This is a genomic window from Chloroflexota bacterium (assembly GCA_014360805.1).
GTDB lineage: Bacteria > Chloroflexota > Anaerolineae > DTLA01 > DTLA01 > DTLA01.
The window spans coordinates 1-56943 of record JACIWU010000009.1 but is presented as its reverse complement, the minus strand read 5'-3'; the positions used below and the strand labels follow the sequence as shown (position 1 = coordinate 56943).

Sequence of the window (56943 nt, the reverse complement as noted above, 5' to 3'; positions counted from 1 at the left end):
TCCTGGACGCCGTGCTGGACGTCCAGTACGCCATCACACAGCGCATGCTGGAAGCCGCGGGAGACCTGGCCGACGCTGTCATGTTCGCCGACGACCTGGGCACCCACGACCGCCCCATGATGTCGCCGGCCCTCTATCGCCGCCTCATCAAGCCCAGGCAGCGATGCTACCTGGACATGATTCATGCCAAGACCCGCGCCAAAGTCGTGTACCACACCTGCGGCGCCATCTACCCCCTCATCGGCGACCTGGTGGAAATCGGGGTGGACGTGCTCAATCCGGTGCAGATCTCGGCGGTGGGCATGGACCCCGCGCGCCTGAAACGCGAATTCGGGCGCGACCTCTGCTTCTGGGGCGGGATAGACGTGGCCCATGTCTTGCCGCGGGCCACGCCCGAGGAACTGCGCGAGGCCGTCGTGCGCATGATTCACACCCTGGGGCCCGACGGCTACGTGCTCAGCGCTACCAACAACATCCAGGCCGATACGCCCCCCGAGAACCTATCCGCCATGCTAGAGGCGGCCACCGGCCATCGGCTTTCGTAGCCTGCGCCAAGTGGTCAGCGTGGGAGCGCGTATAACTTGAACGCAATGTGCCCCCAGCCTCCGCAGGCCACCCCCACGTCCACGCAACCCACATGGCGGAAGAGGTACGGGTCGGGCGTCAGGCCCGCGATGATGCGCTCCTGGAACACCGCCACCGCCGACGCCAATGCGGGGATTGCCTGCACGCAGATGCGCGCGGGGCCTTTCTCGGTCTCCAGCACACCGTGGGGCGAAAAGTACAGTTTGTCGCCCACCTTGTGCCCCGCCGCGCACCCGTGCGAGTCCACCACTTCGGCCACGATCACCCAACGGTCCAGGCGCTGCGCGTTCTCCACCACATACGCATTGTTCGCATGGGAGCGAAACGCCTCCAGTTCCTCCGGCGTGTACCCCATGGACTGCCGAAAGGCCTCCCAGTCCACCGGGGCTTGGGTCGGTGCCTCGTGCGTCATCGCAACCTCCCGCTCGCTATGCCGTGAGCCGCCAGCCGCCATCCATCACGAAGGTATGCCCGGTAACCGACTGCATCGCCGGCGAGGTGCAAATCAGCGCCATCATCTCGGCGACTTCAGGGCGTGTTACCAGCCGCTTCAGCGGCGCAGCCTGGGTGGCGCGGTCGGAGAACCCAGGCTCAAAAGCGTCCATCATCGCAGCGCTCTCGTAAATCTGCCCGGGCGCGATGGCGTTGACGGTGATTTCAGGCCCCAACTCCACCGCCAATTCCTCCGTAAGGGTGATGACCGCGGACTTCGCCAGGGTGTAAATGGAATGGGTGCGGATGAAGGCCGAACCCGCCGCCATCAAAATCACGCGCCCCCAGCCGCGCTCCTTCATCTTCGGCGCCACTTCTTTGACAAGCAGATAGGCGGCCTTCACGTTGACGCCCAGGATATTGTCCCACTCCTTCTCGTCCATCTGGGTGAAGGGCGTCATGGCGAAGGGGCCGGCGCAGTGAATGAGCACATCCACGGGGCCGAAGGCTGCCACCGCCTCGGCGACTAGCGCCCGCACCTGGGCGCTCTGGCTCACGTCGGCCTCTACCACCCGAACGCGATGCCCTTGCGCCTCAAGGTCGCGCCGGAGTTCTTCGGCTTTCTCCGCGTCCTGCCAGTGGTTGATGGTCAGGTTGGCGCCCAACGCTGCGAATCGGCGCGCTACCACCGCGCCAAGATGTCGCGAACCTCCGGTGATCAACACGTGCTTTCCTTTCAGAGAGAACGCTTCCATAAACCTACTCCTCCACCTCTGCAAAACATGCGACAAAATGGCCGTCTCCGACATCCCTGAACGGCGGCATTTCTCCGCGACAGGAGGGCTTTCTCGCCCAGCAACGGTCGTAGAACCCGCACCCTGGCGGCAGGTTGAACAGGCTGGGCGGCTCGCCTTCCAGGATAATCCGCTGCCGCTTCAGTTTCGGGTCCGGGATCGGGATCGCTGAGAGTAGTGCCCGCGTATAGGGATGCGCAGGCCGCTCAAAGATCTCATCCACCGGGCCTGCCTCCACAACCCTGCCCAGGTACATCACGAATACGCGGCTGCACAGAAAACGAACGGCGCTCAAATCGTGTGAGATGAACAGGTAGGCCATGTTCATCTCGTTCTGCAACCGCTGAAGCAGGCTCAGTATCTGAATGCGGATGGACATGTCCAACGACGATGTGGGTTCGTCCAGGGCGATGAATCGGGGATTCGTGATGATGGCCCGCGCGATGCCCACGCGCTGCTTCTGGCCCCCGCTCAACTGGTGCGGGTAGCGTTCCAGCAGGCGCGGCTCCAAATTCACGCGTAGCATCGTCTCGCAGAGCATCTCCTCGGTCGCCCTGCGGCTGCTTGCCAGGCCGTGCAGACGCAGCGGCTCGGCCAGCGTGCGGCGCACCGTGAACCGAGGGTTCAGCGAGGTGTTCGGATCCTGGAACACCATCTGGAAGAAACGGCGCTGACGGCGCAGGTGGCCGCCGCTCCATTGGGCCATGTCGGCGCCCTGAAAGAACACCCGCCCCTCGGTCGGCTCCACCAGGCGGAGCACGCATCGCGCCGTGGTCGTCTTGCCGCATCCGCTTTCCCCCACCAGGCCCACGGCCTCCCCCGGGTAGATTTCCAGGCTCACGCCGTTCACAGCCCAGATGACAGATCGTCCTTCGCGGAAGGCCTTGCGCAAATTATCAACCCGAATGACCGGTTCCATTCGTCCCTCGCCAATTGTAACAGGCTACCTGATGGTCGTTCTCCGCGCTCTCGGCATCCGGCTTCTGCTCCCAGCAGATGGGCAGAGCCACCGGACAGCGCGGCGCGAATCGGCATCCCAGGATGCTGTACGTGATCTCCTCTTTCATGACGGAAGCGGCGTCGGGTGGCTCCACGCGGCGGTCCACCCGCAACACCGAGCGCATGAGCATCCGCGTGTAGGGGTGCAGCGGCGACGCAAACAGCGACGCCACCGGCGCGCTTTCCATAATCTGGCCAGCGTACATCACAACCACACGCTGGCAGGTCTCGGCGACAACCCCCAGGTCGTGCGTGATCAGGAGAACCGACGCGCCGATTTCCCGCTGAATCTCCAGGAACATCTCAAAAATTTGGGCCTGTATTGTTACGTCCAGGCCGGTGGTGGGCTCGTCGGCGATGAGCAGGGCGGGTCGGCAGGCCAGCATCATGGCCACCAGCACCCGCTGGCACATGCCGCCGCTCAGTTGGTGAGGATAGGCGCGCGCCCGCTTCTCCGCGTCGGCGATCCCCACCCGCGCCAGCAGGCGGACGGCCTCAGCGTAGGCTTCCTTGCCGCCCACCCGCTTCTGGATGCGGATCGCGCGGGCCACCTGATCGCCCACGCGCATCATGGGGTTCAGCGCGCTGCGGGTGCTCTGGAAGATCATGGCGATCTTGCGCCCGCGCAATCGGGTCATCTCTTCGGGCGACAGCGCCAGCAGGTTCTGGCCGTTCAGCCAGATCTCCCCTTCGTCCACGCGCGCCGAGGGCGGCAAGAACCCCATGGCCGTGAGCGAACTCAACGTCTTGCCCGAGCCGCTTTCGCCCACAAGCCCCACGAAGGCCCCGCGGTCCACGCTGAAGGACACCCGGTCCAGCACACGCACGCGCTGATTGTAGCGCGGGAAACTCACACTCAGCGAACGAATTGCAAGGAGAGGCTCGTCGTGCGCGGTCATTGTACCGCCTCCGTGGGGGACGTTACGTCCCGAAGGCTATCCCCGACCAGATTGAACCCGAACGCCGTAAGCACGATGACCGCACCCGGAAAGAACGAGGTCCACCACTGCCCGCCTATGATGTCTCGGGATCCCTCGCTCACGAGGACGCCCCACTCCGGCGTCGGCGGGCGGATGCCCAGCCCCAGGAACGCCAACCCCGATGCGTCCAGGATGGCCCACCCCAGGCACAGCGTGGCCTGAACCAGCGCGGGAGTCAGGCAGTTGGGCAGCAGGTGCAGGTAGATGATGCGCCAGTTGGAGTTGCCGACGCAGCGGGCTGCCTCGGCGTACTCCCGCTCCTTCGCGCTGAGCACCTCGCCGCGGGTCAGCCGCACGAAGTATGGGATGTACGCGATGGCGATGGCGATGATCACGTTCGGGATGCTGTTGCCCAGGATAGCCGTGATGGCCAGCGCTAGGATGAACGACGGGAACGCCAGGATCACGTCCGTGATGCGCATCACCACATCGTCCACCTTCCCCCCGTAGTAGCCGCTGAACATGCCCACGAAGACGCCGATACCGAGCGCGATGGCCACCACCGAGAAGGCGATGAGCAGGTCTAGGCGGGCGCCGTGCACCACTCGCGACAGGATATCTCTCCCGAAAGCGTCGGTGCCCATCGGGTGCAGCGCCGAAGGCGGCAACAGGCGATTCTCCGGGTCCGTCTTCAGCGGCTTGTACGGGACCAGCGCCGGCCCGAAGATGGTTACGAAGAGGACAATGGCAAGGAGTACCAGCCCTGCAATCATGGAAGGATGCGACCGCAGGACATACCAGGCGCGCCAGGCTCTGCCCTCACGCGCCGCTTGTTCTCTCTGTCGGGGTACTGTGAGCGGTTCACTTACCAATGCTGTTCACTCCTGAGAATCAAGGCTAACCCAGGCGTATCCTGGGGTCTACCACGCTGTACAGCAGGTCAATGGCCAGGTTGAGGAGCACGTACATGGCCGCGATGAGGAGCACAAACCCCTGGATCGCCTCAAAGTCCTTGTTGAGCAGGGCCATCCATGCATAGGAGCCGATGCCCGGCCAGGCGAAGATCATCTCCACCAGCACGTTGCCCGCCATCAGGTAGCCGAACACGATGCCGATGGTGGTCAAAATCGGAATCATCGCGTTGCGCAGCGCGTCGCGCCACAGGATTTCGCGCATCGGCACGCCGATGGTCTTGGCGGTGCGGATGTAGTCAGCGTTCAGTTGGTCCAGCATCCCCGCGCGCACAATCTTGGTGATGGGGGCGCTCACCACGAAGGCCAACGTGAACGCCGGCAACGCCAGATGATGTAGCGAGTCCTTCAGCGCGGCGGTGTTGCCCGTGAGGGCGCTGTCCACAACGAACATGCCCGTGATTCGCGCGGGCGGCTCTATCCCGACGGTGAGCCTCCCGAGAGGAGACGCGGCCCACCCCAGCCGATAGTAGAACACGAAGATAAAGACAAGCGCAAGCCAAAACAGCGCCGTGGAAGCCCCGAAGATGGTGAAGATGCGCACCACCTGGTCAAACCACGAGTTGTGAAACAGCGCCGCGAGGATGCCCAGGATGACGCCGACAAAGATGGCAATCAGCGTGGCCGCCAGGGCCAGTTCCAGCGTCGCGGGCAGGCGCTGCCACAGGTCTTGCTGGACCGGCTGGCCGGTGCGCCAACTTTTGCCCATGTCGCCGCGCGCCAGTTTCGCCACGTAGTTCACAAACTGGACAGGCAAGGGCTTGTCCAGGCCCATCTCCTTCTCTACTTGCGCCAGCAGTTCCGGCTTCGCGTATGGGCCAACGCGCACCGCCGCGGGGTTCCCGGGCAGAATGCGCGTGATGATAAACACCACCACCACGACGCCGCACAGCGTTACAAAAGCCAGCGCAAGTCTGCGCAGTGCATATCGTCTCAGCGATCCCAAAGCCTTCTCCACCCCAGTATGATCTTGACGTCGGCCTCCGAGGCCCGCACATCGGAGGCCGACGTCCTCACAGAATCCCCAGAACGATGCCCACGCTACTTCTTGCCCATGTAGGCGAACCGCAGGCACAGGTCATCCAGTTTGGCGAAGCCGTAAAAGTCCTTGTTCATCGCCACGATCCAGTCGGGCTGATGCAGGTACGCCCACGGGGCCTCGCTCACGATGATCTGCTGCGCCTCGTCCAGCATTTTCTGGCGTGCCGCCTGATCCACCGTCCACGTCGCCTGCTCAATCAGTTCATCCACGCGTGGGTTGCAGTAGTCGGCGTAGTTGGTGAATGCGCCGCACTTCAGTAGGAATGTCAACTGGAACGCAGGGTCGTTGCCCCACGAATACCAGTCGTGAATGAAGAACGGCAACTCGTGCTTATTGAGTTTGTCGAAGAAGTCGGCGTCGGTCATGCGGTTGACGGTCACATCCACACCCGCCTCGGCCAGGGACGCCTGAATCCACACGGCAGCATCCACGTCCCAGGGGATGGACTGGCGGACCGACAGTTCCAACTTGAGGTTGGAGACGCCCGCCTCTTTCAGCAACTGGGCGGTCTTCGCCGTATCCGTTTCGTAGTTCCAGAAGGACGGGTTGTGCAGCGGCATCCCCTTGGGGATGGGCGAGTAGGCCCGCTGGCCGTAGCCATACAGCACTTTGTCCAGGATGGTCTGATACGGGATGCCGTAGGAGATGGCCTGCCGCACCTTGACGTTGTCAAACGGCGGGATCTTGTTGTTCATCCCCAGGTAGAACAGGCGGGTGTAGTGGATGGCCTTGACCTTCACGTTGGGGTCGGCCTTGAGCGCGTCAATGTCCTTGAACGGGAGGCCCAGCGCCAGGTCAATGTCGCCCTTCTTCAGCAGCAACTCGCGATCCTCGGGCGAGGGCACCACCTTGGCGATGACCTTGGAGTTCTGGAAGAAGTCGGGGCCTTGCCAGTAGTTGGGATTCGGCTCAAAGACATACTCCACCCCAGGCTCCCACTTGGTAAGGATGTACGGCCCGCTGGGGTTCGCATTCTTGCGGTACCAGTCATGGGCCCAGGGGTCCTCGGCCGTGGCGTGGGCCTTGGTGGTCGCCGGGTCCATCGCGCCGAACACCTGGAAGGCCAACTGCGGGATCAGCAGGGCGCCCTGCTGCTGGAGATTGATGCGCAGGGTGTACTTGTCCACAACCACAACATCTTCCGCCTTGGAGAAGCCCATGAACTGGGTGAGCAGCGGGATGTAACTGCGCGGAGACGTCAGCGCGCGGTCAAAGGTGTGTTTGAAGGACTCGGCGGTGATCTCGGCACCATCCGCGAACTTGGCGCCCTGACGAATCTTCAGCGTGATGGACTTCCCGTCGGGGGCTATGGCGAACGACTCGGCCAGACCCGGCACGTACTCCTGTTGCCCTTCAAGCACCGTGCCGTCGGCATCGGGTACCAGTTTCTGCTGGAGCATCGGCTCATACAGGTTGGCCGTCGCGTAGTACCCCGCGTCGCTCCGGAACTCCATCAGTTCAATGTGGTCAATGTCGCTGTCCAGCGCCAGGACGATCACGGGCTTGGTTGGGACAGGCGTCGGCGTGGGCGGCGGTGGGGTGGTTGGCTCCGGTGTGGGGGAGGGCTTGGCCTCATACGGCGGCGGCGCCGTGGGCGTAGCCTTCTTGGCGCAGGCCGCCAGCCCCGCCACCGCAACACCCAGCACGACAATCACAACCAGAATCTTGAACAAACGATCGGTACGCATGGAAACTCCTCCTTGCTCCTAAACTTACAGATTTGGGTAACCACGCTGTTGAAAACCCGCCAGCATCTGTTGTTGTCTCACCTCCCTTCGTCGCCAGTCGTGGCACAGTGAAGCGTCTATCCTCCGAATGCCTTCACCATAAACGTTACGGTGTCGCCCTCCTGCAAGGGTGCATCCCATCCCTCCGCCAGCCGCTGCACCGGAACGCCGTTCACCAGCGCCAGCACCATATCCCTTTGCAGGCTCGCCAGGGGGGCGCGCGGGTCGGCCCGACGCTGCAAGTCGGTCCAGAGCTGTCCCACCGTCACCCCCTCGCTGTACGCCACGAGTTCCTCTTCCATGCGGCCGCTCTGGGGGTGGCTCAGCCCGAACAATCGCAACCGTATGCCCACGCGCTCCCTGGCCATCTCGCATCCCTCGCTGCATCACGGAATCTGCGGAATGCCCACGCACACCGAATCCAGCCCCAGGAACTTCAGCGTGCTTTGTCGGGGGATGCTGGTCTCCAGGTCCCAGCCGTGCGCCGTGTAGTACTGGTCCAGCAAGTTCTCCAGCATGGCGGCGTCGGTAATCATCCCCTTGTTCGGCCCATCGGGCACAGGCTCGTTCATCATGCGCCAGGGCAGGCGGTCGTCCTGACGGCGCGCCCCCTCGCGCACGTTGAAGCATTTCTCAATGGTAACCATACGGCGGGCCGCCAGCATCAAATCTTCCTCGGACATGGGAACGCCCACGGCCAGGCTGAACATCTGCGCCATGTTCTCCGGATTCACGGCGAAGGCCGCGGTGGACGTGAAGACGCAGAACCCGAGCGCCTCACTGGCCCCGTAACACTGCTCGTGCCACAGGACAATCTCGGCGCGCTTCTCGGTCAGGCGGGGGTCGGCGTACTTCTCATCGCCGGTAACCTTGCGGATGACGTCGCGCGATTCCTGGGTGAACCCAAACTCCGCGTAGGTTTCCGTCATGAGGTGATCGGGGCCGCGCGGGTTGACGGCGAAGGCCAGGGCGTAACTCTTGGCGGCGCGGGTATCCACCGCCGACTGCTCCAGCCCCTTCGCCTGAATGGCCCACTTCCAGGAATCCCCGCCGATTTCTTCCGCGGCCGCGCGCGTCCCCTCGGCCAGCAGGTCGCCCAGAAGCCCCTCGCGGCGGGCGATGCGCTGAATCAGGGCCAGTTGCGCCTCGGCGTTGCCAAAGCGCAAGTCCAGCCCGTCCGCCTGCTTCGGTGAAATCAGGCCCTTCTCGTAGGTCTCCATGGCCCAGGAGATAACGTGGCCCGTGGATATGGTATCCATTCCCAGGTCGTTGCACAGTTGATTGGCTTTGAGCACGGCCTCAATGTCGGTGATGCCACACTCGGCGCCCAGGCTCATCACCGTCTCCAGTTCGGGGCCGGAATCCAGCACGTCGCCCCATTTCGGCGAGCGGCTCTTCACGAAACGATGGCACGCAGTGGAACACGCGAAGCACGACTCCCGGCCGATGAGGTACCCCTCGCTCAACAGGTACTGGCCGCTCAGCCGCTCTCCGTGTTCAATGGTAACGCGGCTGAAGTTGTAAGCCGCCAGCATGCCCATCTCGTTGAGGCCGGGGATGGAACCGGCGGTGCCCCAATTGTACAGGCTCTCCGAGCCGGCATCGGCCGCGAGCGCCCCGCGCACCTTCCGCGCCAGGGCGAAGAACTCCTTGCCCCTGGCGGGCCGCAGGCCACCCGTGCCCCTGGCGGCGATGGCCTTCAGGTTCTTGCTGCCGAACACGGCGCCGATGCCGCCGCGGGAAGCCGAGTTGTAGCGCGAGACCATGAAGCAGGCGAACTTCACCTTATTCTCGGCGGCGGGGCCGATGATGCCGGTCTGAATCGTGGGGTCGCCGATTTCCTCCTTGATGAGGTCATCCACCTCGCGGGTCCCTTTGCCCCACAGATGCTCTGCCGAGCGCAGTTCCACCTTCCCATCGTCAATCCACAGGTACACCGGCCTGGACGCCACGCCGTGAATCATCAGGTAGTCGTAGCCGGCATACTTGATGGCGGCGCCCAGGTGGCCGCCCACGCTAACCTTCAGGTAAAGACCGGTGGCCGGGCTTTTCGTCGTGATGGACGAGCGGCCCGACGAAGGGGCGCTGGTACCCGTCAGTGTGCCGGTGCTGAAGATGATGACGTTCTCAGGCCCCAGCGAGTCGGCTCCGGCAGGCACCTGCTCGTACAGCCATTTGGCCGCCAGGCCGCGCCCGCCCAGGTACTTCTGGAGATCCTCCAGCGGAACGTCCTCCACCCAGGTGGCGCGCTTGGACAAATCCACATGCAGAAGCCGCTGTTTGGCGATGTCGCGAAGCATTTCTCCCCTCCTATCGGCCACGGTACTGCGCCGCAACTGTGTGCGCGTGCGCCAGGCGCTTCACCTGCGCGGTTGGCATGGCCTCGCCGAAAGACAGCGCCCCGTAGATGCAGTGATCCACGCAGACAGGGCTGCCATCGCAAAGATCGCACATTATCGCCACGCCGCGCTCCTCGTTCATGTCGGCGGCTCCAAACGGGCACGCACGCACGCAATCCCCGCACCCGATGCATTCTTCCTCGTCAATGCGCACCACGGGCACCGACGCATCCCTGCGCACGGCTCCCGTCGGACATGCGGCGATGCACGGCGCGTCGGCGCAGTTGACGCACACCACCGGCACGTTCATGCCCACATCGTGCAATTGCATCACGCGAATGCGCGAGAGTCTGGGGGAGAAAACACCCTCCTTTGTAAACGAGCAGGCCAGTTCGCACGCCTTGCAGGCGGTGCATTTGGCCGCGTTGATGTGGATGTTCACGATATGCGCCTCGTCCATAGTTGCCTACTCCTTTCCCTGCGCGTGATCTGCCGGCCTCTCCAGCCGCTCCAGAAAGATGCTATACCCGCCGTCTTCGGCCAGTTCGGGGTACAGGGCCTGCCCGCCAGCGCGCACCAACAGGGCGATCTGCGCCACGCGCCTGCCCAGGCTCTGAGTCGCGCGCACGGTTACCAGCGCATCCTCATCCCCTCGCGCCACCAACTCGCGCAGCGAGTTCTTGCCGTCGCCGCAGCGCGTCCACCCTGCCGCCGAGATGTACGACTCCCAGGGGTCTCCCGTAACCGGAATCCCACCCATGACCAGGGCGTGGTGGATGAGTTGCGTGGCTGCCTGCTCCTGGCCCGCAAAGATGTGCGCGCCCTGGACGATGATCCCGATGACCCGCAGGCTCTTGGCCACCACCCCACCGTAGTAACTCCACAGACTGTTGCCCAGGCGGTCTATGAAGCACTTGAGTTGCCCCGGAATTCCCAGATGGTACACCGGGATGGAGTAGATGATGGCATCGGCGGCGGCCCACTTGTCCCGCAGAGCGGCGAAATCGTCCTTGATGGAGCATTCGCCGTTGCGCTTGCCGCACGTATAGCACGACACGCACGGGCCGATCTTCAAGCCGGCCAGGCTGACCACCTCAACCTGCATTCGGTCGCCAGCCGCCTTCTGCGCCTCCTCCACCGCCAGTTCCAGTAGGTATCGGCTGTTGCCGGTGCGACGCGGACTCCCGCATATGCCCAAGAGCGACAGCGGCTTCATGCCTCTGCTCCCGCCCGTGCAGCCTGCACGGTCTCCATCAAGCGGCGCGCCGTCTCGGTCATTTTGGCAAACTCGCCCGCGGCGACCCACTTCTTGTTCACCAGGCTCCCCCCCACGGCCACGGCTACCGCGCCGGCCTTGATGTAGTCGCCTGCGTTCTCCACCTCCACGCCGCCAGTGGGCACAAGCGGGGCCTGCGGCAAAGGCGCTCGTACCGCCTTGATGTACTCCGGCCCGCCCAGCGACGCCGGAAACACCTTGATGAGGTCGGCCCCAGCCTCCATCGCGGCGACAATCTCGGTCGGCGTCAACACGCCGGGCACCGCCACGACGCCATAGCGATGGCACAGTCCCACCGTCCGGGGATTAAGGTTGGGCGAGACGACAAATCGGGCCCCCGCCAGCACGGCCGCGCGCGCCGACTCCGGATCCAACACGGTGCCCGCGCCAAGGATGACCCTGTCGCCGAATTTCGCCGTCGCGGATTCCAGAATGTCCAGCGCGCCGGGTGTCGTCATGGTGAACTCAATGATGTCCACTCCGCCCTCAAGGATGGCATCCGCGACCTTTTGCAGCGATTCGGCGCTGTCCAGGCGCACGATGGCGATGACCCCCGTGCGCAGAATTCGGGCGATGACATCCTGCTTGAACATGCGAGAACCTCCTAGCGAACGATGCGCAGCCCCGCGCCTTTCAGAAGCGCCTCCACCTCGGCCAGTGTGGCCCAGTTGAAATCTCCCCACGACGTTTGTTTCAACACCGAGAAGGCATTGCCGTACAGCACGCCTGCCGCCACGCCCTGCGTCAGATACCCATACAAGAAGCCCGCGGTATAGGCGTCGCCGCCGCCCACCCGGTCCACCACCTCCACGTCGTACACCCGGTCGTCGTACACGTTGCCCTCGCGGTCCACCGCAATGGCCGTCCAGGTGTTGCGCCACACCGAGGGCGTTTCCCGCAGGGTGATGGTAACCACCTTGAACCCGAAGCGATCAATCAGTTTGCGCGCCACATCTACATAGGAATCGGCCTTGACGCCGAAGACTTTCTCGGTGTCTTCCTCGGTTGTGGAGAGGATGTCCACCATCTGCATGAGTGGCTCCTGCACCTGCCGCGCCTTCTGCGTGCTCCACAGTTTGGCGCGGTAGTTGAGGTCGTAACTCACCAGACAGCCATGCCGCTTTGCCGCTTCCATCGCCTCGGCCACCACCGCGGCTGCCGAATCGCTCAGGGCGGGCGTGATGCCGGTGGTGTGGAACAGGTGGGCGCCGCGCAGCACTTCGTCCCACTTCACCTCGCCCGGCCGGATGCGGCTTATGGCCGAGCCTTCGCGGTCGTACAGCACCGAACTGGCCCTGGGCGCGGCCCCGTATTCCACAAAGTACAGCCCCATGCGGTCCTCAGAAGTCCAGACGATGTGCGACGTGTCCACGCCGAACTCGTTGGCCTTGTTGCGGGCCATGCGCCCCAGGGGGTTGTCGGGCAGGCGGCTGACCCACGCGCTCTTCAATCCGAGCCGCGCTACGCCTGTGGCCACGTTGAGTTCTGCGCCGCCCACCGTTACGGCCAGCGAAGTAACCTGCTCCAGGCGCTGGAACCCCGGCGCCGCCAAACGAATCATGGTCTCTCCAAAGGTAACGACGTCCATGGCAACGATGCCTCCGCTGAAGAATGGTTGCTCACACTGCCCTGTAGGGCACGCCCTGCCTGCCGGGCATTGCTTCGCCCGACGGCAAGGCTCCCAGTTGCCGACTGACCCGCTTGCCCACCGACAGGACCCGCTCCACCAGCCCATCCTCGCGAATGGCACGGGTTATCCGCTCCACCGGCCCCGAGACGCTGATGGCAGCCACCACCGTGCCCAGATGATTCCAAAGTGGGATGGCGACGCACATCACATCTTCCTCGTGCTCGGCGTTGTCCAGCGCATACCCGCGCTCCCGCACGCGCTCCAATTCCTCCATCAGCGCGTCCACCGTCGTGATGGTGTTGGCGGTGAAGCGCCTCATGCCGTTCTTGGAGAAGAACCCGCGGACGATGCCCGGATCCTGATAGGCCAGCAGAGCCTTGCCAACGGCCGTGCAGTAGGCCGGCGACCTCCCGCCTACCCGCGAACTCATGAGGCCGATGGGCTGAAGTCCCTCTAGTTTCTCCAGATAGATGACCTCCATCATGCGCGGATCCAACACTGTCAGGTGGACCGTCTCGCGGCTGGCGTCGCGCAATTCCACCAGGAACGGGTACACGCGCTCGCGGACGTTGAGGTGAGCCAAGAACGTGCTGGTGGGCTTCAGGATGCTGACGCCGACCCGATACCGCCCCGTGGCCTCATCCTGCTCCACGTAGCCCCGACTCTCCAGCGTCGCCAGGAGCCGGAACGTGGTACTTGGGTTCAGCCCGATTCGGTCGCTCACCTCCATCAGCGACAACGCGGGCTCGTCCGTAGAGAAGGCCTCCAGGACATCCAGCGCGCGGAGCACCGCCCGGATATGGTACCGTTCGTTCTCCGCAGATTTGCTCTGCATGCGAGTCATCCCTCCGCGATAGGGTAGCGACCGTGCTTCTGCGCGGCCTCAAACATGGCAAACAGGTTTTCCAGGGGCACGTTGGGCTGAATGTTGTGAACGGAATTGAGGATGTAGCCCCCGCCGGGCGCGAACACCCGAATCTTGCGCTTCACTTCGTCTTCCACATCCTGCGGCGTGCCGAAGGGCAGGACGCGAATCGCATCTATGCCGCCCCAGAACGTCAGGCGGTCGCCGTAATCCCGCTTGAGCCGTTCGGGCTCCATCTTGGCGGCGTCGGTCTGCACCGGATTCAGGGCGTCCACGCCCATGTCAATCAGGTCGTCCAGCAGGTCGTACACCGACCCGCAGGTGTGCCACATGACGGGCGCCCGCGTCCGCGACTTGATGGCCTCCATCAGCCGCGCATGTCGGGGCTTGATGAGTTTGCGGTACAGTTCGGGCCGGATGCAGGTCCTGTCCTGATGCCCCATGTCGTCGGACACCGAGACCACATCCACCAAATCGCCCACCTCGTCCAGAACATCCTCCACCACGCCGAGCAGCGACTCGGTGATGGCGTCAAAAATCGCCTCCATCAACCGAGGTTGGGCGATCAGGTCCACAAACCAATCCTCAAACCCGCGCACGAATTGGCTACACTGCAGCACCCAGATGGACAGGTTGAGCACCAACGCCCGATCCGTGGACTCGCGCTGTTTGCGGACGCGCTCGCGAAGTCCGCGGGTGTAGCCCGGGTCGTGCGGGTCGGGCCATGGATGATTCAGCACGTCGTGGATCGTGATCTCGCCGCCCAACGGGGGCTTGAGCATGTCAAAGTAGTGGGATGTCGGCGGCTTGTGCCAGGTGATGCCCCAAGAATCGCGGTAAACGTTTTCGCCCAGTTCCACGAACTGATTGCGTTCCAACTCGGGCGGGCCGTAGAAAACGCCAACGGTGTCCACATGGAAGATGTCCAGAATGCGTTCGTCCACCATGCACACCTGCTGGGACCGCTCCATGACGACCGTGGGGCTATCTATGCCCAGATGCCGCTTGAGTTCTTCGTACTTCGGGATCGTGATGGTGGTGATCCACGTGCTGCCGAAATCCACCGGCACGCGGTCGGGTTCGCGGTGCGCCAGCGCCGCAAGGACACGTTCCCGGCTGTTCATCCCGCCAACTCCTCCAAGGGACGATAGGTCAAGTCAGGGCGACCGTACCGTTCGGGGCTGAAGGCTTGTGCTCCGACGTCCGTGCGCACGGCTTCGCGCAGGCGCTCATGGCAAGGCGCACCCACCAGCGCCACCTCCGTCCCTGCCTTCAGTTCCACGCTCATCAGCCCACGGCCCGTGGTAGGGTCAAGGAGCAGCACCAGGTCGGGGAACATGGCCCGCACCTTGCCGTCAATCTCCAGGAGCATGGTCTCGTTCTTGATCACGAGCCGCGCCGTCTGGCCTCGGTGCGCCCCTTCACCCTGAATGGTGGCCGTCGTGAAATAGAAGCCCAGTCTCTCCTCTTCGTCCAGCCTGAGAATCCGACCGGTGAAGAGGCGTTTTCCCTTCATCTCGGCGGCGATCACCGAAATCGGGTCGCCACCCAGTCGCCGCGCGGCTTGCACGGCGCGGCCCAGGTGCAGCGCTTTGCTGATGGTTCCGGGGACCACCGCCTGCTTCGCCTGGCGCCCGGTCATCGGGTAGTGGTTGTTGGCGCCCAGCCCGCCGCCATTGCTCACAACCCATCGGCCCAGTTGATCGGGGTACGTGGGACTGACCGCGCTCTGGACAATCACCACGTTGCCGTAGTAGTCTATGAGCGGCATCGGCGTAAGCGAGACGCCATGGCCGATGAAACTGGTCATCTGGGTCTCCGGCGCGGACCGGCCCAGGGCGTCGCCGTCAATGATGGGGATGCCCAAGCGCGCCCCCAACGACAGCACCACCGGCGTGTTCAGCCCGCCCACCTCAAACGGAACCATGTGGTCTATCTTGCGGCCCAGGATGCCCTCCATCACGCGGGTTACGGCTTCCAGTTCAAATCGCTCCTCCCAGTGGGCCATGATGGCGTCGGTGCCAAACTCTTCCAGTTTCTTGACCGACCCCATGATGCCGCCCGAGACCACGGTTGCGTCGTCGGCGATTTCTTCCAGGGGGATAATCTGGGGGTGCCGATTGTGGGCGAAGTCATTCTGCATGATAGCCTTGCCCCATTCGGGGGAGCCTCCGCCGCCCGTGCCCAGGATGGCCAAGCCTTCCAAGAGGGGTTCCACGTCCGCGGGTGTAAATGAATAGACCGGCATAAGCAACCTCCGCTACAAACGGGCTGGACGAGATGTAACGAAAGCGTCGCCATAAGGGAAAGGCCCTCACGCGGCGCGCTAGGGTTTTTGTTCTATGAAAATGATTTTTACTGACCGATAATAGTATACACGGAATTTCGCGCGTTGTCAAGAGTTTACCTCTGCCGTGAATGCACCGGTGTGCTAACATGGCCCGAAACGCTTGACGTCTGGGACAGAGTGTGCTACAATGGATAGTAAGTTACAACGTTAGAATTTGGGCAGTTGGGTTCTCCGGATGTGAAAACCTACGAAAGGAGATGAAAGTATGTCCTCACTTGACGACTATCGCAAACTGTACGATTTGAGCGGGAAGGTGGCGCTGGTGGCAGGGGGCGCGGGCGGGATCGGCGCGGCCATCTGCGAGGCGCTGGCGGCCTTCGGGGCGACGGTGGTGGTGTGCGGGCGCACCGGGTCCAAGGCCGAGGCGCTGGCGGCGCGCATCAACGAGCAAGGGGGCAAGGCGTGGGGCGCGGCGCTGGACGTGCTGAATGTGGCCGAAGTGCGGGCGTTTGTGCCCGAGGTGGCGAAGCGGTTTGGGAAGATAGACGTGGTGGTGAACAGCGTGGGGATACTGCGGGAGGCGCCTGCGCTGGAGTACACGGAGGAGGACTGGGACTACGCGCTGGACTTGAACCTGAAGGCGGCGTTCTTCTTATCGCAGGCGGTGGCGCGGGAGCAGGTGGAGCGCGGCGGCGGGAAGCACATTCACATCAGTTCGGTGCGGAGCATGTTGGGGTTGCCGAAGCGTGGGTATGTGTCGTACTGCGCGAGCAAGGGCGGGATGAACATGATGATCAAGCACTTGGCGACGGAGTGGGCGAAGTACGGGATCACGGTGAACGGGATTGCGCCGACGTTTGTGCGGACGGAGTTGGTGGCGCACATGTTGGCGGATCCGGAGTTCTACAATCCGTTGGTGGCGCGGATACCGTTGGGGCGGATTGCGGAGCCGAAGGACATTGCGGCGTTGGCGGTGTACCTGTCGGCGCCTGCGTCGGACTTCATCACGGGGCAGATCATCTTCGCCGATGGCGGCATTACGGCATCTCAATGAGGAGGCGTCGGATCCATGGGTATAATGTGTCGGTGGTTTTCGGAGATTTCGCGGAACGATGTGGCGCTGGCGGGAGGTAAAGGCGCGAATCTGGGCGACATGGCGCAGGCGGGGCTACCCATCCCGCCGGGGTTCGTCATCCTATCCTCGGCGTACAGGCGGGTTGCCGAGGCGCTGGGCCTGGGCGAGCAAATCGCCCGCATTCTCAGCGGCCTGGATTATCTGGAAAGCGGGCACCTTCAGGAAGTAGAGCATCGGGTGCGGGCGTTGTTTGCCGACATCCCGATTCCGGATGACCTGCGGGACGAGATCGTGGCCCACTACCGCGCCCTGGGCCCGGATGCGGCGGTAGCGGTGCGCTCTAGCGCGACGGCCGAGGACCTGGCGGGGGCCAGTTTCGCGGGGCAACAGGAGACTTTTCTAAACGTGGTTGGCGAGGACCAACTCCTGCGCGCGGTGCGGGGGTGCTGGTCCTCGCTTTTCACGTCTCAAGCGATCTTCTATCGGCACCAGAAGGGCTTTGAGCACTCCGAGGTGTCTATGGCCGTGGTGGTGCAGAAGATGATCAATTCGGAGAAGTCGGGCGTTACCTTCACGGTTGACCCCGTGATGCGCAATCACTTCCAGATGACCATTGAGGCGGTGTGGGGGCTGGGCGAGGGGATCGTTTCCGGCACCATCACGCCCGATCACTACAAGGTGGACCGCGAGACCTACGAGATCGTGTACGAGTTCGTGCCCGAGAAGCAGATCATGGTCTGTCGCGACGGCGATTGCGGGGTGATCACGTTGCAGGTTCCGCCGGACAAGGCAGCGGCCAAGGTGCTGACGCTGGACGAGTTGCGCCAACTGGTGGACCTCGGCAACAAAGTGGAGCGACACTTCGGGTGCCCACAGGATATTGAGTGGGCGTCGGAGGGCGGCACAATCTATCTGTTGCAGAGCCGCCCCATCACATGCCTGTAAACGTGGAGGGAGAGATGCTACAACTCTCGGAAGAGATGTCGTCGGGCGAGGCCCGATTGCGGGTGGATGTGTACGGAAGCCGCCCGGTGGAGCACGTGCTGGACGAGATGTCGTTCTTGGACTACCGCCTGGCCAGCGTTCGCATTGAGGACACGGTTACCCGTCCTAGGCCGGACATCATCTGGCGACAGGACGCGGCGCGGAAAGACATTCGGTACGAGGATGGCATTTTGATTCTGGACGGCGAGTGGTTCCAGGGCGAGGTGCAGAAAGTGCTGGTAACCATGCTGGCGTTTCGCATGGAGGAGCACGGCCTGCATCCGTTCCACGCGTCGGCGGTGCGGTACATGGATCGCACCATCATGTTCCTGGGCGGCGAATCCAATCACGGCAAAACCATGTCCCAGATTGAGGGCTGCCGCAGGGGCGGGCTGGTCGTGTCCACGGAGACGACGGTGGTGGACGAGCGCGGCTGGGCGGTGATGGGTTCCAAGTCGGTCTTCCTGAGGCAGCGCGCCAAGGGAACCGAGCGCGCCGACTTGCCCAACCAGGATCAGGGCGTGGCGAAGTTCTTTGACAAGACGCCCGAGTTTGTGAACTATGACGCGCCCAGCAACGTGGACATCGTGATTCTGCCCTCCATTGACGGCAATTTTGACACGGCAGTGGTGGAGATGATCCCGTTTGAGCGGGAGTATCAGACGTATCACTCGGTGATGAACTACTTTGGCCTCAATCAACTGCTGTCGCCTGGGCTGCCGATGCCCATTGTGGATACGGACGAGCGGAGGGCCCGCCGCGCCGACTTCGTGCACCGCTTCGCGGTCCGTCCCTACTACCTGATTCGGGGGCGGAACCCGCAGGTGATCCTGGACGAGGTGGAGAAACTGCTGTAAGCATCGGGGCAGCACCGCCTACAGAAACGGAGGTGGGAATGAGAGCCATCGGAGCGGCCGAAGGGGAGACGTTCCCCAAGACGGCGCTCAGCGACCGGGTGCGCGAGTTCATCATCAAAGCCATCATGAGCGGGGAGATGAAGCCCGGCCAGCGCATCATAGAGAGCGCCCTGGCGCGGCAGTTAGGGGTGAGCCAAGCGCCGGTGCGCGAGGCCATTCGCGACCTAGTGCTCATGGGCTTCTTGGAGTCCGAGCCGTATAAGGGCACGTTCGTGCGGTCGTTCACGGCTGAGGAATTGTACGAAGTGTACACGGTGCGCGCGGCGCTGGAATCCCTTGCGGCCCGCCTGGCGGCCCCGCGTGCCACCGATGAGGACCTGGCCGCGCTTCAGGACATCCTGGAGCAGATGGTGGAAGCGGGCAAGGCGCGCGACGGGAACCGTATGGTGCGCCTGGACAATATCTTCCACGAGGCCATCATGAAGTTGTCGGGCAACCGCTTGTTGTACAACCTTTGGCAAACGCTGCGCTTCGGCTACTGGACCATCGTAACCACGCGCGTGTCCGAGTACAATCTGGAGGAATTGGCCAAGCGCCACGAGGACCTGCTGAAGGCGCTCCAGACGCGCAATCCCCAGAAGGCCATGACGGCGATGCGCCGCCACATTGAGGACTTGGGCAAACCCCCCGAGAACTTCGGCCAGGAGAATGGTCTGGGATGACGCAGGCGGATGCTCTCGCAAGGGCGCGTGAACTGTTCCTGCGCGACGACAACCTGTACGGCTGCGCCGAGACAACCCTCGTGGCGCTCCTTGAGGTCTTCGGGCTGGGCGGCGAGGACGATGCGGCGCTGTGCATGGCGCTGAACGGCGGGGTGGCGTGGCGCGGATGGGTTTGCGGCGCGATTTCGGGCGCTGCGATTGCCGTGGGCCGCCTGGCCGCCTCGCGCATCCCCGACCACAAAGAGGCCAAAAGAGTTAGCAGAGCCATTATCAACGGGTTCATAGACCGGTTTTGTGCCGCTTATGGTGCCACACATTGCCGCGACCTGCTGGGCCTGGACATTCATGAGCCGACCCAACACGCGCGGTTCATTGAGAGCGGCATCTGGAGAGATGTCTGCATGCGCCAGATAGAGTTCGCGGTGCGCGCGCTTGCTCCCCTGGGCGACGAACAGGAGTGGGAACGGGCGATTTCCCGCCTGTAGTCGCCCATCGGATTTCATGCTGCTGGAGGTGGTCATGGCGATGGAGATCACGATGCCCCAGTTGGGGCTGACGATGGAGCGTGGGAAGGTGGTGAAGTGGCTGGTGGGCGTTGGGGACACCATCGCCCGCGGCCAGGCGATCTTTGAGGTGGAGACGGACAAGGCCATCGTAACGGTGGAGGCGCAGCAGAGCGGGAAGGTGGCGCGGATTCTGGTGGCGGAGGGGGAGGAGGCGCCGGTGGGCGCGCCGGTGGCGGTGCTGGAGGGCGAGGGCGCGGCGGTGGCTGCTGCGCCGCCGGAGCCGAGGCGCGAGGCCGAACCCGCGGCGGAAGCGGTGCGGGGGGAGGCGTCGTGGAAGGCGCGGGTGGAAGCGCGGAAAGCCGGACTTGACATTGCCAGCATCGCGGGGAGCGGCCCTGGGGGGCGCGTGGTGGCGGCGGATGTGGCGCGCGCGGTGGCGGCGAAGGCGGCTCCGGCGGCAGAGGCTGTGAAGGCGACGCCGGCGGCGGAGAGGTTGGCGGCGGTGCTGGGGCTGGAGATGGCCGGGATTGCGGGGACGGGCCCTGGCGGGCGCGTGATGGAGGAGGACGTGTTGCGCGCTGCGGCGGCGGTGATCCGCGGGCGCGGGGCAGTGGAGGCGGCTCCTGCGGCGCCGTCGGGCGTGGTGGAGCGGATACCGCTGACGGGCGTCCGTGGGGTTGTGTCGCGGCGGATGGCGGAGAGCGCGCGGGAGACGGCGCGGGTAACGCTGTTCCGGGAGGTGGACGCGAGCAAGATGATCGCGTTGCGCGACCGCCTCAAGGATGAGGGGATAGAGATCACGTACAACGACATCCTGGTGCGGGTGTGCGCGGAGGCGTTGCGGCGGCATCCGGAGGCGAACGCGCGGCTTGGGGATGGGGTGATTGAGCGGCTGGGGGATGTGAACATTGGGTTGGCGGTGGACACAGAGCGGGGGCTGCTGGTGCCGGTGATTCACGGCGCCGACCGGATGAGCCTGGCGGAGTTGGCGCGAGAGCGGGCGCGGCTGGTGGAGGCGGCGCGGAGCGGGCGGATTGGGCCGGACGACCTGACAGGCGGGACGTTCACGATCACGAACCTGGGGATGTACGGCGTGGAGGGGTTCACGCCGGTGATCAACCTGCCGGAGTGCTGCATATTGGGTGTTGGGCGGATGGTGAAGAAGGCGGTGGTGGTAGGGGATGAGATGGCAGTGAGGCCGATGATGGTGTTGAGCCTGGCGTTTGACCATCGGGTGATAGACGGCGCGCCAGCGGCGAGGTTCTTGGAGACGATCGCGCGGCTGATGGAAGAGCCGGTGCTGATATTGACATAACGCGGAGGGTAGAATGAGCGCGAAGAAGACAGAGGCAACGACCGAGGCTCCGCCGGAGGACCTGACGCGGGAGCAGTTGTTGGGGATGTACCGGCGGATGCGGCTGATCCGTGCGTTTGAGGACAAGGCGAAGGAGCGGTTTGAGGCGGGGGAGATCGCGGGGTTCTTGCACCTGTCGCAGGGGCAGGAGGCGGTGCCGGTTGGGGTGTGCTGGGCGCTGGGGCCGCGGGACTACATCACGAGCACGCACCGTGGGCATGGGGACGTGATTGCGAAGGGGTGCGAGGTGAAGCGGATGTTTGCGGAGTTGTACGGGCGGGCGACGGGGTACTGCAAGGGCAAGGGCGGCTCCATGCACATTGCGGACTTCAGCCAGGGGATCATTGGGGCGACGGGGATTGTGAGCGGGAGCCTGCCGACGTCTGTGGGGATTGGGATGGGGATCAAGCAGCGCGGCGGGGACGAGGTGGTGGTGTGCTTCTTTGGGGACGGGGCGACGGCGGAAGGTGGGTTCCACGAGGCGCTGAACCTGGCGTCGCTGTGGCAGGTGCCTGTGGTGTTTGTGTGCCAGAACAACCTGTACGGGTTATCGCAGCCGTGGGAGAAGACGGCGTACAAGTGCGATTTGGTGGCGCGAGTGGGGACGTACCACATCCCTGGGGAGTGCGTGGACGGGATGGATGTGATCGCGGTGCACCGCGCGGCGCGGAAAGCGGTGGAGCGGGCACGGCGCGGCGGCGGGCCTGGGTTCATAGAGGCGAAGACGTATCGGTTCTTGGGGCATTATGTGGGGGACCCTGCGCTGTACATGCCGGCGGAGGAGCGGGAGGCTTGGCGGAAGCGGGACGCGATTGTGAAGTTGCGGGGGCAGTTGCTGGCGTGGGGGTATCTGACGGAGGCGGAAGACGAGGCGATGGGAGCGGAGGTGGCGGCGGAGATAGAGGCGGGCGTGGAGTACGCGAAGGCGAGTCCGCTGGCGGCGCCGGAGACGGCGCTGGACGAGTTGTACGTCCACTTTGACTACCTGGGCAATCCAAGATAGGAAGGAAGGCACGATGGCTGTCCGCGAAATCACCTACAGAGAAGCGCTGAAAGAAGCCATGCGCGAGGAAATGCTCCGAGATGAGACCATCTTCCTCATCGGTGAAGATATTGCCGACCCCCACGGCGGCTCCTACAAAGTTACCGCGGGGCTGTCCACCGAGTTTGGCCTGGACCGAGTCATTCAGACGCCTATCAGCGAGCAGGGGTTCATCGGCACGGCGGTAGGCGCGGCGCTCATGGGCAGGCGTCCCGTCGCGGAGATTCTCTACATTGACTTCTGCACGATGGCGATGGATCAGATTGTGAACCAGGCGGCGAAGATACGATACATGTCCGGTGGGCAGGCGAAGGTGCCGCTGGTGATTCGGACGCAGGGGGGGATGGGGCGGTCTTCGGCGGCGCAGCACGCGCAGAGCCTGGAGGCGTGGTTTGTGCACACGCCAGGGCTACTGGTGGCGATGCCGTCCACGCCGTATGACGCGAAGGGGCTGCTGAAGACGGCGATACGGTTGGACGACCCCGTGATCTTCATAGAGCACAAGTTGCTGTACAACACGAAGGGGCCGGTGCCGGAGGAGGAGTACACGATACCGTTTGGTGTGGCGGACGTGAAGCGAGAGGGGCGGGACTGCACGGTGGTGGCGACGTCGCGGACGGTGCTGATGGCGCTGGAGGCGGCGGAGGCGTTGGAGCGCGAGGGGATCAGTGTGGAGGTGGTGGATCCCCGGACGCTGTTTCCGCTGGATGTGGAGACGATTGTGGGGTCGGTGAAGAAGACGTCGCGGTTGGTGGTGGTGCACGAGGCGGTGGAGCGGTGCGGGTTTGGTGCGGAGGTGGTGGCGCAGGTGGCGGAGAAGGCGTATGGGTACGTGGACGCGCCGATTGTGCGGGTGTGCGCGCCGAGCGTGCCTGCGCCGTTTGCGCGGCAGATGGAGGACTACGTGATGGTGGACGCGAAGAAGATCGCGGACCGGGTGAGGCAGTTGGTTCGCGGGGAGATTTGATAACGAGGAGGCCGACGATGAGCAAGGTGAAAGTATGCGTGGTGGGGTACGGGACGATTGGGACGCGGCTGGCGGATGGAGCGGCGCTGCAGGGGGACATGGAGTTGGTGGGCGTGGCGGATGTGGCGCCGACGTTGCAGGTGCGGGCGCTGCATGAGAGCGGGATGCCGTACAAGTTGTATTTGGTGGACATGGGGCGGAAGGGTGCGTTTGAGGCGCTGGGGATACCGGTGTCGGGGTCGCTGGACGATTTGCTGGAGCAGGTGGACGTGGTGTTGGACGCGACGCCTGCGGGGATTGGGGCGAAGAACAAGGAGTTGTACCGGAAGCACGGGGTGAAGGCGATCTTCCAAGGTGGTGAGAAGGACGAGGTTGCGGATGTATTCTTCCACGGGTATGCGAACTACGAGAAGGGGTTGGGGCAGCAGTTCTTGAAGTTGACGTCGTGCAACACGACGGGGCTGATTCGGGCGGTGGACGCGGTGGATCGGCTGGTGGGTGTGGAGAAGATAGCGATCACGATCATACGGCGGGTGGCGGATCCTGGGGACACGCACCGAGGGTTGGTGGATTTGCTGAAGGTGGACAAGGTGCCGAGCCACCAGGCGGTGGACCTGATGCACATCATGCCGCATGTGAAGGCGACGGGGCTGTTGGTGCACACGCCGGTAACGCATGGGCATATCATCAATGTGGTGGCGACGCCGAAGAAGAGCGTGAGCGTGGAGGCGGTGCTGGAGACGTTCCGCGCGCACCCGAGGATGCGTGTGGTGCGGATAGAGGACGGGTTTGACTCCAACACGGCGTTTTTCAAGTATGCGCGGGAATTGGGGAACAAGCGAGGGGACATGTACGAGATTGGGGTGTGGGAGGAGTGCGTGGCGAAGTCGGGTGAGGATGTGATGTTTGCGATCAACATTCCGCAGGAGGCGGTAACGATACCGGAGACGGTGGACGGGATACGGGCGTGCATGGAGATGCAGCGGGATCGGCTGGAGGCGGTGGGGCTGACCAACCGCTACCTGGGGCTTGTGCCGCGGCGGTAGTGTCATCTTCGCTGGGGAGGGCTGACGGTGGAAGCGGGCATTCTGACGCTGGACGATTTCCGATTTGCGGGCAAGACGGTCATCTTGCGGGTTGACATCAACTCGCCGATAGACCCGCAGACCAAGCGCATCAGCAACGACAATCGTATCCGCAAGAGCGTGCCCACCATTCGCGAACTGGCCGACGCGGGCGCGCGCATCGTGATGCTGGCCCATCAGGGCGACACCGAGGACTATCACAACCTGATCTCGTTGGAAGAACATGGCGAGCGGCTGACCGCGCTCCTGGGCAGGCCGGTGGGCTTCATGGACGACATCGTGGGGCCGGCGGCGTTGGAGCGGGTCAAGGGCCTGCGCGACGGCGAAATCCTGCTCCTGAACAACGTGCGCTACCTGACCGAAGAGGTGTCCACGTTCGTGAACTTCGTGAAACTCACGCCGGCGCAACTGGTGCAGACGTGGTTGGTGCGGAAACTGGCGCCGCTGGCCGACTACTACGTGTGCGAGGCGTTCGCGGCGGCGCATCGCTATTCGCCGTCGCTGGTGGGGTTCGCAGAGGTGTTGCCGGCAGCCGGTGGGCGGCTGTTCGTAGAGGAATTCGGCGCGCTGGCGCGGGTCAAAGAAACGCCCAAGCACCCGTCCGTGTACGTGCTGGGCGGCGCCCGCATCGCCGACGCATTCAGCATGATGAAGCAGGTTCTCGCGGAGGGCGCGGCGGATGTAGTGCTCACGTCGGGCCTGACGGGCGAGGTCATGACCCTGGCCAAAGGGTATCGCCTGGGCGAACCCACCGAGCGCCTGATTGAGGACAAGGGGCTGTCGCCGTTTGTCGCTGCGGCGCGGGAGTTGCTGGCGACCTTCGGCGACAGAATCCTGAGCCCCGTGGATTTTGCCATTGACGACGGCGGGCGCAAGGAACTGGAACTGAAGGATCTGCCCACGCCCCATCTGCTGGTGGACATCGGGGAGCAGACCATCGCCCAGTACACCCGCGTGATTCGGGGCGCGGCCACTATCTTTGTCAACGGGCCGGCGGGCGTGTACGAGAAGCCGGTGAGCGCCAAAGGCACCGAGCGCCTGTGGAATGCTATCGCCGACGCCCCTGGCTACTCCGTCATCGGCGGGGGCGACAGCGTGGCAGCCGGCGCCAAGTTCGGCGTGCTGGACAGGATGGGGTACGTCTGCACGTCGGGCGGGGGCATGGTGCGGTTCCTGTCGGGCCAGGAGTTGCCGGTCGTTACCGCGCTGCGGCGCGCCGCGCAGCGGTATCTGGAGAAAGGCGCATGAGCGTGGTGGAGTTGCCCTTTGGCCGCGGGAGTCTGTCGGCCAGGATCCCGTCGGAAAACCTTATCGGCGTCTTCCCGCCGCGATCGGTGGGGCAGTCGGCCGTGGACGAGGGCGACCTCCTGCGGCGCGCGCTGGAGAATCCCATCGGCGCGCCCAGGCTGCGCGACTTGGCGCGGCGCGGGCAGAAGGTCGCTCTCGTTACCAGCGATTTGACGCGCCCGTGCCCTTCCGACAGGCTGCTGCCGCCAGTGCTGGCCGAGTTGTCGGCCGCGGGCATCCCCGATGAGGACATCACCATCGTCCTCGGCCTGGGCCTGCACCGCCCGATGACCGAGGCCGAACTGCGGGACGCGGTGGGCGAGGCGGTGTTCGGGCGCGTGCGGGTGGTGAACCACGACGTTCGGGACATCGTTTCGCTGGGCCGCACCTCGTTCGGGACGCCGGTGGAGATCTTCCGGCCGGTGGTGGACGCGGACTTTCGGGTCTGCCTGGGCAACATGGAGTTCCACTACTTCGCGGGATTTTCGGGCGGGGCCAAGGCCATCTTTCCAGGCTGCGCGTCCGAGGCTGCGGTAACGGCGAATCACGCCATGATGGTGCGGCCCGAGGCGCAGGCGGGGCGGCTGGAAGGCAACCCCGTGCGCGCCGACCTGGAAGAGGCATCGGCGATGGTGGGCGTGGATTTTATCCTCAACGTTGTTGTGGACGGCGAGCACCGCATCGTGCAGGCGGTGGCAGGCGACGTGAAGGCGGCCCACCGCGTGGGGTGCGAGTGGGTGTCGCAACGCGGCAAGGTGCCGATTCCTGCCCTGGCCGACATCGTGCTGGTGAGCGCGGGCGGCTACCCGAAGGATGTCAACCTCTATCAGGCGCAGAAGGCGCTGGACAACGCGGCCTACGCGGTGAAGCCTGGGGGTATCATCATCCTGGTGGCCGAGTGCGCCGAGGGCTGCGGGAATCGGACGTTTGAGGAGTGGATGACGAGCGGCGACACGCCTTCGGCCCTGCTGAACCGCATCCAGGAGCGGTTTGTCCTGGGAGGGCACAAGGCCGCGGCGGTGGCGGTGGTGGCGCAGAAGGCGCAGATTTTCTTCGTCTCGCCGAGCATGGTGACCTGGCGGCTGGCGGGCATGGAGCCTTACGACTCGCTGGACGCGGCGCTGGCGGAGGCTTGGAAGCGCATGGGCCGCGACGCCACGGTTATCGTCCTGCCCGAGGGCGGCTCGGTGCTCCCCCAGCCGCCTGCGACGTAGGACGAGTCGGCTGGACGCGAGGGCGTCCGCGATTGCGAAAACTGGTTCCGAAAGACCTTGACAGATGGGGATTGTTGTTGTATACTATGGATAATCGATTATCGATAATTCCTCCGCTCCCACTCCTGTCAGGCTGCGACAGGCGATGAATCCACGTCGCGCCCTGTTCTCGCCGAGGCGCGGCGAACCCAATAGTGGCTGCAGGCAATGGCGCGGCAGGGGCGGCGAGAGCCCCAGCGCCACAGAAATCCAAACAACAAGGAGGTTATGGGATGAGCGATTCTAACAAGGTGCTGGCGACGTTTTTCGGCGACAAGGATTTCCCCGTGGAGTGGGCAAGCGAAGAGGAAAAGCAACTATTCTGGTTCTACGACGACACCCATTGCCCCTATCCCATCTCCCCCATGTACTTCTCCATCGGAGGGTGGTGGGGGCCGACCTGTGAGTACATGTACCGCCGCTTCGGCGCGCCCTTCGGCAAGGCCTGGATCGGCAAGAAGATCAACGGGTACGTGTACAGCGCCATTGTGCCGCGCGACCCCGAAGAGGCAGCCAAGATCGCGCCCTACTACATGATGGTTATGCCGACCTACGCCAAGGAGTTCACCAAGTGGTGGGAAGAGCGCTATCTGCCCGAGGTCAAGCGCAACTTTGAGTACCTGGACACCTTCCCGACCGAGACCGCAACCCTCCCCGAACTCATGATCTTCCTGGAGGAAGCCCTGGACATCCAGGAGCGGCACTTCCGCCTGCACTGGATTCTGAACCTGGCGCAGTTCCAGGCGTCGCTGGACTTCCAGGCGGCGGTCGGGGAAGTCATCGGCCAGGTGGATCCGGCGCTCATGGGGCGCATCCTCATTTCGGTCAAGGACCGGAACTGGGACTCCATTGAGAACCTGTGGCGGCTGAAGGAGAAGGTCAAGGCGGATGCCGACCTCAAGGCAGCCTTCACGAAAGGCGAGACCGCCTCGGCCATCATCCCGCTTCTGGAGAAGACCGCCAAAGGCAAAGCCTTCCTGGATGAGGTCCGCGCGTATGCCAAAGAGTACGGCATGAAGCCTCTGCACACCCACGAGTACATCAACAAACTGTGGGTGGAGGACATCACGCCCATCGTGGAGACCATCAACGGCTACCTGGCAACCGATTACAACTTCCCTGCGGCGTACAAGGCCATCGTGGACGATCAGGCGAGGGCGATGGACGAACTGCGCGCCATGATTCCGGCCACCGCGACCGAAGAGCAGCGGAAGAAGGTTGAGGATGCGATGGCCCTGGCGGTGAAGATGATGCCGCTGACTCCCGACCATCACTTCTACTTTGACCAGGGCACGTATGCGCGCATGCGCCTGGTGCTCCTGGCCATCGGGCGGCACCTGAAGAAGATCGGCCTGCTGGATGATCCCGAGGATGTGTTCTACCTGGAGTACGAGCAACTGCGCTGGTACGTCGCCAACCCGAAGACCGAGAGCAATCCGAACGGGTTTGACGGCAAGACGGTCATCAAGCAGAACCGCCGCGCCCGCGAAGAGGCCTGGAAGGTGCGCCCGCGCGACTGGGTAGGCACGGCTACGCAGTGGTCCATGTACGAGGAGCCGTACCACACCCTGTGGGGCTGGCCGCAGAAGTTTGAGCGCGAGAAGGAAGCGGCGGCTCCGAAGGGCGTCGTCAAGGGCTTGGCGGCTGCGGCTGGCGTGGCCGAAGGGACGGCGCACGTCGTGATGGGCCCGGAGGACTTTGACAAGGTCAAGAAGGGCGAGATCATGGTGTGCGTGATGACCAACCCCGCGTGGGTCGTGGTCTTCACCAAGATCGCCGCGGTGGTGTGCGACGCCGGCGGCGTGCTGGCTCACCCGGCGGTGGTGGCGCGCGAGTTCGGCATCCCGGCGGTGGTGGGCACCTCTGTGGGCACGCGCACCATCAAGACGGGCGACCGCATCCGCGTGAACGGCAACACGGGCGTCGTGGAGATACTCGGCTAGGCCCGCGACGTTGCCCGGCCTGGGAATGGCCTGGGATGAGTGGCGGGTCTGGGGATTGTGCTCCAGGCCCGCCGCTTTGCCTGTTTTGACATGGCGCATAGACTCTTGGTTGGGAGGTCTGGAACAGCATGGAACGGTTGAAAGGCGGCTACAGCGGCGTGGCGCTGTGGCTGGATTTGACGGCGGGAGTGGTGCGGAAGGAGGCCCTGGATGAGGGCCTGGCGCTGGGCTACATTGGCGGGCGCGGGTTCACCTCGCGCCTGCAGTACGACCTGATTGAGCCTGCGGTGGACCCCCTGGGGCCCGACAATGTGCTGATCATTGCGCCGGGGGTGCTCACGGGGACGACGGCCCCATCGTCGGGCCGGTTCACCCTGGGCGGGCGGTCTCCGCTCACGGGAATCCTCGGCGACGCGAATTCGGGCGGGATGTGGGGCGCGGTGCTCCGTCGGGCCGGCTACGACATGATCGTCATACAGGGCCAGTCGCGGCAGCCGGTATACCTCTGGATTGACAACGAGCACGTGGAACTGCGCGACGCGCGGCACCTGTGGGGCAAGGATACGCACGAGACCGAGCGGCTGATTCGCGACGAGATGGGCAAGACCGCCAGCGTGGCCTGCATCGGGCAGGCGGGCGAGAACCTGGTCAAACTCGCCGGGTTCATCGCGGACGGCGAGCACGCGGCGGCCCGCACGGGCCTTGGCGCGGTGCTCGGCTCCAAGCGGCTCAAGGCCATCGCCGTGCGCGGCACGAGGGGAGTGCCCATCTACGATCCGCCGCGTTTCAAGGAACTCTCGGACGAACTCACCGAGTTGCTCAAGCAGGACAAGCGCAGCGGCGTGGAACTGCCCACATATGGGACGACGGCGCTCTTGCGGCACCACATGGCACTGGGCGGGCTGAACACGCGCAACTTCCAGTCGGGCGTGTTTGAGGGCGCCGACCAGATTGACGGCGATGCGCTGAACGAGCGGTACCTGGTGCGGCCCACGGCCTGCTACCGCTGCCCTTGCAAGTGCGACCGCTACAGCGAGGTGCACGATGGCGAATTCGCGGGCGTGGCGGTGGGCGGGCCGGAGTACAGCACGCTGGTGGCGTTCGGCTCGGCGGTGGGCAACAGCAACCTGGCTGCCATCCTCAAGGCGAACGACATGTGCAACCGCTACGGCCTGGACACCATTGAGACGGGCAACCTCATCGCCTTCGCCATGGAGTTGTACCAGCGCGGCATCCTGACGCGGGAGCAGGCCGATGGGCTTGATCTCACGTGGGGGAATTACCATGCCGTGCTGGAGATGATAGACCGCATTGCGTTCCGGCAGGGGTTTGGCGACTTGCTGGCGGAGGGGATCGCGCAGGCGGCGCAGGAGATCGGCCATGGGGCGGAGCGGTACGCCGTGCACGTGAAGGGCATGACGCCGCCGCCGCTGGACCCGCGCGCCGTCAAGGTATACAACTTCCGCTACGCGGTGGCATCACGGGGGGCCGACCATCTGCGCATCTCCGCGCCCGGGGCCTACGGGCTGGATGCCCTGCCGCCGGACGAGGCCGCCGCCAAGTTGAAACTCTGGGAGAGCATCGTTACCATTCCGGACCTCATGGGCGTTTGCAAGTTCCCCTACTCGTACTACGCCGAGACGCCCGATTTGACGCTTCGGAAGATGCTGACTATCGTACCGGGTCTATATTCGGCAGCGACGGGGCTGGAGGTTACCGGCGACGATTTGCTCCGCGTGGCCGAGCGCGTGGCCAACGTGGAGCGCGCCCACAACGCGCGGCTGGGCGTTGGCGCGAAGGACGATACGCTTCCGCCGCGCTTCACCGAAGACGTGATGCCGGAGGGCCCCGCAGAGGGCAGGGTGTACGACATCCTGGACGCGCTCAAACCGGCGTGGTACAGGGCGCACGGCTGGGATGTGGAGACCGGCCTTCCGACCCGCGCCACGCTGGAGGCGTTGGGCCTGGCCGACATCGCCGACGACCTGGAACGCCGGGGTGTCCTGTCGGCTTGAGGCATCCGCGCGGACATGCGATCACCTGTTTTGGAGGCGACATGGTAAAACTCATTGATCTCAGTATGGAAGTCAGCAAGGATATGGTGGTTTTTCCCAGGGTTGCGCCGCCCATCATGGCGATGCTGGAGAGTTGGGAGGAGTTTGCCACCAACATCGGCGCGGCGAAGTACGGCGCGACCTGGCTTACGGCCCACTACGTCGTCGTCTTGGGCGACCACGTGGGCACGCACGTGGATTCGCTGCGGCACATGCGGAGCGACGCGCCCGGCCCCGAGGGCATCCCGCTGGAGTATTGCTACGGCGACGGCGTGGTGCTGGACTTCAGCGACAAGCCGGTTGGCTACGGCATCACGCCGGAGGACTGCGAGGCCGAACTGAAGCGCATCGGCTACCGCCTGAAGCCGCTGGACATCGTGCTGGTGAAAACCGGCGCTTCTCGGTACAATACCGAGATGCGCTACCTCACCGACCACTGCGGTATGACGGGCGAGTCCACCGAGTGGCTGCTGGACCAGGGCATCAAGATGGTGGGGATTGACGCGCCGACATGGGACCGCCCGGTGCGGTCCATGTTTGAGACGAAGCAATTCTGGCCGGCGCACGTGGTTATGCTGCACCGCGAGTACTATCATCTGGAGAACCTGGCGAACCTGGACGCCATCCCGAAGCCCTTCGGGTTCAAGGTGTCGGTTTTGCCCATCAAGTGGAAGGGCACGACGGCAGCGCCGGTGCGCGCCGTGGCCATCTTGGACGAATAACCCGCACCGGCATGTTCGGGGCGCAGGGGAATGGGTATCGTTCTGCTGCGCCCTTTTTCGCGCGATGAGGGATTGGAATGCCCAGGTTCGTGGCGATTCTGGCGTCTTTGGACACGAAGAGCGAAGAGGCGGCTTTCCTGCGCGACATCGTCCGCGCCGAAGGCGGCGAACCGCTGGTGGTGGACACGGGCGTGCTGGGCCAGCCGGGGATTGAGGCCGACGTTCCGCGCGAGGAGGTGGCGCAGGCCGCGGGCACGACGTTGGACGCCATCATCCGCGAGGGAGATAAGGCGCGCGCGTTGGTGGCGATGGCCGACGGCGCGAGCCGCATCCTGTTGCGCATGCTGGCGGAGGGGCGGCTGGGCGGCGTGCTGTCCGTCGGCGGGTCGCGCGGCACCGCGCTGGGAACCCGCGTGATGCAGGCGCTGCCCGTCGGCATCCCCAAACTCATGGTGTCCACGATGGCCAGCGGCCCAACCCCATTCGGGCCGTATGTGGGGACCAAGGACATCACGCTGATGCATTCGGTGGCCGACATCAGCGGGGTGAACTCGGTAACCCGGCCGATCTTCGCCAACGCGGCGCGGGCCATCGCCGCCATGAGCCGCGCGGCTGCGCCGGTGGCGAAGGCCAAATCGCGGGTGCTGGCGGCTACGATGCTCGGCGCGTCCACTCCGCTCGTGGAGCGCATTCGGCAGGCGATGACTTCGCCCGAAAGCGAGGTCATCGCGTTTCATGCGGTGGGCACGGGCGGTCGGGCCATGGAGGAACTGGTCGCCCAGGGCCTCATGGACGGCGTGTTTGACGTAAGCCCCACCGAACTTCTGGCGCATCTGGCGGGCGGGCCGTACAGCGCCGGCCCGGAGCGGATGCGCGCCGCGGGCGAACGTGGCATTCCCCAGGTGGTGGCCCCGGGCGCGCTGGACTTCATCATTGAGGGGCCGCCCGACGCGCTCCCGCGCCGCTACGCGGGCCGCAAGACCATGCGCCACACGCCGACTATCACCCTCGTGCGCTCATCGCCCGATGAGATGCGCGCCGCGGCGCGGCTTATCGCCGAACGGCTGGCCGAGTCGCGCGGCCCGGCGGCGCTGATTCTCCCGCTGCGGGGGTTCAGCGCTTTCTCCACCGAGGGCCAGCCGCTGCACGACCCGGACTCGGACAGGGCTTTCGCGGAGGAAATCCGCGCGTCCGTGCCCGCCAGGGTTGAGGTTGTGGAACTGGACGCCGCGCTCAACGATCCTGACGTAGCCGAGACCGCCGTGCGACTGATGCGGAGCATGTTGCGCGTGTAATGCGGCGCGGCTTTGCCTTGGGCCTGCCGTTGTGGTACCCTGTGAAAAACGCGCCGGGGAGGGAGTGATGGCAAGGAAGATTGCGATTATCGGGACCCTGGACACCAAAGGGCCTGAGGTGGCCTACATCCGCGACTTGATTCGGGCGCGCGGGCGGGACACCATCGTGATAGATCCGGGCGTTTTGGGCCGCCCTACCATCCCCGCCGACGTTACGCGGGAGGAAGTGGCCAAGGCGGGAGGGCGCGACCTGCCTTCGCTCATCGCGGCGGGCGACAAGGGCGAGGCGATGCGGGTGATGACAGAGGGCACGACGGCCATCCTGGCGCGCCTTTACGCCGAGGGGCAGGTGGGCGGAGCCATCGCGGTGGGCGGCGGCCAGGGGACGGCCATCGGCGCCACGGCCATGCAGGCGCTGCCCATCGGCGTGCCGAAGGTGATGGTCTCCACCATCGCCAGCGGCCGCAACATCTTTGAGCCGTATGTGGGCACCACCGACATGACCCTGATGCACTCGGTGGCCGACATCCTGGGCGTGAACGCGGTAACGCGGCGGGTGTTCGGCAACGCTGCGGCGGCTGTGGTGGCGATGGCCGACGCCAACGAAGCGGTGCAGGATTCGGGCAAGGTTACCATCGGCGTTACCATGCTGGGACTGACGACGCCGTGCGTGTTGCGCGCCAAGGAGCACCTGGAGGCATGGGGCTATGAGGTCGTGGGGTTCCATGCCAATGGTACGGGCGGGCGCTGCCTGGAGCGCCTGGTGCGAGAGGGGCTTGTCCGGGGGGTGATGGACATCAGCACGCAGGAACTCACCGGGCACGTGTGTCGCGGGCTGTTTGACGCCGGCCCCGAGCGGATGACGGCCGCGGCCGAATTGGGGCTTCCCCTGGTGGCGACGCCGGCGGGCACCGATTACATCGTGCTCGGGCCGCTGTCGTCCCTGTCCGAGGAGCACAAGGCGCGCCCGCTGATCATCCACAATCCCAACATTACCCTGGTGCGGACGGCGCGCTCCGAGATGGCGGAGGTCGGGCGGCTCATGGCGCGGCGGCTCAACGCGGCCAAAGGCCCGGCGGCGGTACTCATCCCGATGGGCGGGTTCAGTTTCTCGGACAGGCCCGGCCACGCGTTCTATGACCCCGACGCCGACGCGGCGCTGGTGGAGGCGCTGGAGGCTGCCCTCAATCCGAATGTGGAACTTCACAAGATTGACGCGCATGTCAATGACGAGGCGTTCGCCGATGCCGTCGCCGAGAAGATGCGGGCGTTTATGGAGGGGTAGCGATGGATGAAGCCTGGCTTCGCGCCGCCGAGGAGTTCGCTCGCGTGTCCAGGCGCGTGTGGGAGCGCGGGCTGGTCGCGGGGAGCGGGGGCAACATCAGCCTGCGCATCGCGGGGACAGGGCTGGTGATGATCAAGCCGAGCGGCGTGGCGGCGCTGGACTGCGGGCCGGAAGATCTCATCGGGCTGGATTTGGACGGGCATATTGTCGTTGGCAAGGGCAAGCCCAGCAAGGACACCAACTTCCACCTGGGCATCTACCGCGTGCGGGATGACGTACGCGGCATCGTCCACGCTCATGCGCCGTGGGCCATTGCCCTGGGGCTGTTGGGCGACGCGGAGTTGCCGTTGCTGACGACGCAGGCTGAGGCGAAACTGCGGCGGGTTCCCGTGCTACCCTTTGCGCCTTCCGAATCCGACGAGTTGGAGGCGTTGGTGGTGGGCGCGTACCGCGATCCCGATGTGGCGGCGGTGCTGCTGGCGCGCCACGGCCTGGTTGCCGCCGGGCCGACGCTGGCCGTGGCCGAGCAGATCGCCGAACTGGTGGAGGAGACGGCGCAGATTGCGCTCCTCGTGCGCATGGCGGGAGGCCGCTGACCGCGCGGTTACTCGCTGTCGTGGCCGGGGAACCAGTCCCGCAGGAAGGGGTACTCCCGAACCAGGTGCTTTACCGACTGCTCGCGGGGAGCAGGCTGGCCGACTTCGTAGGAGGCCAACGGCTGGGAGTCGGCCTGCACCGTCCTAAGAATCGGGTGCTGTTTGCGCTCCGGCCTTGCCATGCCCACCGAGGACAGGATGTCGGCCATTTGCTCCAAACTGGCCAAGTTGTGGCCCGGCAGGAAATCGTCTATGAAAGGCAGGGCGGCGACCATGCCGCGCTGGTCGGGCCGGAAGCCAGGCGTGCCCAGCAGGGGGTTGAGCCAGATGAGGCGGTGGCAGGACCGCTGCAGGCGCGCCACCTCGCGGCGCAGGAGGTCAATGTCGCCCCGATCCCAGCCGTCGCTGATGACCAGCACCACGGCGCCCGAACCCAGAACCCGCCGCGCCCATCGGAAATTGAACGCCTTGAGGGCCTCCCCGATGCGCGTGCCCCCGGACCAGTCCAGGACGGCCTTGCTCACCTCGTCCATGGATTCGTCCACGTCGCGGTGGCGCAGGTGGTGGGTGATGCGGGTGAGCCGCGTCCCAAAGACGAACGCCTCCACCGGCACGTCCTTCATGCCATGGGTGAGGGCGTGGACGAAATGCAAGAGCATGCGCGAGTAGCGCTCCATAGAGCCGCTGATGTCGCAGAGGATGACCAGCGGGCGCGGGCGGTGGATGCGCAAGCGGTAGGCGAGTTTCAGCGGCTCGCCTCCGCTGGACAGGTTGTCGCGCACGATGCTGCGGAGGTTCAGGCGGCCTTTGGAGCCTGTGTGGTATCGGCGGGTGCGGCGTTGCCCCAGTTTCCACTGCAAACTGGCAATGGCGCGCTTTGCCTCCTGGATTTCCTCCCAGGTCATCTCGTTGAAGTCCTTGTGGCGGAGCACCTCCGTGGGGCTGTAGGTGTGGGTGAACTTCTGGGCCGGCACCTGCTGGTCGCCGTCCTCCGGTTGGGTCCCCAATTCCGACGGCTCGTAGCGCACAGGGCCGGCGCGCAGGCCCTCCGCGGGGCGTTCGGGCAGGCGGGCGCGCTTGGGCTTGGCAGGCTTTGAGGGATCGTGCTTTTCCGGCTGCTGCATCTCCCAGAAAATGCGGAACGCCTGGTCAAACACGGGCAGGTCCTCGCGGCGATTGACGAGCAGCGCGCGGGCCGAGTAGTAGAAGGAATCGCGGTCGGTGATAGAGACGTAGCCCAGGGCCGTTACCAGATCCAGCATCTGGCTTAGGCTAACATTGACGCCCATGAGGCGCAACAGGCGCCCGAATTGGAGGATATGCGCCAGGAGATGGCCGCCGTTGGGGAGGTCTTCGGAGTCGCCGAGCCACTCGGCCAGGATATCCTCTGCGTAGTCCACGCTCATCGCATCTGTCTCGGGGTCATGCGGCAAGGGAACGCCGTGGGCTATCCGCCGCAAACGGGCGCTTCGTATCCCGCCTCGGGGTTGTATTCCGGCAGGCAGGGGTGCGGGGGCGCCATCTTCTTGTAGTCCGGCTCCTTGCCCTCGCTCCGGATCTGGGCGCGCAGGCGGGCGATCATCTTCTGGACGGGGCCATTGCGCACGGCCTCAATGTCGTCCTGATACTTCAGGAGCACGCCCAACGTGTCGTTGACGATGTCCTCATCCAGTTCGTGGGCGTCCAGCGTAACGAGGGCCTCGGCCCAGTCCAGCGTCTCGGCGATGCCCGGCACCTTGTACAAGTCCATGTGGCGGAGTTCCTGCACCAGGAGCACCAACTGCTGCGCCAGGTGGGAGGTTGCCTGCGGCACCTTGAGCATGACGATTTGATATTCCTTCTCGGCGGTAGGATAGTCTATCCAGTGGTAGATGCAGCGCCGCTTCAGGGCGTCGTGAATCTCGCGCGTGCGGTTGGACGTGATGATGACGATGGGCGGTTCCTTGGCGCGGATGGTGCCAATTTCGGGGATGGTGATCTGGTAGTCGCTCAGCAACTCCAGGAGGAACGCCTCAAACTCCGCGTCGGATCGGTCTAGTTCGTCAATGAGCAAGACAGGCGCTGTGCCGCGCTCGCTCAACTCAAAGGCTTGGAGCAGGGGCCGCTTGATGAGGTACTTCTCGCTGAACAGGTCTTGCTCCAGGTCGCCGCTGCACTTGCCATCCTGGGCTTCCAGCGCGCGGATGTGAAGTAACTGGCGCGTGTAGTTCCACTCGTAGATGGTGCTGTTGACATCCAGCCCCTCGTAGCACTGGAGCCGAATCAGGGGCCGGTCCAGCATGTCGGCCAGCGTCTTGGCGATCTGCGTCTTGCCGACGCCAGCCTCTCCTTCCAGCAGCAGCGGCTTGTGCAGTCGCAGCGTCAGGAAGAGCGAAGTCGCCAGCGCCTGGTCAGCGACATAGGCGTGCTCCAGAAGCGCCTGTTGCAAATCCTTGATGGTATAGAAGTCTTTTGCGGCCATGCTGTCCCTCGGTTCTATTTGTTGAGTGTTCTCGGATGGCGCTCGCCGCGGTGCAAATGCAAAGGCCGGGCAGTTCATCTTTAAGAGTATTATACTCTCAGAAGCAGGCAGCGTCAAGAAAGGTGCAAACGGTCTTTTCCACAACTCGGTCGGTGTTGGGGTCGCCTGTGCACGACAACGGGCGTAGGGCAGGTTTGCATACCTACCGCGTGCTCCAGCGGCTATGGAAAGCCGCCCCACGTGTTTGGGCATTGTGCCACCAGTCCATTGCGGGCGTACGGGGTTTGCATACCTGCCTCCTGCTTCCGGTCGGCGGGCGACAGTTGCGTTGATTGTGTGGCATTTGCGGCACGGTGCGGGTTGGTATATAATCGCGCTGGGTTGGGGAAGTGTCGGAACTGGCAGACGAGCGTGACTTAGGATCACGTGGAGCAATCCGTGAGAGTTCAAGTCTCTCCTTCCCCACCTGGGCGGCGCGACCTGACGCCGCATGGATCGGGCGGAAGTGGCTCAGCGGTAGAGCATCTCCTTGCCAAGGAGAGGGCCGCGGGTTCAAATCCCGTCTTCCGCTCCTTGCGTTGTCGGCTGCCAGGGCAAGAGGGCTTTGGTGGCACGGGCGACTCATGTTATAATCCGCGCGTTCTGGAAGGACGTTGCAGAAGGAGATAGCGATTTGAAATTCACGACGGAATCCCTTGAGAACTGCCAGGTGGCGCTTACGATAGAGGTGGAGCCAGAGCGCGTGCAGTCGGAGATGCAGAAGGCGGCGCGCCGCCTCGCGAGCCGGGGCCGCATCCCGGGCTATCGTAAAGGCAAGGCCCCCTACGCCGTGGTAGCCCGCCACTACGGCGAGGATGCGATCTTTGAGGAGATGCTGGACGGTTTCGCCGACGAGGCGCTGCGCGAGGCACTCAAGGAGACTGGGATCATGCCCTACGCTCCTGCGAGCCTGGTAGACGTAACGCGAGACCCCTTCACGCTGAAACTGTCCATCCCGTTGCCCCCGAAGGTGGACGTGGGCAACTACCGGGAGATTCGGAAGGAGTTCCCGGATATCTCCGTTACCGACGAGGAGGTCAACGAAGCCCTGGAGCGCATCCGCAAGGATCAAGGCTCGTGGGTGCCTGTGGACAGGGCGGCGGAAAAGGGCGACATGGTCTTCGTAACGTTTGCCGGTAGCGTGGACGGTTCGGCTGTGTTTGACGAGCCGGATGATTTTCCCCTTATCGTTGGCGAGCCGTATGGGGAGCCGCTGCCCGGCTTCAGCGAGCGGCTGGCGGGAGCCAAAGAGGGCGACGACCTGGAATTCACGGTGGACGTCCCCGAGGGTTACCCCAAACAGGAACTGGCCGGCAAGCCGTGCCAGTTTCGGGTGCACGTGCTCTCCGTGCGCGCGCTGGACCTTCCGCCGCTGGATGACGATCTGGCGAAGATGGTCGGCGACTACGAAACCCTGGACGCGCTACGGGCCAAGGTGCGCGAGGTGTTGTTGGAAGAGCATAAACGCCAAGCCGAGGAGCAGTTCGGCGATGACGTGCTGGACACGATTGTCGCCCAGAGCACCATCCAGTACCCGCCCACGATGCTGGAAGAGGAACTGGACTCCATGATGGAGAACATAGAAGCGCAGTTGAGGCGCGAGGGCCGCGATCTGGATTCCTATCTGAACCTCGCCGGGCAAACCCGCGAGGATTTCCGCGCCAGCCTGAAGCCGCGCGCGGAACGGAACTTGCACCGTGGACTGGTGCTGGCCGAGATAAGCCAACGGGAGAAGATTGAACCGGATCCCCAGGAGTTTGACGAGGCCTATGAGGAATTGAAGGAGTCCTACATGCGCGCAGGGTACCCGGAGGAGGTCGTGGAGCGGAGCAACCTGGGGGAAAGGCTCTTCGCGCACATGATGACGGAGAAGGTCATGGAGCGCATCCGAGAGATCGCGACCGGCCAGGCTCCCGAAGTTCCTGAAGAGCCGCCGGAAGATAAGAACTCGGACGCGGGCTGATTCGGAGGCTTTCATGGAAAACCTGATCCCCATGATCATTGAGAATACGGGGCGCGGCGAGCGTGCCTATGACATCTACTCGCTTCTGCTCAAGGAGCGGGTGATCTTCCTCGGCACGCCCATCAGCGACCAGGTGGCCAACCTCGTGGTGGCGCAGTTGCTGTATCTGGACCGCGAGGATCCGGACAAGGAGATTTCGCTGTACATCAATTGCCCGGGCGGGGCGATTTACGCCGGCCTCGCCATCTACGACACCATGCAGCAGGTGCGCGCGCCCATCTCCACCATCGCCGTGGGCTGGACGGCCAGCATGGGAACGGTGCTGCTGGCGGCGGGCACGAGGGGACGCCGCTATGCGCTGCCCAACGCGACGATCCACATGCATCCTGCTGGCGGCGGCATGCAGGGCTACGCGCCCGATGTGGAGATCGCCGCCAAAGAGTTGTTGCGGACGCAGGACTTGCTGCACCGCATCCTGGCCCGACACACAGGGCAGCCGCTGGAGCGCATCAAGCACGACTTTGACCGCGACTTCTTTATGGACGCCAATATGGCGAAAGATTACGGGATCATAGATGAAGTCTTGACGCCACCCTCCCTGAAGGCGGAGGAGCCAGCCCAGTCCGAGGAGTCCAAAGATGCCTAGACTCAGCCGGGCGGAAGAGGTCTGTTCGTTCTGTAGGCGCAGCCAGCACGAGGTGGATCGGCTCATCGCGGGGCCGGACGGGGTCTATATCTGCAATGATTGCGTGAACCTGTGCCGCGAAATCCTTGAGGCCGAGATGCTCCAGCCCAAGGAGACTCCCGCCGAGTTCATCCCCCAGCGCATCCCCAGCCCGCAGGAGATTTACCAGCGCCTGGACGAGTACGTGGTGGGCCAGGAGCGGGCCAAGAAAGTCCTGTCGGTCGCCGTGTACAATCACTACAAGCGCATCGCGTCGGGCGACGAGTGCTACGACGTGGAACTCCAGAAGAGCAACATCCTGCTCATCGGCCCGACCGGCTGCGGCAAGACGCTCCTCGCCCAGACCCTGGCGAAAATCCTGGACGTGCCTTTTTGCATCGCCGACGCCACCGCCCTCACCGAGGCGGGCTACGTGGGCGAGGACGTGGAGAATATCCTGCTGCGCCTGATTCAGGCGGCGGATTTTGACCTGGCCAAGGCGTCCAAGGGCATCGTGTACATTGACGAGATTGACAAGATCGCCCGCAAGAGCGGCGACAACCCCTCCATCACCCGCGACGTTTCGGGCGAGGGCGTGCAGCAGGCGCTGCTGAAGATCATAGAGGGGACGGTGGCGAACGTGCCGCCGCAGGGTGGCCGCAAGCACCCCCATCAGGAGTTCATCCAACTGGATACGCGCAATATCCTGTTCATCTGCGGCGGCGCTTTTGACGACCTGGATCGGATTATCGCCGAGCGCATCGGAGTCAAGGGCCAGGTTGGCTTCCCCAAGGGCGCCGAGGCGCGTCGCAAGACCGAGTGGACGGCCTCCGAGTTGCTGCGCCAGGTAACGCCGGACGACCTGCTGGCGTATGGCATGATCCCCGAGTTTGTCGGGCGCATGCCGGTTACCGTCAGCGTGGATCCCCTGGACGAGGACGCGCTGGTGGAAGTGCTCACCCGTCCCAAGAATGCCATCGTCAAGCAGTATCAGCGCCTGTTCGCCATGGACAAGGTGGAACTCACGTTCACCGAGGGGGCGTTGCGCGCGGCGGCCCGCGAGGCGATGAAGCATAAGACGGGGGCCCGCGGCCTTCGCACCATCATTGAAGAGGCGCTGCTGGATGTCATGTACGAGATTCCTTCGCGCCGCGACGTGCGCAAGGTCGTCGTGAACGAGGACACCATCTGCAAGCGTTCCAAACCGATCCTGGTAACCCAGTCCGACAGGGGCATCGTGGGCCTGGAAGAAACGGCCTAAATTGCTCCGTGGACGATCGCGATAAGGGGTGAGGGGGCATCCTCTCATCCCTTTTTGTTGCGAGGCTGCCGTGCTGAGTGAGGCCGCGTTTGCTGCCACGAACGGAACAAGAAGTCGTCGCGGGCGACTTGGGTTGCGGTGGGCCGTGGGACTTGCGCTTGTCGCGCTGGTGACGGTGCTAGCCCTAGGGGCTTGCCACCCGACGCCTGCCCCCACCACGGCGGCGCCAACTGCGCCGTCGCGGACGGCGACGCCAAGCCCTGCCCCGTCGGCAACGCCCTCTCCCACGGCCACGCCGACCTCGCCCGCGCCGTTTGCCTCGTTGCCGTCGGAACCCCAGGCGCACGCGCGCGTCATGGTGCCCTCGGCGGTCCCATACCTGGAGGGGTTGCAGAATGCCCCGCGCTATCAGATTGCCGCGTCCTTTGACCCCGCGACGATGTCGCTGCGCGGCGCCGAGCGGGTGCGCGTGGTGAACCGCAGTGGCCGCGCGCTGTCGGAGGTGTACTTCCGGCTGTACCCCAGCGCGGGCAGGCTGTACGGCCCCGCCCGGATGGAGTTGAGCCGCGTTACGGACGACTGGGGGAAGCCGCTGGACTGGGCCGAAGGGGCCGATGTGTCCGTGGTGCGGGTGGCGCTGCCGGAGGCGTGGCGGCCGGGCGAGGCGCTGATGTTGTACCTGGAATGGCGGGCCGACATTCCGGTGGAGGGCGAACAGCCCTGGACTCGCGAGCAAGGCTACGGGATATTCCGACAGGCGAAGGGGCTGACCCTGCTGGCGGAATGGTTCCCGATGCTGGCCGTGTACGAGGGCGAGGGCTGGCGGCTGGACGCGGTGCCCGACTGGGGCGACCCGGTGTACAGCGAGATCGCCTTCTACGAGGTCTGGTTCACCGCGCCGGAGGGCTACACCATCATCGCGACGGGCAGCGAGGTGGCTTCGGAGGCGGGCGTCCACGGCATTACCCACGCGTTCCTTTCGGGGCCGGCGCGCGATTTCTTCGTGGCGCTGTCGCCGAGCCTGAACGTGGCGTCGGGGCGCGTGGGCGACATTACCCTGCGCTCCTACGCCTATCCCGAGCACGGGGCGGCCCGCACCGAAGCACTGGTCGCCGGCAAGGATGCCCTGAGCGTCTTCAACGCCCGCTTCGGGCCTTACCTGTATCGCGAGTTGGACATTGTGGAAGCGCCGCTCATCGGGCTGCTGGGGATGGAGTATCCGGGCGTTGTGCTTGTTTCCGACGCGCTGTACACGCCCGCCGAGAAGTGGCGGCTGGACGTTACGACGGCCCACGAGATCGCGCACCAGTGGTGGTACGGGGTCGTGGGCAACGACATCCTGCGCGAGCCGTGGCTGGATGAGGCGCTGGCTACGTTGTCCTCGGGCGTGTACGTGCAGGACATCATGGGCGGGGAGGCTTTCCGGTCGCAGTACGCGCAGTGGGTGGAGCGCTATGAGACGGGCCAGAGGAACGGAACCGTGGGCGCGGTAACCTGGCCGGTGGGGCGGTTTCGGAGCAGTTGGGACTACGTTACTACGGTGTATTATAAAGGGGCGATTGCGCTTCAGACCCTTCGCGCAGAGATCGGCGACGATGCGTTCTTCCGGGCGCTGCGCCGCTACTACGAGCATTCGCGCTTCCAGGTGGCCCGCGGACAGGGTCTGCTGGACTTGCTAGAAGAAGAGGCCGGGCGCGATTTGGACGCCTTCTTCCGACAGTGGTTCTTCAGCGAGTGATCACTTCGCGGGCGTTGGCGTGGCGACGTACTGGGGCTTGCCCTGGAGCCACAGGGTGTCGGGGGGCACGTAGGAGCCGTCCTGCCGGGCCAGGGTGAGCAGCAGGTTCGCGCCCTTGAATGGCGCCTGAGGGAACGGTTCGCCGGCAAGCGCCACCACCTGCCCCCGATAGACGGGGCCGTAACTGAGCGAGGGCTGGGCGGGAGTCAGGTTCAGCGGCCTGTAGGCGCCCGACTTGTCCTGTTGCACGGCCTGCCCATGCCAAAGGTAGATTTGGCTGGCAAACCCGGCGGGGTGGATGAAGTTGAGCACCAGCCCTCCTTCCTTGAGCAGGGCCGTCGGCTCTGTTACGAGCAAGACCTCCACGACGGCGGCCTCGTGCGGGGCCAACACCAGCCCTCCGTTGTTGACATAAAATCCGATGATGGGGATGCCTTCCACCGTAACGAAGGCCGGCGACCGTCCGGTGTTGGCCTCTTTCGGGAAGGGCAGCGTAAGCCCGAAGGGCGGCGTGGCGATGGGCATCGGGGTCGGCGGGGCGGTGGGGGCCGGCGTGGCTGGCGCGGCGGTAGGCGCGCTGCAACAGGCGGCGGCCAGCGCGCACGCAAGGATGGCCGCTGCCGCGCATACACGGCGCGCCAGGCGGGACGTGCGTTGGGGTATGTGCGGCATTGGCTCTCCTGTCCTATTCGGGCTGTAGGATTTGCACCGGAACCTTGCACAGGCTGCGGAACCGCTCGGCGTCCGCCTTGGAGCCGACGATGTCGCCGTAGTGCAGCGGGATGGCGAGTTTTGGCTGGATGGCGTTGGCGGCCTGGGCGGCCTCCTCGGCGGTCATCGTGTACTTTCCGCCCACGGGCAGCAGGGCCACGTCGGCGCGCACCGATTTCATTTCTGGCGTCAGGTCGCTGTCGCCGGCGATGTAGATGGCGTGGCCTCCCGTCTGGATGACGAAGCCCACATACCCAGCGGCCTTGGGGTGGAACTGCTTGCCGATGTTGTACGCCGGCACCGCCTGGATGCCAACCCCCTGGATGGTGATGGAGTCGCCGGGCTTGACGACGTGGACGTTGCCTTTGAGGGCGGCGGCGACGGTCGCAATGGTAACCACCGACGTGGAATCCTTGCGGATTTTGTCCACGTCGGGCTTGGAAAAGTGGTCGTAGTGGTCGTGGGTGATGAGGATGAGGTCGGCTTTGGGCGCGCCGCTGCGAATCTTCCACGGATCCACGTAGATGATCTTGTCAAAGTCCAGGCGCACGGTAGCGTGGCCGAGCCAGTGGATATGCGCGATCATTCTACCCTCCTCTGGGGCCTGTGCCTGCCCCTGTTTGCCGTGTGTGTCAGCAAGGGTTGCCCGGAATGCCAGCGGTGCGACACGGGTTGCTGCGCACCACGCTCACTATAGCACCGCGGGGGAGGGGCTGTCAACTTGCCCGATGGGGAATGCGCGCTGTCCTTGTTAGCGTTTTTGTGCTATAATGACCCCGCAGTTCAGTCAAACCCATAGGAGGAACCGTTCATGCCCCCGATATTTGACAAACTGGCGAAGGGCGTCAGCAAGGCCGCCGAGCAGGCCAAATTTGAGGCCGAGAAGGTGCGCAAGACCTCGGCTCTCAACGCCGAGATCGCCAAACTGAAGCAGCAGGTGTTGGAAGCCAAGGTGGCGATCGCCGACAAGGTGCTGGAACTGAGGGCTGCCGGAATGCACTTCCCCGAACTGGAGGAACTCATCCCGGCCATTGCTGACCTGCAGGCGCAGGTGGCTGCCAAGGAGCAGGAACTGGCGGCGGTGAAGGCGATGCAGTTTGAGGGCGCGCCTGCCGCAGGGCCGGCGCAGCCCGTAGAACCCGCTGCGCCCGAGCCGGCGCAGCCCGCCGAGCCGGTAGCCCCCGCCGCCCAGCCCGCCGCGGCCCCGGCTAGGTTCTGCCCAAACTGCGGCGCGAAACTCAGCGAGGGTGCGAAGTTCTGCCCCGACTGCGGCACGAAGATCGGGTAGCCGACGCCGCAGCGGCCTAGTCCTGGACGCCGATCTCGTCCTCATCGGGCGGGCCTTGCACGTCCAGGACTCGGCGCGCGTCGTCCGCGAAATCGTCGGGCACGAAGACGTGCACCTCGCCCAGGCCGTCCATGGTGATGCCGATGGCCTGGCCCGCGCTCTCGTATTCCAGGAGCGCCGGAATGCCCGCGGCTTCCAACTTCGTCTTGATGACCTGGGCAGGCAGCATTCCCTGCGACGTGTACACGAGCGTCAGGCCGGGCCTTCTGGGGCGTGTGGACCGAAACATCACTCCTCCTCGCTGTCTGCGGCGTCGGAATCGTCGGGAGGCCAGACGATCTTGCCCGCGCCATGGCCGATCACCTGGCCGAACGGGGATTCCACCGGTCGCGCGAACACCAGATACCCCGTGTGCGCGATCATCCTGTCCATCGGGCGGAGCCGTCCGGGCAGCGTCTTGTACTCGCGCACCAGCAGTTCCTCCACCTGGACGTTGGCGAAGGCAAACTGCGCCAGCCCCTCCAGCAACTGGGCTACCTGGTTGGTCGTGGGGACGATGGCTCCGAAGAACCCGCCCTGCTTCAGGGCGGCCCGCGCCTGCGACAGGTACTCCCAGGGGTGGCGCACGTCCAGAAAAAGCGCATCCACATCGGTCTCGTCAAAGCCTTCGGCAATGTCGCGCTCCTTGAGTTCCACGCGGTCCAGCAGCCCGAGCGATTCCAGGTTCTTGCGGGCCAGGGCCAGGGCCTGGGGGTTGGACTCGTAGGAGTAGATGCGTCCTTGAGGCCCCACCGCCCGCGCCAGCGCCAGGGTCAGCCCCCCACTGCCCGTGCCCGCCTCCACCACGCGGCTGCCCGCTTGCACGCCCAGTTTCATGAGCGTGTAGCCGATGTCCTTCGGGAACATGATCTGCGTCGCCCGCTTGAGTTCCAGGATGAGGTCTTCGGTGGAGGGTTCCAGCACCAGGAAGGGTACGCCGAGGTGGGTCAACACCTTGCGGCCAAGCGGACGGCCGATGATTTCGGCGTGGGCGATGACGCCGTGCTTGGTGTGAAGCGCGCCGTCTTGGGACAGGCGCACCAGATAGCGTTTGCGGTCTTTGGCGATGAAGAGCACCACGTCGCCTTCGCGGGCTTCGGCCATGGGTGGAGCCTCCTGTGCAGGCTGGGCCGTGCGTCGCCGCCGCCCTGGGGCGACCGGCCTGCGCCCATTATAGGCCGCGATGGGCATGTGCGCAATTCGCAGTGGCGCGACAAGGCTCACAGCGGGCAGTTCCGGCGTCTGGCGTGCCATCTTTGACGCCAGCGCCCAAACTCATAAAATAGCCGTGGCGATTGTACTTTGCGGCACAACAGGAGGATGACATGGCGTCGGAAGAACAGGAAGGCCCCCAGGCGGTGGCGACGGCACCTGCGGGGCGGAAGAAGCGGCGCCGCGGGCACGTTCACGTGTTTGACAACTGGTGCAAAGGGTGCGGCATCTGCATCGCGTTCTGCCCGCAGCACGTGTACGAGATGGACGAGGACGGCAGGCCCGTGGTGGCGCACGAGGATCAGTGTACGGCGTGCCACTGGTGCGACGTACACTGCCCCGACCTGGCTATCGTGGTAACCGAAGTGGAGGAGGAGACGGATGGCAGCGCGACTGATGCAGGGCAATGAGGCATGCGTGGAGGGCGCGCTTGCCGCGGGATGCCGCTTCTTCGCCGGCTACCCGATCACGCCCTCGTCGGAGATCGCGGAACTCCTGTCGCGACGCCTGCCCCAGGTGGGCGGGCACTTCATCCAAATGGAGGATGAGATCGCCAGCATCGCGGCGGTCATCGGCGCGTCGGTGGGCGGCGTCAAAGCGATGACGGCGACCAGTGGCCCGGGGTTCTCGCTCATGCAGGAGAACATCGGCTACGCGGCCATGGCGGAAATCCCGTGCGTCATCGTGGACGTGCAGCGCACGGGGCCGAGCACGGGGTTGCCGACCAAGCCTTCCCAGGGCGATGTGATGCAGGCCCGGTGGGGCACCCACGGCGATCACCCCATCATCGTGCTGTCGCCGTCGTCCGTGCTGGAGGCGTTCCTGCTGACCGTGCGGGCGTTCAACCTGTCGGAGAAATACCGGTCGCCGGTCATCTTGCTGATGGACGAGGTGGTGGGGCACATGCGGGAGCGGGTGGAACTGCCCCCGCGGGAGACGCTGGAGATCACCGATCGGGTGGCTGCCCACGTGCCGCCCGAATGGTACTTCCCGTTTGAAGATCCCAGCACGGACGTGCCGCCGCTGGCTCCCTTTGGCGAGGGCTACCGCTATCATATCACGGGGCTGTTCCACGACCGGGCGGGCTTCCCGACGGAGCGCGTGGACGAGATTGACCCTTGGATCGCTCGCGTGTTTGGCAAGATAAACCAACATCTTTCGGACGTCCTTTCGTGGGAGGAGGACTTTCCGGCTGGGTCGCGGGTGCTGGTGGTGGCCTACGGGGCCACGGCCCGCGCGGCGCGCCATGCCGTGAAGTTGGCCCGCGCCAAGCGGTACAAGGTGGGCTTCCTGAAGTTGGAGACCATCTGGCCGTTCCCCGAAGAGGTTACGGAGCGGCTGGCCCGCCAGTGCAAGCGGGTCATCGTGCCCGAGATGAACCTGGGGCAACTGGCCCTGGAAGTGGAGCGCGTCGTTGGCAGGCAGAAGGTTCGGCGCGTGAATCGGGCCAACGGGGAAATGATCACGCCTCAGCAGATTTTAGCGGCCATTGAGGAGAAGTAGAGGTGAGACGCTACGAAGAGAACCGCATGTACCGTTACCTGCGACGCCACAAGAAGTTCCCCAACGTATGGTGTCCCGGCTGCGGGATAGGCATTGTGATGAGCGCGATCATCCGCGCCATAGATCGCCTGGGCTGGGAGAAAGACGATATCGCCATGATTTCGGGCATCGGGTGTAGCGGACGGATGCCGGTGTACATGGACTTCAATACCATGCATACCACCCACGGGCGGGCGTTGGCCTTCGCGACTGGCCTGAAGATGGTGAAGCCGGAGATGCACGTGATTGCCATCATGGGCGACGGCGACGCCCTGGCCATCGGCGGGAACCACTTTATCCACGCCGCGCGCCGGAACATCGGCATTACGTCCATCGTCATCAACAACTCGGTGTACGGGATGACCGGTGGGCAGTATTCGCCCACGACGCCCACGGGCAGCCTTGCTACGACCGCGCCCTACGGCAACATAGACCAGCCGTTCCCCATTTGCGAACTGGCCATCGCGGCGGGTGCGACGTTCGTGGCGCGGGGCACGGTTTACCATGCCGTGGAACTGGATAGGCTGATTGAGAAGGCGCTTGTGCACGAGGGGTTCTCGGTGGTGGAGGCTGTCAGTTACTGCCACACGACCTTTGGGCGCATCAACAAACTCGGCACGGCTGTGGACATGCTGCGCTGGCAGAAGGAGAACAGCGTAACGCGGGAGGCCGCCGCCAAGATGACGCCCGAGCAACTCCAAGGCAAGATCGTTCGCGGCATCTTCCACGAACGGGAGTTCCCGGAATACACGGCCGCCTACGCCAAGATCATAGAGCAGGCGATGGCGGGGCAGCGCCGGGTATGAGGCTCAAGGCGCACGCAGGAGGCATCATGAAGAATAACGAACGGTACGAAATCCGGCTGGCGGGCGAAGGAGGGCAGGGGCTGATCCTGGCCGGGCTGATCCTGGCCGAAGCGGCGGCGGTGTACGACGGGAAAAACGCCGTGCAGACGCAGTCCTACGGGCCGGAGGCTCGGGGCGGCGCCAGCAAGGCCGAGGTGGTCATCAGCGACGGCGTGATTGACTATCCCAAGGTGATCGCCGCGGACCTGCTCCTCTGCATGAGCCAGGAGGCATGCAGCAAGTACGTGTACGACCTGAAGCGAAACGGCATCCTCATTGTGGACTCGGTCCACGTGGACCGGGTGCCGACCAGCCGCGCCTACATGATTCCCATCACCCGCATCGCGGAGGAGGCGACCGGCCGCCGCATCACCGCCAACATGGTGGCGCTGGGCATTATCGTGGGCCTGACCGACATCGTGTCGCGGAAGGCCATAGAGGCGGCGGTGCGAGCGCGGGCGCCCAAAGGAACAGAAACCATCAACCTCAAGGCGCTGCAGGCGGGACTGGACGAGGCGGAACGAATCCGCGCCGAGAGCGAGCGGGGCCAATCTGCGCCTGCCCGCACATCCTGAGCGCCGGACAGGGGCGAGTGCAATGCCGCGCCAACCTGATTTGAGCGCCTATGCCGGGTACTGGGTGGCCCTGGTGAGGGATCGGGTGGCGGGCGTGGGGCGCACGAGAGACGAGGCGTACCAGGCGGCCAAGTCGGCGCGCCGCCGCGAGGAGCCGCAGGTCGTGTACGTCCCGAATCCGACGCGCGACGACGGCTGTCTGCATGTCCCGCCAGCGCGGGTGGCGGATTCGCAGGGGCCTTACGACGCGACGCCAGGGGCCATCCGCCGCGTGGCCGAGGCCATCGGGCAGCGGGAAGCGACTGCTTTCCTGGTTGGCGGCACAGTGCGCGACTTCCTATTGGGGCGCGCCGTCCACGATGTGGATATCGTCGTCCCTGGCGATGCACTTGGTCTCGGCCGGTGGCTGGCCGACGCGCTGGGCGGGGCCTTCTACCCGCTGGACGAGCAGCGAGACGTGGCGCGCGTGCTGTTTTCGTGGCAGGGCGAGTCGTTTTCGGTGGACGTGGCGGCGTTGCGAGGGCCGACCCTGGACGCGGACCTGCGCGCGCGCGACTTCACCATCAACGCGATGGCCATGCCCATGGGCGACCTGCGGCGCGAGGCCATTGTGGATCCGCTGGGCGGGCTGGCCGACCTTGGGGCGGGCGTCCTGCGGCCAGTGTCGGATGCAGTGTTTCGGGACGATCCGGTGCGGACGCTGCGGGCTGTGCGGTTTGTGCATGAACTTCGCTTGAAGGCGGCCCCAGGGCTGGATGGGGCCGTCGCGGCCGATGCGCCGCTGCTGGCCAGTGTGGCGGCGGAGCGGGTGCGGGACGAGATGAACCGCATGGCGGCGTTGCCCGATTTCGGGGCTTGCCTGCGGGATATGGAGCGGCTGGGGCTGCTGGATATCGTGCTGCCCGAACTTTTGGGCCTTCGCGGGCTGGCGCAACCCAGGCCCCACGTGTGGGATGGGCTTGAGCACAGCCTGCGGACGGTGGAGGCGGCGGAGGGTCTCGCCGCGGCATTGTTGGGCGGCGCGGAGGGCGGGCCGTGGGCCGATTTTGTGGTGACGCTCGGCCCGTTGCGCCCGCAGGTGGCCGACTATCTGGCGTCCTGCGTTGCGGCCGGTGAGTCGCGCCTTGTGCTGCTGAAACTGGCGGCGGCGCTGCACGACATCGGCAAGCCCGCCACGCGGACGGAGGAGAGGGGCCGCGTGCGGTTTTTTGGTCATCCGCAGGTGGGCGCGGAGATGGCCGCGCAGGCGCTGACCCGCCTTCGCTACAGCGCCGCGGCGGTGGCGCTGGTGTCGGGCGTGGTGCGCGAACACATGTGGCTCCTGTCGCTGGTACGGACGCGCCAGGTTACCAATCGGGCGCTGTACCGGTTCCATCGCGCCGTGGGCGATGGAACGGTGGCAGCGGCGCTGTTGTTCCTGGCCGACCTGTTCGCCACGCAGCCCGTGGAGGACGACCCGTCTTGGACAGCGGCGCAGGCCATCGTGCGGCGCGTGCTCCATGCGTGCCTGTGCGAGCCGCATGTGGTGTCGCCGCGCCCTGTGGTGGACGGGCGCGAGTTGATGGCCGCGCTGCAACTGAGCGAAGGGCCGCTCATCGGCGTGTTGCTGGACGCCATCCGCGAGGCGCAGGCCGAAGGGAAAGTTACGACTCGCGAGGAGGCGCTGGCGTTGGCGGCGCGGGTGGTGAGACGCCAGCAGAAGGTGGGGCGAGGTGGAGATCGTTGACCTGGGGCTGGAGTTGCGCGTTGCTGCGGCCAAGGTGGGCAAGTACGCCACGCGCGAGAGCGGCGACACGCTGGAGATGATAGAGAGGCCGCGTGGAGGGCTGTCATTTGTGCTCGTGGATGGGCAGAGCAGCGGGCGCGGGGCCAAGGCCATCAGTAACACCGTGGCGCGCAAAGTGGTGTCGCTGCTGGGCGAGGGCGTTCGGGATGGAGCCGCCGCACGCGCCGCCCACGATTATCTCTTCACCCAGTATCAGGGCAAAGTTCGCGCCGACCTGACCATCCTGTCGCTAGACTTGACCACGAGGACGGTGGTGCTGTCCCGCAATACGCAGTGCCCTGCTATCGTGCGGCGGGACGGGCAATGGAGTGTGGTGGATGAGTCCGCCCGACCTGTCGGGCTGTACGCCGCCACGAGGCCCACGATTCTGGAGTTTCCCTTTGAGGCTGGCACGTGGGTGATTGTTTCCACCGATGGGCTGTGGGCTGCCGGACGGAATCGGGGGCCGTGGGATGTGCTCGGGTACACGCAGAAGGTGGCCGAGGCTACGCCGGACCCGCAGGCCGTCGCCGATGCGCTGCTGCAGCGGGCGCTGGAGTTGGATTCGGGCAGGCCCGCCGATGACATGAGCGTGCTGGTGCTGGGCATCGTGCCCAGGGCGGAGCAGGGAGAAGTGCGGCGGTTAGTGGTGCGCGTGCCGATATAGGGGCAGGCCGGGGGCATGAGGGTTGGTATTGTTGGAGTGTGCGGCTCCGGGAAAACCTCGCTGGTGTGGCGGCTGAGGCAGGCTGGCTACGATGCGGCGGAGATTGCCCAGGAGCATTCCTACGTGCCCGACATGTGGCAGCGCATTCACCCGCCCGACGTCCTCATCTTTCTGGATGCGGAGTATGAGACGGTGATGCGGCGCCGGCCCAATCCTCTGATGACACCGAGGCTGTACGACGAGATGCGCCAGCGCCTGCAGCATGCCCGCGAGCACGCCGACCTTGTCATCGCCTCCGATGGGCTGGACGAAGACCAGGTGTTCCGCAAGGCCGCGGGCTATTTGACACGCCTATTGCCGTAGGCTATAATGGGCCTCACCAAGCAACGCTTTCAACAATCAGGGCTCCTGGGAGCCACGCGCCGAGGAGCCCTGGTTTATGTTGAAGAACTTGAGCCGGCGATGCCTTTCCGGCTGAGGAGGAGAAGCGCTTCATGAGGGATCGGAACTTCAATTTGCTGATTCTCGTCATCCTCATTGCGGCCGTGGCCATCTGGATTGACTGGCCCGGCCACGACACCCTCAAATTGCCGCTCATCAAGGGCACGCGGGATATCTCCGTGCGGCTGGGCTTGGACCTTCAGGGCGGGACGCAGGTGCTTCTGGAGGCGGATGTGCCGGAGACAACTCAGGTGAGCGCCGAGGCGATGGAAGCGGCCCGCACGATTGTGGAGAACCGCGTCAACGGCCTGGGCGTTACGGAGCCGCTGGTGCAACTTCAGGGCGACCGCCGCATTATTGTGGAACTCCCCGGCATCAAAGACCCGGATCAGGCCATCGCGACGTTTCGGCAGACCGGCCTCCTGGAGTTCATAGACTCGGAGACGTTCATTGAGCCCGGCACGGTGGTGAAGACGACGTTCGGCACGTCGGATCCCGGGCCGATCACGCCTACCGTTACGCCGACCGCCGAGGCCACCGCGACCGAGGTGGTTACGCCTACCGCCCCCGTTACCGAGACGGGCACCGTTACACCGACGGTTACCCCGACGCCCGCGCCGGAGATTATCTACAAGACGGTGATGACGGGCAAGGACCTCAAGAAGGCGGATGTGGGGTTTGACAATACGGGCAAGCCGCTCATCCAGTTTGAACTGCAGCCGGAGAGCGCCCAGTTGTTTGCGGATCACACGGCGGCCAACGTGGGTCGCTATCTGGCCATCGTCCTGGACAAGGTGGTCATCTCATGCCCGGTCATCAGGTCGGCGATTCCGGATGGCCGCGGCGTGATTGAGGGAAACTTCACCCTGGAGGAGGCGCGCAGCCTCGCGATCCAGTTGAAGTACGGCGCGCTGCCGGTGCCACTGAAGGTTGTGGACAACCGCACCGTGGGCGCGACGCTGGGCTCCGACTCGGTGCGGCGGAGCACGACGGCGGGCCTCATCGGCGTCATCGTCGTCCTGCTGTTCATGACCACCTACTATCGTCTGCCTGGGCTTATGGCGGCGCTCGCGTTGATTCTCTACGGGCTGCTGAACTTCATGGTGTACAAACTCCTGCCGGTAACCCTGACCCTCCCGGGCATCGCGGGCTTCTTGCTTTCTATCGGCATGGCGGTGGACGCCAACATCCTGGTCTTTGAGCGCATGAAGGAGGAGATTCGGGCAGGGCGCAGTCTGGAAAGCGCCCTGTCGGCGGGGTTTGACCGCGCGTGGACATCTATCAGGGATTCCAACATCTCCACGCTCATCACGTGCGCGATCCTCTTCTTCTTTGGCTCCAACTTCGGCGCGTCCATCGTCAAGGGGTTTGCCATCACGCTGGGGCTTGGCGTGATCATCAACATGTTCACGGCCATCACGGTAACTCGGACCTTCCTGCGGGCGTTGTTTGATGCCGTCGGCGAGAAGATTGAAGGCAAGCACTGGCTCATGGGCGTCTGATAGGAATGGACTTGAGGAGGCGAGATGTTTAGTTTCGCACAGAAACGCTACTGGTACTTCTTGATCACGCTGATCATCCTGATTCCGGGCATTGTATCCCTGGCGGTGAACGGGCTGAAGCCCAGCATTGACTTCACGGGCGGGGCGGCGCTGGAACTGCGCTTTGAGAAGCCCGTCTTCCCGAGCGAGGTCCGCGATGTGTTTGTGGACGCGGGGTATACCGACACGTCGGCGACGAACGTGGGGGACGACAAGACGGTTCTCATCCGCATGAAGCAGGTGGATGAGGAGACTAAGGCGCAACTGGTGAAGAAAGTGGAGGAGCGCTTCGGGCCGGTAACCGAATTGTACTTCCGCTCGGTGGGGCCGTCGGTAGGCAAGGAAGTTACCCGGTCGGCGTTCACGGCCATCGGCTTCACGGCGCTGGCCATCGTTGCGTTTATCCTGCTGGCGTTCCGGAAGGTGCCCAACGCGTTCCGGTACGGAGTCTGTGCGGTGGTCGCCATTGCGCAGAACATCCTGGTGGTAACGGGGCTGTTCTCCATCCTGGGTGCTGTGCTGGGCTGGGAGGTGGACGCCCTGTTCCTGACCGCGCTGTTGACGGTCATCGGGTTCAGCGTGCAGGACATCATCGTGGTGTTTGACCGCATTCGTGAGAACATCCCGAGGCGGCGGGGCGAGGACTACGAAACCATCGTCAACCGCAGCGTGCTGGAGACGCTCCACCGGTCGCTGGCGACGCAGTTGAACGCCATGTTCGTGCTGTTGGCGCTTCTGCTGTTCGGCGGCGCGACCATCAAGCAATTCGTGCTGGTGATGCTGGTGGGGATGCTGAGCGAGACCTACGCTTCGCTGTTCACTGCCGTTCCGTTGCTGGTGGTGTGGGAGAAAGGGGAGATCGGCGGGTTCTTCCGCAGGCTGTTCCGGGGGCGCCCTGCCACTGCCTAGACGGGCGCGAACATGGACTTTACGGCGGGGCGGGGTTAACCTTGCCCCGCTTTGCTTTTCGGAGGGGATGCGATGGGCCTGATTTTGGTGCGGTACGGCGAGATCGGGTTGAAGGGGCGAAACCGCAACCTGTTCGTGCGGCGGCTGCGGCTCAACATAAAGGACTGCCTGAAGCGGAACGGCCTGGCGGGCGAGGTTTCGGTGCACGGCCAGCGCCTGTACGTGGAGACCGACGATGTGGACGCGGCGCTGCCCCATCTCCAGCGTGTGTTCGGGATTGTGTCGCTGAGCGCGGTGCATCGCGCGCCACTGGACGTGGAGGCGATCACCACCGAGGCCGTGTCCATCGCACGGGGCGTTGGTTTGGGGCCCGACCGCACCTTCCGCGTGGAGGCGCGCCGCGCTTTCAAGGGCTTCCCCCTGACCTCGCCGCAGATCAACGCCCACGTAGGCGAGGCGATTCGCCTGGCGACGGGGGCGCGCGTGGACCTCTCGGACGATGCGGATGTAACGATAGGCGTGGAGATTCGCCGCGAGGAGGCGCTAATCTTCGCGGCGGCGTGCCCAGGGCCGGGCGGGTTGCCCCTGAACAGTCAGGGGCGGGTGGTGGCGTTGATTTCGGGCGGGATTGATTCGCCGGTGGCAGCATGGCTGATGATGAAGCGCGGGTGCGGCGTGGCCCCGCTCCATTTCACGCAGAGCGAGGTGGAGACCGCGAAGGCGCTGGAGAACTGCCAGGTGCTGGACCGATACGCTTACGGATGGCGCATCAAGCCGCTGGTGTTGAGCCATCACGAGATCATGCTGCCGATTGTGGAGCGGCTCCACGAGTTGCGGGCCGAGCGGTGGACGTGTCTCTTCTGCAAGCACGCCATGCTCCGCAAGGCGGCGCAACTGGCCGACGAGATCGGGGCGAACGCGATCGTTACGGGCGAGAACGTGGGGCAGGTGGCGAGTCAGACGCTGGCGAGTCTGGAGATGATCTCCATGGGAATCGGCAAGCCCATCCTGCGCCCGCTCATCGGGTACGACAAGGTGGACATCATGGCCCTGGCGCGGTCCATCGGGACGTTTGGCATCTCCACGCGCGAATCGCAGCCGTGCCCGTTCCTGCCGTCGTCGGTGGTTACGCGGCCCGCGATGGACAAGTGGCTGGAGTTGCGCGAGCGCCTGGCCGATGTGCTGCCGTAGCGGGAGGGCGAAATCACCCCAACGCCCGGAGGAGCGCCTCCATGTCGTCGGGCGTGTTGTAGAAGTGCGGCGACACGCGGATGACCTCGCCGCGCAAGGACACGACCACGTTCGCCGCCGTCAGCCTCTCGTGAATCTCGGCCGCCTTCAGCGTCGGGTGTTTGAAGCACAGGATGCCGGAGCGCTCCGCGGTGTACTCTATGGGCGTGGTTACGACGTATCCCCGCGCCCTCAGCCCATCCGCCAAGGCGTCCGTGAGTCGCAGCAGGTGCGCCCGAATCCGCTCCAGCCCGGCCTCGGCGAGCAGGTTCATGCTGGCCTGCAGGCCCAGGAGGCCCGGGATGTTGAGGGTGGCTTCTTCAAACCGCCGGGCGGTGGGGTGCCAGGGCATGTCGTAGCGGTAATAGTCGTCGGGGTTTGTGGTGCTGCGCCAGCCCATGAACACGGGCGCCAACCGCTCAATCAGGGGCTTGCGGCAGTAGAAGATGCCGGTGCCCAGCGGGGCCATGAGCCATTTGGGGCCGCCGGCGGACAGGAAGTCCACCTGGGGGTCGTTGACGTTGAACGGCATTTGCCCCAGCGCCTGGATGCCGTCCACGCACAGGAGCACGCCGCGCGCCCGACACAGGGCGGCGATGGCGTGGAGGTCGCACCGGAAGCCGCTGCCGAACTGCACGGCGCTGATGGCGACCAGGCGCGTGCGGGCGTCCATCTGCGCCTCAATGTCCTCGGGCAGGATGCGGTGATCCCGCGCGGGCGCGAAGCGCACCTCCACGCCCCTGCCGCGCAGCGTGAGCCAGGGGTACACGTTGGCGGTGAATTCCTCCTGCGGGACGATGAGGTTGTCGCCGGCGCGCCAGGGGAGGCCATTGGCCACCAGGAGCAGGCCGTGGCTGGTGTTGCGGGTGAGGGCCACTTCGTCCTCGGACGCGCCGATGAACTGCGCTGCCGTCTTGCGAATCTGCTCCACCAGGCCCGACCACCCATGCGAGTAGCGGCAGCCGTACAGGTGCTGCTCCTCCAGCAGGGCTTGCGTCGCCTGGATGGTGGGGGTGGGGAGGGGGGAGCAGGCGGCGTGGTTCAGGTAAACCTGGTTCGCCACGGACGGGAAAAGGCTTCGGTATTCGTGCAGTTCCACAGCATCCTCCTATAGAATCTCGCTACTCCAATAGAACACTCGCATCTTCGGTTCGG

The 56943-nt window shown here is 64.7% G+C and carries 56 protein-coding genes and 2 tRNA genes (1 of these 58 only partly in view); 35 read left to right on the top strand and 23 right to left on the bottom strand.

Features of this window, described 5'->3' with window-relative positions; translation table 11 throughout:
• Nucleotides 1–545, top strand: the 3' end of a protein-coding gene (locus H5T65_02870) for a hypothetical protein (protein ID MBC7258168.1). The gene continues 586 nt to the left of window position 1, outside the view; only the last 545 of its 1131 coding nucleotides appear in the window; the start codon falls outside the window, past its left edge; it ends in the stop codon at nt 543–545.
• Between the two features lie 14 nt (nt 546–559).
• On the opposite strand, the gene H5T65_02865 is transcribed toward H5T65_02870, so the two are convergent.
• From H5T65_02865 to H5T65_02790, 16 genes are all read right to left on the bottom strand, one after another.
• On the bottom strand, nt 560–997 hold the full coding sequence (locus H5T65_02865; protein ID MBC7258167.1) for a hypothetical protein: 438 nt from the start codon (nt 995–997) through the stop codon (nt 560–562).
• A gap of 16 nt (nt 998–1013) precedes the next feature.
• Nucleotides 1014–1772, bottom strand: a complete 759-nt coding sequence (locus tag H5T65_02860) for an SDR family oxidoreductase (protein MBC7258166.1) — start codon at nt 1770–1772, stop codon at nt 1014–1016.
• 4 nt (nt 1773–1776) lie between these two features.
• Complete coding sequence (locus H5T65_02855; GenBank protein ID MBC7258165.1) at nt 1777–2730, bottom strand: ABC transporter ATP-binding protein; 954 nt, start codon at nt 2728–2730, stop codon at nt 1777–1779.
• Complete coding sequence (locus H5T65_02850) at nt 2708–3709, bottom strand: ABC transporter ATP-binding protein (protein ID MBC7258164.1); 1002 nt, start codon at nt 3707–3709, stop codon at nt 2708–2710. The genes H5T65_02855 and H5T65_02850 overlap by 23 nt, the downstream gene beginning before the upstream one ends.
• Nucleotides 3706–4503: an ABC transporter permease gene (locus H5T65_02845; protein MBC7258163.1), complete on the bottom strand. Its 798-nt coding sequence runs from the start codon at nt 4501–4503 to the stop codon at nt 3706–3708. Before H5T65_02845 ends, H5T65_02850 begins: the two co-directional genes overlap by 4 nt.
• 124 nt (nt 4504–4627) lie before the next feature.
• Entirely contained in the window at nt 4628–5638 is a 1011-nt protein-coding gene (locus H5T65_02840; GenBank protein MBC7258162.1) for an ABC transporter permease, read from the bottom strand.
• Nucleotides 5639–5742: 104 nt separating this feature from the next.
• Nucleotides 5743–7431 (bottom strand): ABC transporter substrate-binding protein, encoded by a 1689-nt coding sequence (locus tag H5T65_02835; protein MBC7258161.1) that lies wholly within the window; start codon nt 7429–7431, stop codon nt 5743–5745.
• A gap of 116 nt (nt 7432–7547) precedes the next feature.
• Nucleotides 7548–7838 carry a MoaD/ThiS family protein gene (locus H5T65_02830; protein MBC7258160.1) on the bottom strand — a complete coding sequence of 97 codons (291 nt, stop codon included), beginning with the start codon at nt 7836–7838 and terminating at the stop codon, nt 7548–7550.
• An 18-nt stretch (nt 7839–7856) separates the two neighbouring features.
• A complete protein-coding gene (locus tag H5T65_02825; GenBank protein MBC7258159.1) occupies nt 7857–9770 on the bottom strand; it encodes an aldehyde ferredoxin oxidoreductase family protein in 1914 nt (637 codons plus the stop codon).
• 10 nt (nt 9771–9780) lie between these two features.
• Nucleotides 9781–10269 carry a 4Fe-4S dicluster domain-containing protein gene (locus H5T65_02820; GenBank protein ID MBC7258158.1) on the bottom strand — a complete coding sequence of 163 codons (489 nt, stop codon included), beginning with the start codon at nt 10267–10269 and terminating at the stop codon, nt 9781–9783.
• Nucleotides 10270–10275: 6 nt separating this feature from the next.
• Nucleotides 10276–11025, bottom strand: a complete 750-nt coding sequence (locus H5T65_02815) for a flavodoxin family protein (protein MBC7258157.1) — start codon at nt 11023–11025, stop codon at nt 10276–10278.
• Nucleotides 11022–11678 carry a bifunctional 4-hydroxy-2-oxoglutarate aldolase/2-dehydro-3-deoxy-phosphogluconate aldolase gene (gene eda / locus H5T65_02810; protein MBC7258156.1) on the bottom strand — a complete coding sequence of 219 codons (657 nt, stop codon included), beginning with the start codon at nt 11676–11678 and terminating at the stop codon, nt 11022–11024. Before eda ends, H5T65_02815 begins: the two co-directional genes overlap by 4 nt.
• A gap of 11 nt (nt 11679–11689) precedes the next feature.
• Nucleotides 11690–12673, bottom strand: a complete 984-nt coding sequence (locus H5T65_02805; protein MBC7258155.1) for a sugar kinase — start codon at nt 12671–12673, stop codon at nt 11690–11692.
• A gap of 31 nt (nt 12674–12704) precedes the next feature.
• Nucleotides 12705–13550: an IclR family transcriptional regulator gene (locus H5T65_02800; protein ID MBC7258154.1), complete on the bottom strand. Its 846-nt coding sequence runs from the start codon at nt 13548–13550 to the stop codon at nt 12705–12707.
• Between the two features lie 5 nt (nt 13551–13555).
• Complete coding sequence (locus tag H5T65_02795) at nt 13556–14704, bottom strand: hypothetical protein (protein MBC7258153.1); 1149 nt, start codon at nt 14702–14704, stop codon at nt 13556–13558.
• On the bottom strand, nt 14701–15828 hold the full coding sequence (locus H5T65_02790) for a DUF917 domain-containing protein (GenBank protein ID MBC7258152.1): 1128 nt from the start codon (nt 15826–15828) through the stop codon (nt 14701–14703). Before H5T65_02790 ends, H5T65_02795 begins: the two co-directional genes overlap by 4 nt.
• Before the next feature lie 307 nt (nt 15829–16135).
• On the opposite strand from H5T65_02790, the gene H5T65_02785 reads away from it, so the two are divergent.
• From H5T65_02785 to H5T65_02705, 17 genes are all read left to right on the top strand, one after another.
• Nucleotides 16136–16924 (top strand): SDR family oxidoreductase, encoded by a 789-nt coding sequence (locus H5T65_02785; protein MBC7258151.1) that lies wholly within the window; start codon nt 16136–16138, stop codon nt 16922–16924.
• Nucleotides 16925–16939: 15 nt separating this feature from the next.
• Nucleotides 16940–17890: a hypothetical protein gene (locus H5T65_02780; protein MBC7258150.1), complete on the top strand. Its 951-nt coding sequence runs from the start codon at nt 16940–16942 to the stop codon at nt 17888–17890.
• 14 nt (nt 17891–17904) lie between these two features.
• Complete coding sequence (locus H5T65_02775) at nt 17905–18786, top strand: hypothetical protein (protein MBC7258149.1); 882 nt, start codon at nt 17905–17907, stop codon at nt 18784–18786.
• A gap of 38 nt (nt 18787–18824) precedes the next feature.
• A complete protein-coding gene (locus H5T65_02770) occupies nt 18825–19508 on the top strand; it encodes a GntR family transcriptional regulator (GenBank protein MBC7258148.1) in 684 nt (227 codons plus the stop codon).
• On the top strand, nt 19505–19993 hold the full coding sequence (locus H5T65_02765) for a C_GCAxxG_C_C family protein (protein MBC7258147.1): 489 nt from the start codon (nt 19505–19507) through the stop codon (nt 19991–19993). Before H5T65_02770 ends, H5T65_02765 begins: the two co-directional genes overlap by 4 nt.
• A gap of 16 nt (nt 19994–20009) precedes the next feature.
• Nucleotides 20010–21329 (top strand): 2-oxo acid dehydrogenase subunit E2, encoded by a 1320-nt coding sequence (locus H5T65_02760; GenBank protein ID MBC7258146.1) that lies wholly within the window; start codon nt 20010–20012, stop codon nt 21327–21329.
• 13 nt (nt 21330–21342) lie between these two features.
• Entirely contained in the window at nt 21343–22371 is a 1029-nt protein-coding gene (locus H5T65_02755) for a thiamine pyrophosphate-dependent dehydrogenase E1 component subunit alpha (protein ID MBC7258145.1), read from the top strand.
• A gap of 13 nt (nt 22372–22384) precedes the next feature.
• Nucleotides 22385–23377, top strand: a complete 993-nt coding sequence (locus H5T65_02750; protein ID MBC7258144.1) for an alpha-ketoacid dehydrogenase subunit beta — start codon at nt 22385–22387, stop codon at nt 23375–23377.
• A 17-nt stretch (nt 23378–23394) separates the two neighbouring features.
• Nucleotides 23395–24423, top strand: coding sequence for a type II glyceraldehyde-3-phosphate dehydrogenase (locus tag H5T65_02745; GenBank protein ID MBC7258143.1), 1029 nt, complete (start codon nt 23395–23397; stop codon nt 24421–24423).
• Nucleotides 24424–24450: 27 nt separating this feature from the next.
• The gene (pgk, locus tag H5T65_02740) at nt 24451–25710 is read left to right on the top strand and encodes a phosphoglycerate kinase (GenBank protein ID MBC7258142.1); all 1260 of its coding nucleotides are present in this window, start codon (nt 24451–24453) and stop codon (nt 25708–25710) included.
• A complete protein-coding gene (gene larA, locus H5T65_02735) occupies nt 25707–26963 on the top strand; it encodes a nickel-dependent lactate racemase (GenBank protein MBC7258141.1) in 1257 nt (418 codons plus the stop codon). Before pgk ends, larA begins: the two co-directional genes overlap by 4 nt.
• A 272-nt stretch (nt 26964–27235) precedes the next feature.
• Nucleotides 27236–28945, top strand: coding sequence for a PEP-utilizing protein mobile subunit (locus tag H5T65_02730; GenBank protein MBC7258140.1), 1710 nt, complete (start codon nt 27236–27238; stop codon nt 28943–28945).
• Nucleotides 28946–29073: 128 nt separating this feature from the next.
• Nucleotides 29074–30960: an aldehyde ferredoxin oxidoreductase family protein gene (locus H5T65_02725; protein MBC7258139.1), complete on the top strand. Its 1887-nt coding sequence runs from the start codon at nt 29074–29076 to the stop codon at nt 30958–30960.
• Between the two features lie 41 nt (nt 30961–31001).
• Nucleotides 31002–31721: a cyclase family protein gene (locus H5T65_02720; GenBank protein ID MBC7258138.1), complete on the top strand. Its 720-nt coding sequence runs from the start codon at nt 31002–31004 to the stop codon at nt 31719–31721.
• A gap of 77 nt (nt 31722–31798) precedes the next feature.
• Complete coding sequence (locus H5T65_02715) at nt 31799–33016, top strand: Tm-1-like ATP-binding domain-containing protein (protein MBC7258137.1); 1218 nt, start codon at nt 31799–31801, stop codon at nt 33014–33016.
• 67 nt (nt 33017–33083) lie between these two features.
• Nucleotides 33084–34301: a Tm-1-like ATP-binding domain-containing protein gene (locus tag H5T65_02710; GenBank protein ID MBC7258136.1), complete on the top strand. Its 1218-nt coding sequence runs from the start codon at nt 33084–33086 to the stop codon at nt 34299–34301.
• Between the two features lie 2 nt (nt 34302–34303).
• Nucleotides 34304–34897 carry a class II aldolase/adducin family protein gene (locus H5T65_02705; GenBank protein ID MBC7258135.1) on the top strand — a complete coding sequence of 198 codons (594 nt, stop codon included), beginning with the start codon at nt 34304–34306 and terminating at the stop codon, nt 34895–34897.
• A gap of 8 nt (nt 34898–34905) precedes the next feature.
• Here the strand turns inward: H5T65_02705 and H5T65_02700 are convergent, their stop codons facing one another.
• Together H5T65_02700 and H5T65_02695 are read right to left on the bottom strand one after the other, a co-directional pair.
• Nucleotides 34906–36303, bottom strand: a complete 1398-nt coding sequence (locus tag H5T65_02700) for a VWA domain-containing protein (protein ID MBC7258134.1) — start codon at nt 36301–36303, stop codon at nt 34906–34908.
• Between the two features lie 41 nt (nt 36304–36344).
• Complete coding sequence (locus H5T65_02695; GenBank protein ID MBC7258133.1) at nt 36345–37358, bottom strand: MoxR family ATPase; 1014 nt, start codon at nt 37356–37358, stop codon at nt 36345–36347.
• A gap of 383 nt (nt 37359–37741) precedes the next feature.
• Here H5T65_02695 and H5T65_02690 point away from each other — a divergent pair.
• From H5T65_02690 to H5T65_02665, 6 genes are all read left to right on the top strand, one after another.
• A tRNA-Leu gene (locus H5T65_02690) sits at nt 37742–37823 on the top strand.
• Nucleotides 37824–37857: 34 nt separating this feature from the next.
• Nucleotides 37858–37929: transfer RNA gene (locus tag H5T65_02685), tRNA-Gly, on the top strand.
• 102 nt (nt 37930–38031) lie between these two features.
• Nucleotides 38032–39360, top strand: coding sequence for a trigger factor (tig, locus tag H5T65_02680; GenBank protein ID MBC7258132.1), 1329 nt, complete (start codon nt 38032–38034; stop codon nt 39358–39360).
• Between the two features lie 13 nt (nt 39361–39373).
• Nucleotides 39374–40006 (top strand): ATP-dependent Clp protease proteolytic subunit, encoded by a 633-nt coding sequence (locus tag H5T65_02675; protein ID MBC7258131.1) that lies wholly within the window; start codon nt 39374–39376, stop codon nt 40004–40006.
• Nucleotides 39999–41285, top strand: a complete 1287-nt coding sequence (gene clpX / locus H5T65_02670; protein ID MBC7258130.1) for an ATP-dependent Clp protease ATP-binding subunit ClpX — start codon at nt 39999–40001, stop codon at nt 41283–41285. The genes H5T65_02675 and clpX overlap by 8 nt, the downstream gene beginning before the upstream one ends.
• Before the next feature lie 145 nt (nt 41286–41430).
• Nucleotides 41431–43023, top strand: coding sequence for a M1 family metallopeptidase (locus H5T65_02665; protein ID MBC7258129.1), 1593 nt, complete (start codon nt 41431–41433; stop codon nt 43021–43023).
• On the opposite strand, the gene H5T65_02660 is transcribed toward H5T65_02665, so the two are convergent.
• Nucleotides 43024–43695, bottom strand: coding sequence for a hypothetical protein (locus H5T65_02660; GenBank protein MBC7258128.1), 672 nt, complete (start codon nt 43693–43695; stop codon nt 43024–43026).
• A 13-nt stretch (nt 43696–43708) separates the two neighbouring features.
• On the bottom strand, nt 43709–44320 hold the full coding sequence (locus H5T65_02655) for an MBL fold metallo-hydrolase (protein MBC7258127.1): 612 nt from the start codon (nt 44318–44320) through the stop codon (nt 43709–43711).
• A 225-nt stretch (nt 44321–44545) separates the two neighbouring features.
• Between H5T65_02655 and H5T65_02650 the strand changes: the two genes are divergently transcribed.
• On the top strand, nt 44546–45022 hold the full coding sequence (locus H5T65_02650) for a zinc ribbon domain-containing protein (GenBank protein ID MBC7258126.1): 477 nt from the start codon (nt 44546–44548) through the stop codon (nt 45020–45022).
• A gap of 16 nt (nt 45023–45038) precedes the next feature.
• Here the strand turns inward: H5T65_02650 and H5T65_02645 are convergent, their stop codons facing one another.
• Both H5T65_02645 and H5T65_02640 read right to left on the bottom strand, forming a co-directional pair.
• Nucleotides 45039–45311: a DUF2007 domain-containing protein gene (locus H5T65_02645; GenBank protein ID MBC7258125.1), complete on the bottom strand. Its 273-nt coding sequence runs from the start codon at nt 45309–45311 to the stop codon at nt 45039–45041.
• A complete protein-coding gene (locus H5T65_02640; GenBank protein MBC7258124.1) occupies nt 45311–46315 on the bottom strand; it encodes a tRNA (adenine-N1)-methyltransferase in 1005 nt (334 codons plus the stop codon). Before H5T65_02640 ends, H5T65_02645 begins: the two co-directional genes overlap by 1 nt.
• Before the next feature lie 71 nt (nt 46316–46386).
• On the opposite strand from H5T65_02640, the gene H5T65_02635 reads away from it, so the two are divergent.
• The 10 genes from H5T65_02635 (at nt 46387) to thiI (ending at nt 55749) form a co-directional block, all read left to right on the top strand.
• On the top strand, nt 46387–46683 hold the full coding sequence (locus H5T65_02635; GenBank protein MBC7258123.1) for a 4Fe-4S binding protein: 297 nt from the start codon (nt 46387–46389) through the stop codon (nt 46681–46683).
• Complete coding sequence (locus H5T65_02630; protein ID MBC7258122.1) at nt 46655–47776, top strand: 2-oxoacid:acceptor oxidoreductase subunit alpha; 1122 nt, start codon at nt 46655–46657, stop codon at nt 47774–47776. The genes H5T65_02635 and H5T65_02630 overlap by 29 nt, the downstream gene beginning before the upstream one ends.
• A gap of 26 nt (nt 47777–47802) precedes the next feature.
• Nucleotides 47803–48621 (top strand): 2-oxoacid:ferredoxin oxidoreductase subunit beta, encoded by an 819-nt coding sequence (locus H5T65_02625; protein MBC7258121.1) that lies wholly within the window; start codon nt 47803–47805, stop codon nt 48619–48621.
• A 26-nt stretch (nt 48622–48647) separates the two neighbouring features.
• Entirely contained in the window at nt 48648–49235 is a 588-nt protein-coding gene (locus H5T65_02620; protein ID MBC7258120.1) for a 2-oxoacid:acceptor oxidoreductase family protein, read from the top strand.
• 22 nt (nt 49236–49257) lie between these two features.
• On the top strand, nt 49258–50961 hold the full coding sequence (locus tag H5T65_02615) for an HD domain-containing protein (protein MBC7258119.1): 1704 nt from the start codon (nt 49258–49260) through the stop codon (nt 50959–50961).
• A gap of 76 nt (nt 50962–51037) precedes the next feature.
• Nucleotides 51038–51667, top strand: coding sequence for a SpoIIE family protein phosphatase (locus H5T65_02610; protein MBC7258118.1), 630 nt, complete (start codon nt 51038–51040; stop codon nt 51665–51667).
• 63 nt (nt 51668–51730) lie between these two features.
• Nucleotides 51731–52030 carry a hypothetical protein gene (locus tag H5T65_02605; protein MBC7258117.1) on the top strand — a complete coding sequence of 100 codons (300 nt, stop codon included), beginning with the start codon at nt 51731–51733 and terminating at the stop codon, nt 52028–52030.
• 131 nt (nt 52031–52161) lie between these two features.
• On the top strand, nt 52162–53610 hold the full coding sequence (gene secD, locus H5T65_02600) for a protein translocase subunit SecD (protein ID MBC7258116.1): 1449 nt from the start codon (nt 52162–52164) through the stop codon (nt 53608–53610).
• A gap of 24 nt (nt 53611–53634) precedes the next feature.
• Complete coding sequence (secF, locus tag H5T65_02595) at nt 53635–54558, top strand: protein translocase subunit SecF (protein ID MBC7258115.1); 924 nt, start codon at nt 53635–53637, stop codon at nt 54556–54558.
• Nucleotides 54559–54630: 72 nt separating this feature from the next.
• Nucleotides 54631–55749, top strand: a complete 1119-nt coding sequence (gene thiI / locus H5T65_02590; protein MBC7258114.1) for a tRNA 4-thiouridine(8) synthase ThiI — start codon at nt 54631–54633, stop codon at nt 55747–55749.
• A gap of 13 nt (nt 55750–55762) precedes the next feature.
• Here the strand turns inward: thiI and H5T65_02585 are convergent, their stop codons facing one another.
• A complete protein-coding gene (locus tag H5T65_02585; protein ID MBC7258113.1) occupies nt 55763–56887 on the bottom strand; it encodes an aminotransferase class V-fold PLP-dependent enzyme in 1125 nt (374 codons plus the stop codon).
• Nucleotides 56888–56943 lie beyond the last annotated feature (56 nt).

Coding starts and splice junctions, on each gene's coding strand:
- H5T65_02620 (MBC7258120.1), top strand. CDS start 48,648: ATGAAGAATAACGAACGGTACGAAATCCGGCTGGCGGGCGAAGGAGGG.
- H5T65_02755 (MBC7258145.1), top strand. CDS start 21,343: ATGAGCGCGAAGAAGACAGAGGCAACGACCGAGGCTCCGCCGGAGGAC.
- larA (MBC7258141.1), top strand. CDS start 25,707: ATGAGCGTGGTGGAGTTGCCCTTTGGCCGCGGGAGTCTGTCGGCCAGG.
- H5T65_02865 (MBC7258167.1), bottom strand. CDS start 997: ATGACGCACGAGGCACCGACCCAAGCCCCGGTGGACTGGGAGGCCTTT.
- secF (MBC7258115.1), top strand. CDS start 53,635: ATGTTTAGTTTCGCACAGAAACGCTACTGGTACTTCTTGATCACGCTG.
- H5T65_02815 (MBC7258157.1), bottom strand. CDS start 11,025: ATGAAGCCGCTGTCGCTCTTGGGCATATGCGGGAGTCCGCGTCGCACC.
- H5T65_02625 (MBC7258121.1), top strand. CDS start 47,803: ATGTACCGTTACCTGCGACGCCACAAGAAGTTCCCCAACGTATGGTGT.
- thiI (MBC7258114.1), top strand. CDS start 54,631: ATGGGCCTGATTTTGGTGCGGTACGGCGAGATCGGGTTGAAGGGGCGA.
- H5T65_02710 (MBC7258136.1), top strand. CDS start 33,084: ATGGCAAGGAAGATTGCGATTATCGGGACCCTGGACACCAAAGGGCCT.
- H5T65_02650 (MBC7258126.1), top strand. CDS start 44,546: ATGCCCCCGATATTTGACAAACTGGCGAAGGGCGTCAGCAAGGCCGCC.
- H5T65_02615 (MBC7258119.1), top strand. CDS start 49,258: ATGCCGCGCCAACCTGATTTGAGCGCCTATGCCGGGTACTGGGTGGCC.
- H5T65_02780 (MBC7258150.1), top strand. CDS start 16,940: ATGGGTATAATGTGTCGGTGGTTTTCGGAGATTTCGCGGAACGATGTG.
- H5T65_02635 (MBC7258123.1), top strand. CDS start 46,387: ATGGCGTCGGAAGAACAGGAAGGCCCCCAGGCGGTGGCGACGGCACCT.
- H5T65_02720 (MBC7258138.1), top strand. CDS start 31,002: ATGGTAAAACTCATTGATCTCAGTATGGAAGTCAGCAAGGATATGGTG.
- H5T65_02675 (MBC7258131.1), top strand. CDS start 39,374: ATGGAAAACCTGATCCCCATGATCATTGAGAATACGGGGCGCGGCGAG.
- H5T65_02805 (MBC7258155.1), bottom strand. CDS start 12,673: ATGGACGTCGTTACCTTTGGAGAGACCATGATTCGTTTGGCGGCGCCG.
- H5T65_02700 (MBC7258134.1), bottom strand. CDS start 36,303: ATGAGCGTGGACTACGCAGAGGATATCCTGGCCGAGTGGCTCGGCGAC.
- H5T65_02830 (MBC7258160.1), bottom strand. CDS start 7,838: ATGGCCAGGGAGCGCGTGGGCATACGGTTGCGATTGTTCGGGCTGAGC.
- H5T65_02630 (MBC7258122.1), top strand. CDS start 46,655: ATGGCAGCGCGACTGATGCAGGGCAATGAGGCATGCGTGGAGGGCGCG.
- H5T65_02645 (MBC7258125.1), bottom strand. CDS start 45,311: ATGTTTCGGTCCACACGCCCCAGAAGGCCCGGCCTGACGCTCGTGTAC.
- H5T65_02770 (MBC7258148.1), top strand. CDS start 18,825: ATGAGAGCCATCGGAGCGGCCGAAGGGGAGACGTTCCCCAAGACGGCG.
- H5T65_02825 (MBC7258159.1), bottom strand. CDS start 9,770: ATGCTTCGCGACATCGCCAAACAGCGGCTTCTGCATGTGGATTTGTCC.
- H5T65_02855 (MBC7258165.1), bottom strand. CDS start 2,730: ATGGAACCGGTCATTCGGGTTGATAATTTGCGCAAGGCCTTCCGCGAA.
- H5T65_02785 (MBC7258151.1), top strand. CDS start 16,136: ATGTCCTCACTTGACGACTATCGCAAACTGTACGATTTGAGCGGGAAG.
- H5T65_02750 (MBC7258144.1), top strand. CDS start 22,385: ATGGCTGTCCGCGAAATCACCTACAGAGAAGCGCTGAAAGAAGCCATG.
- H5T65_02745 (MBC7258143.1), top strand. CDS start 23,395: ATGAGCAAGGTGAAAGTATGCGTGGTGGGGTACGGGACGATTGGGACG.
- clpX (MBC7258130.1), top strand. CDS start 39,999: ATGCCTAGACTCAGCCGGGCGGAAGAGGTCTGTTCGTTCTGTAGGCGC.
- H5T65_02640 (MBC7258124.1), bottom strand. CDS start 46,315: ATGGCACGCCAGACGCCGGAACTGCCCGCTGTGAGCCTTGTCGCGCCA.
- H5T65_02765 (MBC7258147.1), top strand. CDS start 19,505: ATGACGCAGGCGGATGCTCTCGCAAGGGCGCGTGAACTGTTCCTGCGC.
- H5T65_02695 (MBC7258133.1), bottom strand. CDS start 37,358: ATGGCCGCAAAAGACTTCTATACCATCAAGGATTTGCAACAGGCGCTT.
- H5T65_02715 (MBC7258137.1), top strand. CDS start 31,799: ATGCCCAGGTTCGTGGCGATTCTGGCGTCTTTGGACACGAAGAGCGAA.
- H5T65_02725 (MBC7258139.1), top strand. CDS start 29,074: ATGGAACGGTTGAAAGGCGGCTACAGCGGCGTGGCGCTGTGGCTGGAT.
- H5T65_02775 (MBC7258149.1), top strand. CDS start 17,905: ATGCTACAACTCTCGGAAGAGATGTCGTCGGGCGAGGCCCGATTGCGG.
- H5T65_02610 (MBC7258118.1), top strand. CDS start 51,038: ATGATAGAGAGGCCGCGTGGAGGGCTGTCATTTGTGCTCGTGGATGGG.
- H5T65_02850 (MBC7258164.1), bottom strand. CDS start 3,709: ATGACCGCGCACGACGAGCCTCTCCTTGCAATTCGTTCGCTGAGTGTG.
- H5T65_02860 (MBC7258166.1), bottom strand. CDS start 1,772: ATGGAAGCGTTCTCTCTGAAAGGAAAGCACGTGTTGATCACCGGAGGT.
- H5T65_02730 (MBC7258140.1), top strand. CDS start 27,236: ATGAGCGATTCTAACAAGGTGCTGGCGACGTTTTTCGGCGACAAGGAT.
- H5T65_02800 (MBC7258154.1), bottom strand. CDS start 13,550: ATGCAGAGCAAATCTGCGGAGAACGAACGGTACCATATCCGGGCGGTG.
- H5T65_02760 (MBC7258146.1), top strand. CDS start 20,010: ATGCTGCTGGAGGTGGTCATGGCGATGGAGATCACGATGCCCCAGTTG.
- H5T65_02655 (MBC7258127.1), bottom strand. CDS start 44,320: ATGATCGCGCATATCCACTGGCTCGGCCACGCTACCGTGCGCCTGGAC.
- H5T65_02790 (MBC7258152.1), bottom strand. CDS start 15,828: ATGCCGGTCTATTCATTTACACCCGCGGACGTGGAACCCCTCTTGGAA.
- H5T65_02845 (MBC7258163.1), bottom strand. CDS start 4,503: ATGATTGCAGGGCTGGTACTCCTTGCCATTGTCCTCTTCGTAACCATC.
- H5T65_02660 (MBC7258128.1), bottom strand. CDS start 43,695: ATGCCGCACATACCCCAACGCACGTCCCGCCTGGCGCGCCGTGTATGC.
- eda (MBC7258156.1), bottom strand. CDS start 11,678: ATGTTCAAGCAGGATGTCATCGCCCGAATTCTGCGCACGGGGGTCATC.
- H5T65_02835 (MBC7258161.1), bottom strand. CDS start 7,431: ATGCGTACCGATCGTTTGTTCAAGATTCTGGTTGTGATTGTCGTGCTG.
- H5T65_02705 (MBC7258135.1), top strand. CDS start 34,304: ATGGATGAAGCCTGGCTTCGCGCCGCCGAGGAGTTCGCTCGCGTGTCC.
- secD (MBC7258116.1), top strand. CDS start 52,162: ATGAGGGATCGGAACTTCAATTTGCTGATTCTCGTCATCCTCATTGCG.
- H5T65_02795 (MBC7258153.1), bottom strand. CDS start 14,704: ATGAACAGCCGGGAACGTGTCCTTGCGGCGCTGGCGCACCGCGAACCC.
- H5T65_02820 (MBC7258158.1), bottom strand. CDS start 10,269: ATGGACGAGGCGCATATCGTGAACATCCACATCAACGCGGCCAAATGC.